Genomic DNA, 57671 nt, shown 5'->3' on the forward strand with positions numbered 1-57671 from the left:
CGGCAAACGTGCTGCACCTTCCGCCCAGCGCGTAGCTGACTTCCGACGCCGCGTGCGTGCCTAACCCCTTAGCGAACACTTGCCCGCCGATGGTCAGGGGTTTCCCGTCGCCCGCCAGCTTTTCGCCGTTGCTCTGGTCGCGCTCAATTGGCCCCCACGTATTGCTGGCACTTGTCCAAGTCAGGCCCGACAAGTTGGTGTCGCCGCTGGGCTGCTGGGCCGGACAATTCACGCTGGCATCGGCCCAATCGGCATGGTCAAAGCTGACGCCGTCGCCGTTATCGGTGACCACCAGCCGCAGATTTTGCACGCCTGCAATGTTCAAGGTCACGGGTTTGGGCGCGTCTATGCCCTGAACCAGCCCGGAATCGTAGAGCTTGGCCGCCGTACCGTTCCAGACTTGAAACACCACTGTTCCCCGGTTGCCCACTTCGTCGTCCAGCCCCACCTGAGCCGTAAACGTATTGCACATCCCGCCCAGCGCGTAACTGACTTCCGACGCCGCGTGAACGCCCAACCCTTTGCTGAACACTTGCCCGCCGATGGTGATGGAGCGGCCATCGGTGGCCAATTTGTCGCCGTTGCTCTGGTCTTTTTCGATTGGCCCCCACGCGTTGGCAGCACTCGTCCACGTCAGGTCAGACAGGAAGTTGTCGCCGCTGCCGAGGGCCTGGGCTTCCAGTGAAGACTTCAGCCCAGCAGCGGGCGTGCGAATTCCCGTCCAGGGGTAAGTTTGACCGCCTGTATAGGGATCGGCGCTGGGGTCGGTACTGGGCGGGTCTAGGCGGTCACTCCACGGGTAGGTTTGGCCGCCTGCATAGGGGTCGGCAAAAGGGTCAGGCGCTTGGGGCTGGGTTCCATCGGGGCGAGAACAAGCCATCAGCACGGTCAGGGTTACCACCGTGCCCAGCACGAATTTTTTGCTCATGATGCTCCTTGTCAATGGTGCGGACAGTTCTCGAATTCTGCCGATCATTGCCTGAGAACGCGGGGGGTTTCGCTCCTCTCCCCTTGCGGGGACTGGGACAGCCCGCCCGCGAGAGGTTGGGAGGGGGGAGCGGGCAGCACGTTCTAGACGACGTTTCTCTCTGGCCTATTTTCTTGACCTGAAAGTGTCCGAACCATTGCTTGTACGGGTTCCGTATGATCCCGACTCGCTCTGCTGCCCTCTGGGACTTTGCAAGTCGGATTGAAAGTCAGAAGGAACGGCTTTCAACCGGAATCCGTATTGCAACTGGGGCAAGAGACGAAAAAGGCAGGGCAGCCTTGTGATGCCAGCGGCCCTGCCACTCACCTTCAGCGCACGATTTCGATGCCGGAAATGGCCGGGAAATCCACGCTAGCTTTGAGATCGAGCGTCAACTTGCCGTCGGTGACCTGCACGTTGTCGATGGGCACCACCAGCGCGGTTTTGCCGCCGCCGCTCTGGGCCACGATGTCCAGATTCGGCACGCGCAGCACGCCTTCAGCGCTCACGTCGAAGACGCGTTTGCCGGGGACTGTCCAGGCCAAATCGGCGAAGTGCAGCTTAACCAGGTACGTGCCGTTGTTGATGGGAATATTGAAGCTGATCTGGCGCGATTCCTGCGGGGTAGCACTGCCGACGTTGCCCCGGTAGGTGCGGTACAGCAGGTCGTTGTCGGTGCCCGCAATGTCGTAGGTGCTGCTGGCACTGCCTTCGTTGATGGCGGTGGTGGGCGTGTAGGGCGCGTCGCCGTTGGGGTCTTTGTCCGATTGCCACACGGTGCCGGTCAGGGGGTCGGTAAAGGTCGCGCCGCCGACGTTCAGCAGCAGGGGTGCGGGCTTGAGGTTGGTGATGATGTACAGGTTGTCGTTGTAATCGTAGTTGATGCCCGCGTAATCCATGATGACGAAATAGGTGTTGGGCAGCGGCACTCCGGCGCGGTCTTTGGCGGGCCAGAAGCGGACGTGTTGGCCGCAGGGCCGCAGGCAGCCGTTGTTGCGGTCAGGCGTTTGGTTGTTGCGCCGGGCGTCACCCCATTCGCCGTCTACCCGGAAGCCGAAAGTGATGCCTGCTGCCGGAGCAAACGAAGCCACGCCGGGCGTCAGCGAGCCGTTTTGGCGGGGCAGAACAGTTTGGCCGTCTATGCCCGCATGCACCAGAACGGTCTTGACGTTGGCATCGCGCTTGTCGTGCCAGTACAGCGTGCCCGTGTTGCCCTGCGTGTGGTACGCGGCCAATTGGCGCACCGACACAGGCAAGGTTTCGTCGGCCCGCTGCCAGTAGCCGGTCAGGACTTCGTCGCCCTGCGCCCGCACCAGCCCCTTCTGGTCGATGGTCGGTTCGCCGCCAACCAAGCTCAGGGTGTACCCGAAGGCGTCCCGAATTTGGAACACGTTGGGTTCTTGGCCGCCTTCGGACACGCTTTGCCACAGGCCCGCGAGCTGCACCGGGAAGGCGGGTTTGCCCGCGTCGTTGGAAGCCACCGTCAGCGTTCCGGTCTGGTATTTGGTCGCCTCGGCCACAAAGCGCAGGCGCACGTCCAGGAAGCTGCCGGGCGCGAGGTCGGCAGGCAGCGCCGGGGCCGGGTCAAGCACCCACGGCCCGTTGATCGGCAGGTCGGACACCCGCAGCACCGAGCTTCCGGTGTTCTTCAGGCGCAGGCTCACGCGCTCATGTACGCCGTTGCTGGGGGGCGCGGTCAGGCTGCCGATTCGGCTAAACACGAGCCGGTCGAAGTAAGGCGCGTTGTCCAGATTCTCGACGGTCAGGACCGGGCTGCCGCCACTGTTGGGCCGCGTGGCATTGGCGCTGGCCGGAAGCGACATGTTGCCCGTACTGTCTACCGACACCACTTGGTAAAACGACCGCACGCCTTCCGGAGCCGGGTCGCTGTAGGCTGAAGTGGTCAGCAGTTGCGGCGTCAGCAGGCTAAACGGCCCGTTGGCCGAGGGCGAGCGGTACACCCGGTAACCGGCCAAATCGGGTTCCGTATTGTCGCCCCAGTCCAGCGCGATGCCGTCGAGTGAGGGCGAGGCGGTAAAAGCAGTAGGCGTGACGGGCGCAACCGTGTCGTCGGTGCAACTGACTTTGGCATCGGCCCAGTCAGCATGGTCGCTACTGACCCCGTTGCCGCCATCGGTGACCACGAGGCGCAGCTCGTTGACGCCGCCCACCGGAACACTGATCGGCAGGGCAGGGTCGGTGCCGCGACGAATCGGGCTTTCATAAATTTTAACGCCGTCACCGTACACCTGAAAGATGACGCTGCCTTTGTCGGCCACTTCGTCGTCGACGCCTACCTGCGCGCTGAACACGTTGCAGCGGGCCGCCAAGCCGTAGGTAATGGTAGACGTAGCATGCACGCCGAGGCCTTTGGCAAAGGTGACGCCGCCCATCGTCAAGATTTTGCCGTCGCCTTGCAGCTTTTCGCCGTTGCTCTGGTCGCGCTCGACTGGCCCCCACGTATTGCTGGCGCTCGTCCACGGCAGGTCAGAGAGTTGGTTTTCACCGCTGGGCTGGCGGGTGGGGCAACTGACTTTGGCGTCGGCCCAGTCGGCGTGGTCAAAGCTGATGCCGTCGTTGTTGTTGGTGACCACCAAGCGCAGGTTTTGCACGCCCGCGATATTCACGGTCACGGGTTTGGCCGGGTCTACGCCCCGCATCGTTCCGGAGTCGTAAAGTTTGCTGGTGGTTCCGTTCCAGACTTGAAACACCACTGTGCCCTTGTCGCCTACTTCATCGTCCAGCCCCACTTGAGCGGTAAAGACATTGCACATCCCGCCCAGCGCGTAACTGACTTCCGAGGCCGCGTGGACACCCAACCCTTTGGCGAAGACTTGCCCGCCGATGGTGATGGGCAGGCCGTCGCCCTCCAGTTTGTCGCCGTTGCTGCGGTCTTTCTCTATGGGGCCCCAAGCGTTGCTGGCACTGGTCCAACTCAGGTCAGAGAGGAAATTGTCGTTGCTGCCCTGTGCCAGTGTGGTCAGGCCGGGGGCGGCGGCCCGGACGCCCGTCCACGGGTAGGTTTTGCCGCCCTCATACGGGTCGCCGCTGGTGGGCTCCAAGCGGTCACTCCACGGGTAGCTTTGGCCGCCTGCATAGGGGTCGTCTTGCGTCACCCGAGTTTGCGGCGTGTTTTGGTTGCAGGCCATCAGCGCCAATGCCAGCCCCATCACTCCGGCTCCCATGCGTTGCCGTGCGGCCCTTCCCCCCGAACCTCTCTTGACTGCTGCCATCCTCTCCCCCTTGGTTCTCTGTGCTTCCTGAGCGCACCTGTGGTTCAGGTGTCGCTACAACGCAACTTGCTTGCCGATCCTGTGTTCCTCTCCCCTACCCCCACGCGGCTGTTCAGGCTGCAAAAACAAACCCGAGTTGCTTGGACAGCACAGCCTGAACCAACAAGCGTCAATGTTTCGTTGCAGGGGCGAACGCTAGAGCTTGCCAGCGCTGGGCCGGGGCCAGCTCTTTTATTTTTCGTTAGCGCAGGCTGATTACCCTGCAACTGTGAAGTCTGACGGCCACCGCTGAACGTGTCCTAGCCGCCTCTGTTTGGATGTGGCCCTGTCGCGGCGCGGGGAGTACAGATCACCTGACCTGATTACCTAGCCTAATCACCTGCGTTCGCCCCGTTGTTCCACCCCTGCTGACCCTCAAAGGAGCGCCCCTTTTGCATCCTCCCCCACTCCCTTCTTCCGGTACAGCTCCGCTTGGCTCCCGTTCTGTCTGGTCTTCTCTCCCAGCGCAGACGTCCCTGCTGGTCTTGGGCGCGGTGGCCGCCGTAGGCATTGGCACACTAGCCGTTTGGAATCCGCTGCTGGCAACGGTGGCGGCTTTGCTGGTATTCGCGCTTGCTGCCGCGCTGGCAGTGCGGGCTCATCTGCCCCGGCTGGCGTTGGGCGCACTGGGCAGTTGCCTGCTGGGATACGCGCTGTTGGGGCGCGGCTTTGCCTATGTGGGCGTGGCCCCCTTGTTTATCGGAGAACTGATGTTGGTGGTGTGCGTGCTGGCCGCGCTGCTGGCGTTCAGCGGGCGACACCTCAAGCAGTCCAGAATCGTGGCCGTCCTGCTGGGCTTTTTGCTGATCGGGCTGGCCGCCACCGTGCCGCAAGTCGGCCGATACGGCCTAGACGCCCTGCGCGACGCCGTGCTGTGGGGCTACGGACTGTTTGGGCTCGCCGTGGCGGCGCTGCTGCTGCACACTGGCCTCACCCTCCAAGCGGCCCGCACTTACCTCAAATTCGTCCCCGTGTTTTTGGTCTGGACGCCGCTGGCCGTCATCGTGTCGGAGCTGTTCGGCTCGGCCTTGCCCCGCTTTCCCGGTACCGACGTGGCCCTGATCGAACTGAAGGGCGGCGACGTGGCTGTGCATTTGGCGGGCGTTGCCGCGCTGCTGATGCTGGGGCTGCCGCAAGTGCTGCGGCCCGTGCAGCAGCGCCTGAGTGCGGCGGCCAGTGCGCGGCAAGAGTGGCTGTGGTGGGCGCTGTGGTTGGCGGCGGCGTTAATTCCGGTGTTCCGGGTTCGCGCCGGAATTTTGGCGATTGCGGTGGCGATGGCGGTGGTGCTGGTGATGCGTTGGGGCGCACGCAGCCGCAGCGACGTAGGGGGGGAAACCACCACCTCAACAGGCGCGGGCAGCCGTTGGGGAAAACCCGCGCTGCTGCTCACGTTGGCCCTCACCGCCCTCTTGGTCTCCAATGTGCAGGTCAGCCTCGGAGAAAACCGCAATACCGTTTCGGCACAGGCGTTGCTCCTGAACGTGCAGAGCATCGCGGGCCAAACCGGAGAAGATGACCGCGACGGCTCGCGGGGCTGGCGGCTGAAGTGGTGGACGGACATCGTGAACTACACCGTAAACGGGCCGTATTTCTGGACAGGCAAAGGCTACGGCATAAATCTGGCCGATGACGACGGCTATCAGCTGTCTGGCAACGCGCTGCGAAGCCCGCACAACGGCCACCTGAATATTTTGGCGCGTTCTGGCGTGCCGGGACTGCTGGCGTGGGCGCTGCTGCAACTGGCGTTCGCCGCCGCGTTACTGCGGGCACACCTGTTGGCTAAGCGGGCCGGGCAAGACCTGTGGGTGCGGCTGAATGTATGGGTTCTAGCGTACTGGGCGGCGTTTATGGTCAACGCCAGCTTCGACGTGTATCTGGAAGGGCCGCAGGGGGGCATCTGGTTTTGGTGCCTATTCGGTTTCGGCCTCGCACTCCTAGAAACGCAGCGGCGACTGAGGCCACACTGGGAGAAACAATGGATGAGGCAGCGGGCAACACAGCCCACGCAAGGCAGGCCCGCATGACCGGCCAGCACGTTGTCAGTACGCAGCCCCAGCGCACCCCAGCGGCCAGAAGCCCCCGCGTCATGCATGTCGTGACCCACCTCGATTTGGGCGGCGCGGAAGAAGTGGCCCTCACGCTGGCAGAGCAACTGAGCGGGCAGTGCGAGTTTTCGGTGTTTGCGGTGATGGGCGTGGCCGACACACCTGTGGGTCAGGCGATGCGGGAACGGCTGGAGCGGCTGCACATTCCGGTGTACAGCGGCACCCCTCTGGATATGAAACGCGGCGGAATGCTGCACGCCGGATGGACGCTGCGGCGGGTGCTGCGGCGGGTGCGGCCCGATGTGGTGCATCTGCACACCGATATTCCGGACGCCACCTACGCGGCCAGTTTGCTGTTTGGTACAGAACGGGCGGGCGTGCGCGTGATCCGGACTATTCACAACACCACGCTGTGGCCCAAGTGGGCACGAATTGGGCGCTGGGTGGAACGCAAACTGGAACACGCCGAATCGGTGGCGGTATCGCCTGCCAGCTTGGGGGGGCTGCACGATTTCCGGGCGCGGCATGGGTTGGGGCCACTTCCGAAGGGGCAAACCGGGGTCATCTTCAACGGTGTGACGGCGCGGGCGACGGCTCCGGCCCAGCGAGTGCCGGGGCCAACGCGGGTCTTGTTTGCAGGCCGCTTCGAAGCTCAAAAAGGCGCGGATTTGCTGCCCGCCATTTTGGAACGCACCGCCGAACTGACACCCGCACGGGCCGAGATTCAACTGTACGGACACGGCACGTTTGCGCCCGTACTCGAGCATTGGGCGCGGCGGCAAAAGGGCAATTGGCCCGTTCACATTTCGCCCCCCATTCCCCGGCTGTCGGCGCACCTGGCCGACTTCGACGTGGTGCTGATGCCCTCGCGCTTTGAAGGACTATCTCTGCTGGGCATAGAAGTCGTGCTGGCGGGAACGCCGCTGGTGGCCGCCCAGATAGACGGGCTGCGCGAATTGTTTCCGCCCGAGTATGACCTGCTCGTGCGGGCCGAGGACGTGGAAGGATTCGCCCGCACGCTGGCACGGGTGATCGAGGCTCCGGCGCAGTACAGAGCGCAGGCCGCCGCACTGGTCGCCCCCACCGCCGCCCGCTTCAGCATGGATCAGATGACCGACGCCTACTTGGGGCTGTACCACCAACGGTTGGCTACCGGGGCCACCGCCGGAGCAGGGCTATGAAAGTGCTCGTGGCCCACAATTTTTATCAGCAGGCAGGCGGCGAGGATGAAGTCTTCCGGGCCGAAACGCAACAATTGGAGCGGCAAGGCGTCGAAGTCACGCGCTACACCGTGCATAACGACGACCTGAAGGGTGGCTCGGCGGCCCGGTCTGCCCTGCAGACGGTGTGGAACCCGGCGTCGGCCCGCGCTCTGGCCGGAACCGTGAAGGCGCAGGGCATCGACGTGGTGCATTTTCACAACACCTTCCCGATCATTTCGCCTGCCGCGTACTGGGGCGTGAAGGCGGCGGGCGCGGCAGTGGTGCAAACGCTGCACAATTACCGCCTGCTGTGCGCGAACCACAACTTCTACCGCGACGGCGCACCCTGTCAGGACTGCCTCGGCAAAACCCCGCCTTGGCCTGCGGTCAAGCACTCGTGTTACCGGGACAGCCGCGCCGGGTCAGGGGTGGTGGCGGGCATGCTGACCACCCACCGCCTGCTCGGCACCTACCGCCGGATGGTAGACGTGTACATCTCGCTGACCGATTTTGCGCGGGGTTTGTATGTGCAGGGCGGCCTGCCCGAATCTCGGCTGGTGGTCAAGCCCAATTTCTTGGCCGATGATCCGGGGCTGGGGGTGCACGGCGGCCATTACGCGCTGTTCGTGGGCCGCCTCTCTCCCGAAAAAGGCGTGCTGACGCTGCTGGAAGCGTGGAAAACACTGCATACGCGCTTGCCACTGGTAATCGTGGGCGACGGGCCACTGGCTGCCGAAGCGCAGGCCGCCGCCGACGCCTATGAGGGCGTGACCTATCTGGGTAGGCAAGACAAAGCGCGGGTGGCGCGGCTGATGCAGGAGGCCACCACGCTGATCTTTCCCTCTCAGTGGTACGAAGGCTTTCCGATGACGCTGCTGGAGGCGTTTGCAACCGGCCTTCCGGTGGTCGCCAGCCGCATCGGTTCGGTGGCCGAAGTGGTGGAACATGACCGCACAGGCCGCCACTTCCGGCCCGCAGACCCGCAGGATTTGGCCGCGCAGGTGGGCTGGCTGCTGGATCACCCAGACGCCCGCGCCGAGATGGGCCGGATGGCCCGCCACACCTACGAACAGTCCTACACCGCCGAGCGAAACGGACAGGTGTTGCAGGACATCTACCGCCGCGCCCTCTGGCAGGCGCGGGCCGGAGCGGGCGACATCCTGCCTACACCGGGGGGCTGAAGGCTTCGCCGTGCTGCCCCGGTGAACTGATTTTGGTGAATGAACTCTGGTCAATGAACGTTGGCGCACCCAATTCGGAACTGCCTTCACACCCCGCCGCCTACCCTCTTCCCTAACCCGTACCCCCTGACCAGCTCGATTTTTTGGAGGCTTGTTCCAATGACCCCGACGCCCACGACTACCTTTTCTTCTGACGCCTTTGCCCCTGACCCGACGCTGGCCCCCGCCTCCGCTCCCGTGTCTCCTCGGCCTTGGCGGCGCTGGCTGCTGGGCGGCCTCTTGCTGCTCTCGGCCTGCACGCAGTCGGGGCCACTGTCGGACGGCGCAGCACGCAATCAACCGGCGGCAGCGCCCCCCGTAGACTTCGTGTACGACGGCCAAGACCACTCTTGGATAGACTCGGTTCCGGCGGGAGTGCAACTGTTGGCCCTGAACGCTGGCGACAACGCCCTAAGTGGGCAGCCTTGGACGGCAGCCAGCAGCGGGTGGGGGCCGGTAGAGCGTGACCAGAGCAACGGCGACAAGGCCCCAGGCGACGGGCGCACGCTGACGGTGGCGGGGCAAACCTATGCACGCGGCCTGGGCGCACATGCCAACTCCAGCCTCACGTTTGCGCTGGGCGGCCAATGCAGCACTTTTACGGCGGGCGTGGGTGTAGACGATGAGGTAGGCAACCGGGGCAGCGTGGTGTTTCAGGTGTGGAACGGCCCCGCCACGAGCAACGCGGCCAGCAAACTCTACGATTCCGGCACCCTGCGCGGCGCGGACGCGGCCAAAAGCGTGAACCTGAACGTGTCCGGGGTGCAGGAGTTGCGGCTGGTGGTCACCGATGCGGGCGACGGCATCAGCTACGATCACGCCGATTGGGTCAGCCCGGTGGTGGCGTGCGGTTCGGAGGCCGACGCCATTCGCATCAATGCGGGCGGCCCAGCCCAGACGGTAGGCGGGGTGACGTGGCAGGCCTGCGACGCCGTGACTTCGTGCGGCGGCCTTGTTTCGGGCGGGTTTTCTTATAGCGAAACAGACCCGGTGAGCGGGGTAGTGGCCCCCGCCAACGCCGCGCTGTACCAGACCGAATGGACGGGCGGCGTAACCACTAACGTTCCTGCCGGACAAACCGCTTTCGAGTACAAAGTCCCTGTGCCCAACGGCAGTTATCAGGTGCGCCTGCACTTTGCCGAACTGAACAAGGCGGCGGCGGGCCAGCGCGTATTTGACGTGAAAGTGGAAAACCAGACCGCCCTGAACCGCTTCGATATTTTTGCTGAAGCAGGGGGCGCGGGGCGGGCGTTGGTCAAAACCCTGTCTGCCAGCATAACCGACGGTGTGCTGAATCTGGCGTTCGTGCGGCAGGTAGAAAATGCCAAAGTGAGCGCCATCGAAATTCTTCCGGTGGCGGCCAATGCCGGAGTGGTGGCAGCCAACGTGGGCGAATTGGTATTCAGCACGGTGCGTAACACGACTTCGGCCACCCAACGCCTGACGCTCAGCAATCCGGGCACGGCAGCGGTAAAAATTACCTCTCTGACGTTGGCTGGCCCCAATGCCTCGGCGTTCGGCGTGGTAGACGCGCCCCCCTTGCCGGTAACCCTGGCGGCGGGCCAAAGCGTGGGCGTCGGCGTGCGCTTTGCGCCTCAGGCCAGTACCGGGGCGCTGCGAGGGTCGTTGCAAGTGGCGTCGGAGGGGAACGCGCCTACCGCCGTCAATGTGTACGGCCTGAGTGCGCGGGGGCTGCAAGGCGATCAGGAACCGCCCTTGCAACAGGCGGTGGATACCCTCGGATACGCCATCAACGTAGGCAGTTCAAACCTGATTTTGGGGACAGGCAGCAACCTGATCGGAGATGAAGTGTCTGCACCCTTGTTCCGCAAGGCGGGCGCTGGCCCCGTGACCATGAAGGCGGTGGCCCGCTACTCGCCCGACGATCTGCTGCCGTTCGGGTACGCGGTTCAGGGCAGCAGCACACTGAACGCGGTAGGCACGATTGCCACCGGGCAAGAGCAGACGCTGAATCCGGCGCTGACGTCTGGCACGCAGGCCAGCTTCGATCCAGGCAACGTGGCCTTTACGCTGTACGCGGGCCGCACCAGCTACGCGCCGCAGTCCACCTTCACCCAAGACAGCCTCAACACCGGGCCAATCAAGCACGCCGTGCGGGTCTATCCCCTCAAAGACCGCGCCGGACAGCCCGTGTCCAACTCTTATCTGGTGGCCTTCGAACCCGCCTCCAACGGTGACTATCAGGATTACGTGTTCGTGGTCAGCAACGTCAGGCCGTCTGTGGCCACGGCCGCCGCCGTAAGCTGGACGCAGCAGACCGACGCCGTCCGGCCTGTCTCGGAGGCGCAGGGGGCCGCTGTGAACGGCAAGTTGTACATCTTTGGCGGCTTCGACAGCGATTTGAGAACCAACGCCAAAGTGCAGGTGTACGACCCGGCCACCAACACGTGGGGCACGGCCCGCGATATGCCCGAACAGAGCACGCACGGCGCGGTGGCGGTAGACGGCCAAACGATCTATGTGGCGGGAGGATTCGTGGGCAATCATCCCGGCCCCCAAACAGCACATGTTTGGAAATACAACGTGAGCACCGACACATGGAGCGCTGGCCCCAACTTGCCCGGAGCGCGGGGCGGCGGCGCATTGGTGAAACTTGACCGCACCCTGCACTTTTTTGGCGGCACCGAGCGTAACCCCGGCGACCTTGACCTCTACAAACGCGACTCGCCCGAACACTGGGTACTGCAACTGGACGGCGGCACAAGCTGGACGACTGCCGCGCCGCTGCCCAACCCGCGCAACCACCTCGGCGGAACGGTGCTGAACGGCAAAATCTATGCGCTGGGCGGGCAACATCTGGGTGATGAGAACGCAGGCAACCAGAGCGCCGTGCATGCTTACGACCCCGCCGCCAATACGTGGACGGCGCGGGCCAGCTTGCCCCTTCCCATCGGCCACATCAATGCCTCTACGGTGGTACAAAATGGCCGAATCGTAGTCATTTCGGGCGTGACCCAAAACTCGGCAGAAGTCGCCAACGTGAGTGAATACGACCCCGCCGCCAACACTTGGACGGCCCTGACGCCGCTGCCCGCGCCCCGGCAATCGCCTGTGGCCGACGTGATCAACGGGCGCTTGGTGGTGGCGACCGGATCGGCGTCGTCCGGGGCGGTTACCACCACTTGGACGGGCGTTCGGCAGTGACCGAACCCGTGCCGCAGCCCGCCAGAATTCGGGTGCTGTTTGTGCTGGAAGGACTGTATGGGCGCGGCGCAGAACGGGTGACGCTGGGTTTGATCGCCCGGTTAGACCGCCGCTACTTCGAGCCGTCTATCTGGATTTTACGGTCTGAAGATGCGTTAAAAGGCGAGTTGCCCCCCGGTGTTCCGGTCACGGTGGCGCTGGGGCCTGGGCAGCGGATTCGGCACGCGGTGACACGAGTCCCGGCCACGTTGCTGGCAGCGGCGAGAGGGGCCGACGTCATCGTGGGCGCGGTGGAACTGATGCCCACTTACTTTGCAGGGCTGGCGAGTGTGCTGACGCACACGCCTACGCTGGCTTGGGTTCGCAACGACCTGAGCCACACCTTTTCGGAGCAACCCGCGTGGCACCGCCTTCTGTCGCGCCTGATCTATGCGCGGCTACCCCGGCTGGTGTTCGTCTCGCAGGGCACGCGGGACACGTTACGGCGCTTGCACCCCCTGCGCCCCGAACGCCTGAGCGTGGTGTACAACCCGATAGATTTGGAACGCATCCGGGCCGCCAAAGAACAGCCCCTGCCCGACTGGGCCGCGTTTATGCAGACTCGGCCTACGGTGCTGGGGCTGGGCCGCCTGACCGCTCAAAAGGGCTTTGATACCTTGATTCGCGCCCATGCCCGCTTACTGGGACAAGGTGTCGCGCACGATCTGGTCATCGCGGGCGAGGGCGAGGAACGGGCCGCACTGGAACGCTTGATCGGAGAATTGGATGTAAGGAACAGCGTGCATCTGCCGGGGTATCTGCCCAATCCATATCCGCTGTTGAAACACGCTTCCGTTTTTGCGCTGTCGAGTCGGTGGGAGGGGCTGGGCGGCGTAATCGTGGAGGCGATGGCCTGCGGGACGCCTGTGGTGGCCACCGACTGTCCATCTGGCCCCGGTGAGATTTTGGAAGGCGGCTGGGGCGGACTGCTGGTGCCCGTAGACGACGCGCCCGCGCTGGCCGGGGCACTGGGCCGGATACTGACCCAGCCTGCCGTGCGCCACCATTTTGCCGCGTTGGGCCTGCGCCGCGCCGAGGCTTTTGCGCCCGCCGCGAGTGTGCCGCAGTGGGAAGCGGTGCTGCGGGAGGTGGCGGGGAGCGGAATTCAGACGGTGAGCGACGACAACCCACCGGGCGGATGGAGCCTCCCGTCAATGACCCACGACTAAAGTCGCGGGCTTGTGTCTGAACTCCACCGCAACTCCGAGTACCTGTGCAGGCGCTCAGCTTTGGCTTCAACGCTCGACACATCAGGGCGCACTGACAAGGCACCCGTGGCTGTCCAGTCTTGCCGAACCGCCAACGTTCTGAGGGTAATGTTTCTCGCGCCGAGAAGGTCTGAATGCACCTGATACCCGCACACCTCACACATGAACATCAACCCAGCAGCGGGCCGGTTGGCCTTGCTGGTATGACCGCACTTCACGCAGTGCTGCGAGGTGTACTGGGCATCCACCTGAATGGCCATGCTGCCCACCAAGCTGGCTTTATAGGCCACAACAGTCTGCAACTCGGCAAAGCTCCACTGACTGCGGCGACGCCGGTTCCGCTTGGCTTGCTTACTGGCCTTCGGATTTGTGCGCCTTTCTGTCCGGGTGCGGATGTCTTTCAGGTTCTCAAGGCCGATGACGGCCTTGGGGTAGGTCTTCAGAATCTGGGACGCGAGGGAATGATTGCGGTCAGCGATGAACCGTCTTTCCCGGCCCGACAACGCCAGCAAACGGCGGGTCGCGGAACGGGTGCCTTTTCGCTGCAACGAGGACTTGATCCGGGCGAAGCCGTCTTTGATCTGATTGGTGTGTTTGCCGGAGAAAAACTGAGTGCGGTTGCGGGTGTCGGTCACCACGGCATGGAAACGTTGACCGACGTCCACACCAACGACATTGGTGTGGTCTTGGGGTTGTGGATCAGGCAGGTCGACTTCAACGCTCACCAGCAGGAAGTATTGCTTTTTGGACTTCTGGTAGTACAGCTTGGCCGCGCCGACTTCACAGCCGGACTGAATCAGGTCAAGGTGCTTGGAATACCCTGCGTAAGTCATGACTTGACGGCCTTCAAGGGTCAAGACGCTAACCCTGCCGTCCTTTTTCCAACTGTAATCCTTGCCGTACTGGTATTCCAAGGTGCGGGAGACGAACTTGGCAGGACGTTCAAATCCCCGAAAAGAGCGAGGCTGATAGCCGGGTTTGACACTCTGAATGAAGTGCTGGCGGGTGTGGTGGTCTTTGCACTTCGTCCATAACCCCTTGTAGGAGGCCGCAACTTGTCGCGGAGCGCTGCACGCCATCTGAGACGGCAGCCCGATGACCTCACGGAGGTGAGCGTAGACCTCTTTCTGAATCTTGGCGGCCCCAGAACACTTGTTCATCTCAAACGCCCGTACGGAGGTGTAGTTCAGCGCGTCACGGTAGGCCAGCGTCGCCGCATCGAGAGCGGCTTTCTGCGCCCTCGTGTGGTTCAGCTTGAGCTTAGCAGTGAACGTCATCTTCACAAGGAGAAGAATATTCTAATGTCCTTGAAAGACCAAGCAGCATCCGCGTCAACTTCCGCGTCAACATCCCGCCCTTCGGGCGGCTGAGCTCTCCCTCACACGACTGAAGTCGCGTGCTTCCCGCCCAGACCCGTGAACATCAAGTGGCCGCTGCAAGCCAAACCTTCATAAAAGTCTTTTCTTTGTCGATGCCGTAACGCCCGCTTGGGCACAGTAACGGCAAGCGGAATACAGAAGTTGCCGCAGTCCATCACCGGGCGCGGCCGTTTCTTTGTTTCTTCATTCCCGCCCAGTTGCTTCAGTTCCCTTCAGGCCACCCCGTTCAGGCGACCTTGTGCCCCGTTTCCGGAGGATAGATGTCTAATCTTGCCCACTCAGACCATGCCGCAGGGGCTGAACGCCGCCCCGCCGCGCTGCCCATGAAGGCCATCATTCCCGCTGCCGGACTGGGCACGCGCCTTCGCCCCTTGACGTATGCGCGGCCCAAGCCGGTGCTGAAAGTCGCCAACAAACCGATCATCTGCCACGCCATTGCCACGCTGTCGGAGGCGGGGATTGTAGACATCGGGATCGTGGTGTCCGACCTGACGCGCAAGGCCATTACGAGCGCGGTGCGCGGCCTAGAGGGCGTGAACATCACGTTTATCGACCAAACCGAAATGCTGGGGCTGGGGCACGCCGTCAAGGTGGCCCGCGAGTGGGTGGGTGACAGCAACTTTTGCGTGTACTTGGGTGACAATCTGTTCGAGCAGGGCGTAGGGCGTTTTATCGACCTGTTTCATCGCCGAGGGGCCGACGCGGTGGTGGCACTTGTCGAAGTCGACGACCCCAGCGCCTTCGGGGTGGCCGTGATGGGCGAGAACGGGCACATCACGCAGCTTGTCGAAAAGCCCAAAGTGCCGCTCAGCAAGTTGGCGGTGGCGGGCCTGTACTGCTTTTCGCCCGTTATTTTTGACGTACTGGAAACCCTCAAACCCAGCGCACGCGGCGAATACGAGATTACCGACGCCATTGCCGAACTGATTGAAGAACGCGGCAACGTGCTGGGCGAGTGCGTGCAGGGCTGGTGGAAAGACACCGGCAAGCCCGAAGACCTGCTGGACGCCAACCGCCTGCTGCTGCGCGAACTGAAAAGTTGCGTGCTGGGCAAAGTGACCGATTCGCGCCTGACTGGGGCGGTGGTGGTGGAGCCGGGCGCAGAAGTCATCAACTCCGTGATCATGGGGCCGGTGACCATCGCCGCCGGAGCCAGAATTGAAAACGCGTATTTGGGGCCATATACCAGCGTGGGGCGCGGCAGCCTGATCCGCAATGCCGAGGTGGAATACAGCGTGATAGACGAAGATGCCGAGATCTGCAACATGAGCGTGCGCCTGCAAGAGTGCCTGATTGGGGTCAAGGCCCGCGTGATCGGGCACGGGGCCATTCCGCGCATTCACCGCTTTGTGCTGTCGGATGCCAGCAGCTTGGAACTGGGGTGCTGAGGTGAGCGACTTGACGCCTATTCCTTCCAGTTCAGACCAAGTAGTGTTTGTGCCGCACACTGCGCCCGTGAACGCCGACAACGATTTTCGGCGCTTGGGCACAGTCTTGAAGCGCAGTGCGGGCATTATCGCGGCCAGCGCCGCCCTCGCGGCAGGTACGGCCTACCTGTTGGCGGCCCGTCAAACGCCCGTGTACCAGTCGAGCGCCAGCCTGATTACGGTCAGAAATGATGGCGGCAGCAGCCTGCTCAACGGCAGCGTGTTCGCGGCCCCGTCGCTGCCACGCGGCGCACTGCAAGAGGCCCTGCAAAGCAGCGATGTGCGCGGGCGCGTCGTCAACCAGCTTCAGACGTTCGGCAAAGGGTTGCCCGCCGCTACGCTCACTGGCCTGACTTCACAGGTTCGCAACGACATTGGCAGCGTGCTGAACGTGCAGGCGCAGGGCAGCGGGCAGCAAGACGGCGTGTTCGACGTAAAAGCATCGGCCACCAGCCCACAGGCCGCGCAGGCGTTGGCCGATGCCGGGGCCGCCGCCCTCCTCGGCTGGGATGCGGGCCGCGCCCAAGTGCGGTTGGCCCAGTTGCGGCGCAGCTTCGAAGGGCAATTCGAGTCGCTCGATACCCAGTTGCAGGCCGCGCCCACCGCTGCTACCAGTCCCCGCCGCGCCGCGCTGGAACGCCAAACCCTGACGGCAGCGCGGGCGCAAGTGCTCCAAAATTTGGCTCAGGTCACGGCGTTGGAACAGTCCACGGCGGGTAGCCTCGCGGCCTTGGCAAGTGCCGAGTTACCCCGGCAGGCCGCCTCGCCCCGCCCGGCTAGAAGCGCGGTGCTGGCGGCCCTGCTGACCGCCCTGTTGGTGGGCGGCGCGGCGCTGTTGTGGGCCGGGCGGCGGCGCACCGTATACAGCGAGCAAGACGTGTTGGGTTGGGGCGTGCCGGTGCTGGGGCGCTTGCCCAGCGTGCCGGGAATCCACAACGGATCAGGTCTATTGGCCGCGCTGCATTCGGGTGGCTGGCAAAACGGCGTCAACTTTTTGCGGGTGAATGTGCTCTCTCAGTTAGGAACAACTGGTGCGGCAGGTCAGCCCCGCCGCGTGGTAGTCGCCAGTGCCGGGACAGCCGAGGGCCGCAGCAGCGTGACCGTGGCGCTGGCCCTGAGCCTCGCCCAAAGCGGCGAGCGCGTGCTGGTGGTTGACGCCGACACCCACCGCGCCGCCCAGACTGGCTTGTGGCAGAGCCTTCAGAGCCAGAACAACACGCGCCCGAGTGCTGCGGGAGAAGCAGGTCGCCCCATTCCCGTGACCGAGCGGGTTGACCTCTTGCCTGCCAGCGCCACCCGGCGCATGGACGGCTCACTGGATCAGACCCGGCTGGAGCGTGTGCTGGACGGTATCAGCGCCCAGTACGACACCGTGCTGTTCGACACCCCACCCCTACTGACCTCGCCCGATGCGGTGGCGCTGGCGGCGGCGGCTGACGGTTTGGTGCTGATCGTCGTTCCCGGCGCTACCTCGCTGGATGACGTCTCTGCTGCCTTCGACGCTGCCCGGACGGTCCGCGCCCGCGTGCTGGGCGTGCTGCTGAATGCTCGGCCCCGGCTGAATGGGGCGGCGGTGGCTCCGGCTCCGGCAGTGGTGGCCCGCGAACGGGTGGGTGGGGAGACGATTACGCAGTAACGGGCAAAAACAGCACAGCGGCGTCAAGGATTAGCTTTGACGCCGCTGTGCTGTGTGGTTGATGTCGGCTCAAACCTTCTGGAAAGACTGCTTGGCGGGTTTTGCTCGTTTGAAAACCTTAGTTTTTATCTGGTTGTTCGGCTTGCTGCCACTTTTCCCCCGCCCCCACAGGGGTCAGGGGAGTTGGCGCTCCGCTGAGGCGGATTGATCTTGCCGCGTTTCAAGTCGGCTTCCTCGTTCTTTTGAAGCTGAACTGCCAGTCGTCTTGAGAATGGAATTGGCCCACCCGCTGCGCGGATGACGGCCTCACACGCATTTGGCGGGGACGATCTGGGGTAGCGGTGTCGGAGTTTTCGCTCCCTCGCCCTTGACTTGCAAAGCTCCGCAGGAGAGGGGGGACTCGTAGAGCTGCGCAGCAGTGGGCTGGGGACTCGCAGAGCTGCGGAGCAGAGGGGGTGGGTGAGCAAAACGATTGCTCCTCCTGCACTTCCCCCTACTCTCCCCCGCCCCACGGCCACACCCGCACGGTCTTGTCCAGCCCACCGCCCGACGCCAAGGCCGCACTGTTTGGGGCAAAAGCCAATGCCTGAATGGGAGCCGTGTGGCCGAGAAAAACCCGCACGCTTCGCCCAGTTTGGGCGTTCCACAGCCGCACCACGCGGTCTTCTCCTGCCGAGGCGAGGGCGGTTCCGTCAGGCGAGAAGGCCGCCGCGACGATTGGGGTGGCAGTGGACAAGGTGCGGGCCAGTTCGCCGCTTGACGCTGTCCACAGCTTGAGGGTGGTGTCTGCGCTGCCTGTCAGCAACTGCTGACCGTTGGGCGCGAAGGCCACCGCCGTCAGGTCATCGGTATGGCCCCGCAAGGTTCGGATTTCTCGGCGGGCAGCCACATTCCACAACCGGGCCGTATTGTCGCGGCTGGCGCTTGCCAATTGGATTCCGTCCGGGCTGTAGCCCACAGCGGTCACGACATCGGTATGGCCCAACAGGGAGGCTTGCAGGTTCCCGCTACCCATGTCCCACAGCTTCACGCTGTTACCTAAGCCCGATAAAGCCGTGTTATCGCCGCTGCCGCTGGCAAGCTGTTTTCCATCGGGACTGAAGGCGAGTGACGTGACGTAATAAGTGTCTGGCTGGAGCGTGAAGCGCAGTCGGCCTGTAGTGACTTCCCAAATTCGGATACGGCCATCTCCGCCCGCCGAGGCCAACAGTTGGCTGTCGGGGCTGAAGGCGAGCGCGTTCACGGCACTCTGATTCGGCAAGCTGCGCGGAGCCATACCTGAAACTTGCGGTAACAACATGACCTGTCCCGCGCCGTTGCCCGTAGCCATCAGTTGTCCATCAGGCGAGTAGGTGAGGGCAAGCGCCGCGCTGCCGAGGTTGAGGACTTGAGGCTGTGAGCTAGGGGCCACCTGCGACACCTTCAAGGCAACTGGGCTGCAGCCCAGGCCCACGCCGAGCGTCAGTGTGAGGTACAGCAATGTGGGCAAAGTGGTGCGGTTGATTGACATGGGGGAAGTCCTCCTTAACGGGTCTGAGGGCGCTTGTCTAAGAGAGGGCAATTGCTCTGCTCAATCCCTGTAAAAAACCCGCGCCGCGACTCCCGAGAAGGTGAGTGGCGGCGCGGTGGGCGGTGCGGAATGGGGGAGGCGGTTAGGTCACTTGACCCGGACCAGCGTCAGCTTGCCTGCGCCCGTCTGCTCGTCCAGTTGCGCCACGTACAGGTGCCCAGTAGACCGGTTTTCGGTCAGGTCAAGCGGGTTGGGCGTGAAGTTGCTCAGGCCGGTCACGTAGGTCTGCGCCGTGATGATGTCCAGATTGGGGCCACCGGGCGTCAGCACCACGATGTCTTTGCCTGCGCTGTAGCGCACCACCAGCAATTTGTTCCGCAGGGCCGAGGTAGGGGCGTTGGTGTATTCCTCGATCACGCCGTTGGCCGAGGCATGTTCGCCAAAGTCGTAGGCGAAGCCGCGCCAGTTGCGGTCAGGCAAAGTGCCCACCGGGTAAGAGGCGACTTCGGCCTTGTCGGTGCCGGCGGTGGGGTTGCCGCCGTTTTGCACCCATTCGCAGCGCTGGGGGTTGGGGTGGCCGTAGTACCCTCCCGGCAACACCCGGAACAGAAAGTCGTGCTGCACGGTCACGCTGGTCAGGCCGGGTACGGCGGGGCTGGTGTAGGGGCCGTCCGAGCGGTTGTCGCAGGCGGCAGGCAAGGTGGCGGGAGTGGCCGGAGTGTTGCCGCCCGCCGCCGAACCGTTGGTGGGCACGTACAGTTGGCCGTTGGTGTGCCACACCATGTCGTAGGCGTTGCGAATCCCGCTGGCATAGATGGTCACGGGCGCTCCGGGGGCGTAGGGATCGTACAGCCCGCCCTCCGAAGTCTTGACGCTGATGGGCGGCGACGGAATGCGGCTGAGATCGACGCGCAGCAGCGAGCCGCTGAGCAGGCGTTCGGGGCGGTTGCCCCAAGCGTTGTCGGGTGCGCCCATGGCCGAGTTGCTGCCCTGAAGCACGTACAGCGCCGTGGTGTCGCCGGGCCGGAAGGAAATGCTGTTGGTCTGATGATCGCGGATAGAACGGGGCAGGCCCACCACATAGTCCTGCACGTTCTCAAGGTTGGGGCCGCTGAGCCGCGTAATTTTGCCGCTCCAGTCAGGCGAATTGGTGCTGCCGTTCCAGAAGTGGTTGTTGCTGATCCAAGCGATCAGGTTATCGGCGGTGGCGGCAGGGTCAAACTTCAGGCCGATGATGGTGCGCGGCCCCCCGTTAGCGGTTTGCACCGACGTGATGGTTTGCGGCGCAGTCACCGTGCCGTCTGGCTCCACACCAAAGCGCAGGATTTCTCCGGTCAGGGTGGCGGCGTAGAGTTTGCCGTCCGGCCCCATTTCGACGGTGGTGTAAGGCATGCTGGGGGCGTTGGGCAGCGCAATTTGCTCGAAGGCGACGCCGCTGGTATCGGTAGAACTGGCCCCGGTGACGAAGGTGGAGCGCAGGGGCAAGAAGGCCGCGCCGTTGAGGTCTTTGAGATCGGCCGTGATTTCGAACAGGTAGCGGGTATTGGCCTGAAGCGGCGAAGTGGGCTTGATGACCACCGCGTCGCCGCCGCCCGAGGTATTGACATTGGCCGGGATGATCTGACTGGTGCCCAGATCAATGATATGCACCGCCGCCGCCGTGAGGGTGTTCAGGTCGATGGCATTGTTGGGCAAGTTCACGTCCGCCGTGACCGACACGGTGGGATCGACCATCGTCTGGTGATCTTGCGGAGAATAGCCGCGCACGCTGGGCCGGTCTCCGGGCTGAATGATCACGTAGTTCAGCTTGGTGTTGGTGCCGCCCGTCGCGTCGATGGTCAGGCGTCCGTCCTGCACATTCGCCAGCAGCGTACTGGACATGAATTTGCGGGTAGCGATCGGTACGAAGCGGGCAATGGCGAGTTGGCCCTCGATGTTGATCTGGTGGGCGCTGTCGTAGGTGTTGCTGGCGTCGCCCACGCTGACCGAGACGTTATAGACGCCGTTGGGCAGGGCGTATTCCCACGCAGCGGGCGTGCGGACGGCCGTCGTGCTGGAGACGTTGGCCGGAAACTGCATATGCATCAGCGTATTCAGGCGGGCGTCTACGCCCACCAGGTTGCGGTTGCGCGAATTGGGCGTGATGTCGAGAGGCACGCCTGCGCCGCTGCCGACGCTGGCCTGCGTGATCCAGCCGGAGCCGCGTGCGGCGTCGTAGGCCGCGCCCGTATCGGCGGTGTAGCCAGTGGGTGGGGCCGAACCTGTGGGCCGGAAGTTGATCAGGAGGCCGCCTGCAGGCAGCGTAGACACCGCATTGACCGTAATTTGGGCGCTGCCCGACTTGCTGGGATCAAAGGTAGAGGTAGCCGTCACGGTGGCGCTGCCTGACCCTACACCCGTAATCAGACCCGATTGGCTGACCGTCACGATGGCGGTATTGCTGCTGGCCCACGTGACGCCGGGGCTGTAGCTGCCTTGCCCGCTCACTTCGGCGCTCAGTTGCTGCGTGCCGTTCACGTTCAAGCTGACCGGAGCCGGGCTGACCGTGACGCTGCTGACCGCAGGCTGCACCGTAGAGCAATTGATTTTGGCACTGGCCCAGTCGCCGTGATCGAACTGCACGCCGTTGCCGCCATCGGTGACGCGCAGGGTCAGTTGCTGTTTGCCTGCCACGCTGACGTTCACCGAGCGGGCCGGGTCTTTGCCGGTCATCAGGCCGCTGTCGAACAGCGTGTCTCCATCGGCCAAGACCTGAAAGATTAGGCTGCCTTTGTCGCCCACTTCATCGTCTACGCCCACTTCGGCGCTGAATACAGAGCAGGTGCCGCCCAGCGCGTAGACCAACTGCGAGGCCGCGTGAACGCCGAGGCCTTTGGAATACACCGTGCCGCCGATGGTGAGGGGGCGGCCATCGCCTGCCGGACGCTCTCCAGTGCTGGTGTTGTTCTCGTATGGCCCGTAGCCGTTGGTGGCCGACAAGGGCGTCAGTTCGCTCAGCAGCTTGTCGCCGGAAGGCTGGGGCGTGCTGCACGTCACTTTGGCATCGGCCCAATCTGCATGATCGAAGCTGGGGCCATCACCGTTGTCGGTAACCACGAGGCGCAGGCTCTGCACGCCGTTTACGTTGACCGTTACAGGTTTGGCTGGGTCGATACCGCGCATGGTGCCGGAATCGTAGATTTTAGTGGACACGCCGTTCCAGACCTGAAACACCACGCTGCCCCGGTCGCCCACTTCGTCGTCTAGCCCCACTTGGGCACTGAACGCCGTGCAGGCTCCGCCCAGCGCGTAGCGAATATCGGAAGCGGCGTGTACGCCCAGCCCTTTGGCAAAGGTCGTGCCGCCGATGGTCAGGGTCAGGCCGTCGCCGGCCGCACGGGTATTGTTGCTCTTGTTGATTTCGATGGGGCCGTAACCGTTGGTGGCCGAAGTCCACGTCATATCGCTGAGTTGCGTTTCGGTGGGGGTATCGAGCGCAGACAGGCCCACGCCGCGCCAAGGGTAGCCGAAGCCGCCCGGATAGGGGTCGGAAGAATCGGATTCGTCAGACCACGAGTAATCCACGCCGCTGGCGTAAGGGTAGGCCGCTTCTGGCCCACTGGTGCTGGAGGAAGGCGGCGAAGAACAAGCCACCAGACTTGCCCCAATCAGGCACAAAAGGCCCATCCGCACTGTTTGGCGCGGGTTGGTTTGCCGTTGGGCGGGTGAATTTGCAACGGATAGAGCCTGCTCCGTTAACTGTGGCGCGTCAGAATCTCGCGCTGCTAAGTACCGTTGACCCATTCAGGTTCCTCCAAAAGCATCTGCGCCTTGATTGGGGATGCGGGGCGAGTGTGGCAAGCGGGGCGCTAACCTATCGTTTCGGGCCTCTTCATGAAGGACGTCTAAAGCTGACGCTCACCGAGCGCGGCCACTGTGAGACAAGCGGTCGGAATGTGCTTTGAGGAATTTGAAAGGGGCGAGAGCTGACTTAATACGCGCCTGTGCCGCCCAAAACCACTTTCAGGGTGCGGATCAAAATGATCAGATCAAGCCGGAGCGACCAGTGGCGCACGTAATAAGGATCCCACTGCTCCATGCCCTGATTGCCCGCCGCCGACCGGCCCGACACCTGCCACAGCCCGGTCATGCCGGGGCGCACCCGCTGGCGCATCAGCTGCACCGCCACCGGAAGTTGCTTGGCGTGGTAGGCAGGCAAGGGGCGGGGGCCAACCAAGGACATCTGGCCCTGCAACACGTTGACCAGTTGCGGCAATTCGTCGAGGCTGGTTTTGCGGAGCAGGCGGCCAATTCGGGTGATGCGGGGATCGCGCCGGAGCTTGTGGTTGGTTTCCCATTCGGCCCGCAGCTCTGCATTCTGCAACAAGGTGTCTTGCAGCAGTTGTTCGGCGTTGGGACGCATGGTTCTAAATTTCCACGTGGGAAACAGCGACCCGCCCAAGCCCACCCGCTCCTGCAAAAACAGCGGATTGGCGCGGTCTTCCAGCCAAATCAGTGCGGCCACCCCGAGGCACAGCGGCATCCACAGCGGCGCACTGACCAGCACGCAGGCCACATCAAGCGCCCGTTTGCCGGTCAGTGCCAGTGGCCGCATCAGGCTTCGGCTCACCGATAAGCCCAGAGCGCCGCCGCCTTCATTGGTTCTCATATCCACTTGGTACCCCCGCCGCACTGCGGGCCACAGACAACACGCTGGCTAAATCGTACGGCGCTCCAGCTTGTGGCGCCGCCATCTGGAGCAACGCAGCCCGGTACAAAACAGGCTGGCACACAGGCTTTTTTAAGGTTGCTCGGCATGTATCACTCCTCAAGCACGGTCAGATCGGCTTCTGGTTGGTCAGGTCCAGGTTTGGTCAAGAAATGCGACAACCACAGCGGCGGGAACAGGCGTTGACCCAGTGCCAAGGCGGCCAACCCAGCCGGGTCAGTGGCAGCTCAAAACGTGCCCTATGACCCTTTAGACGCTATGCTGCCGAACTTCTCGTTACTCAAACGTAAAAGCACTTTGGCTGCGGCACTGTGGGGGCGGCAGAATCTAATTACAGGCTTTGTCCCGGCTTTCGCCTGCTGCACCATCACCTGAACGACATTTCAACCACAAGAAGTGGAATCGGAGCAAAGGCCGGCCAACCGCCACCGCTCAATCCCGCTCTCAACCCTCAAACGCATCACACGTTGGTCAGATGTACAGCCGCAGGTCTAGAGCAGCGGGCTGGGTGCGCTACTCTAGAGGCTCATTGAGCTTGCCTGCCGCCCTCTCCCCCACTCGCCCCGCTCCCGAAGTCTGGGTTGCCGAAGAACGTGGGGTTTTTTTGCCCACCAGCGGCCACATCAGTTTTGTGGGACTGCATGGTCAGGCGCTCGAGAAGCCGGGGGCGGGCAAACCGGTAAAAAACGACAACGGCCAGCGGCTCCCGTATATCGAGAGTTACGGCCCACATGGGGTTCAGGTGCGTCTGACCGACTGGGTAGGCCGCCTCACCTTTGTCACCGAGTCGGATGCAGGACGGGTGCAGCATCCGGTGTTGGTGTACCCGGCCAAACTGCACGAGCAGCCGCAGCAGGCTTTTGCAGCGCTGGGCCGGATGGTAGACGCCCTACCGGAATTGGGCCAAATCCTGAATTTCCCGCAGGCTCTCTTGTCGGCCAGCGATGAGTTGGCGGCGCACAGAGGGTCAGGCCCGGCGGCCCCGCACTTGCTGGAACTGGCGGGGCAGGCATGGCACCTGTGGCAATTGGCGCGGCGGCGACCTCAGTTGGTGCAAGGACATGGGCAGCGCGTGCTGGACGATGGCCGCGTACCTGACCGGGTAGACTGGGATCTCACCTTCGAGCATTGGGGGCGGGGCGGATTCCCTGGTCATGTGGCCCGTGACCTTGCTCCGCCCCTGCCGCCAGCCGCCACTTCTGCCCTGCTGGCTTTGTGGGACGCCCTGATCGCGGCGGCCCAGCGCCTGCCCCACTCTGCCGAGCGCACGCCGCTGCTCACGCGCTTTGCTTGGGCCAAAGCCGCGCTTCCCGGTGGGGGAGCAGCCCCGTCTGCTGGCCGGTCTGCTCCCCATCCAAACCGGGCAGGCCGAGGGACAGCATCGACGGCGGCACCAACAACGCCACTGGGCCAACCTGCCGACCCACTGGCCCGCCAAGCCACGCTGCTGACCGAGCAAGTGCGCCAGTGGTCGCAGCAGGCCACCGGAGTTCCGGAGGGTCACACCCGCATGGCCGAGCTGTACGAAATCTGGGCGCTGGCCCGACTGACTCAGGCACTCGGCGCAAGCAGCGGTGAATTCCAGCGGGACAGTTCCGGCCTGTTTACTGGCACGTTTCGGGGCAATGGCGTGACCGTGACCCTCAATCCACAGCTCAGCTTCCGGGGCATCGGGCTGGGGCTGCAACTGCTGCGCCCCGACCTGCTGGCGGTGTTCGATGACGGGCGGGCGCTGGTGGCCGATGTCAAATACCGTCCCCTCGACCGCCTGATGGCCCAGCAACTCCGCGACATCAACGATCAATTGCTGCGGTATATGGGCCTGTCTCACGCGGCGACGGGCCTTATCCTGTGGCCGGGCCGGGCCGAGGCTGCGCGGCCTGCCAGCAGACCCAGTTTGAGTGGAAGCGGCGTTGGTGGGTTTAGTGCCCTGAGGAACAGTGCGGAATGGACAGCCGAGCCCCAGCCTGAGCCGCCGCCCTACAGCCCTGAGCAGGCCATTCAGGTCAACCTGCTTCCCGGCGAACGTGCCCGCATGGCGCGCGTCCGGCTTCATCCCAACGATCCTCACGGGGCACTGCCCTCGCACCTCCACACTCTCGGCTTTCCCGAAGTCGGGGCATGACTTCCACACCGTCTCACACACCTGAATCCACCCTATGAACACCAGCTGTCAACCAACACCATGACCTCTAGATCTCCGACCAACACCCGCCCCGAACCGTCCGTTTTTGCGACGGTCTTCGCCCAATTCAAAATCCCTTACGACGCGCTGGCCCAGTTGCCCGCCGAACAGCAACGCACGCTCGATATGGTTGCGGTGGGAGCCGATTGGATCAGCGATTCGGTGGGCGCACTGCTGTCGCCCGTTTTGCCACTGGCCGTGCCGGGCGCGGCTCCGTCCGGACGGCGAAACGCAGAGCAACTGGTGGAGTTTCCGTGGGCCGACCAAAGCACCCGCGCTGAAGCCGCTGCCATGGCACAGGTGCACCTGCTGGTCTGCGACGTGATCAGCGATTCTCCACGTGGGCCAGACGCCGTGCTGCGCTTTTCCGGGCATGTGGCCGACGAGCAGGGCGGGGCGTGGATCATGTTTGCCCCTGCACCGCGCCCACTGCTGCTGGCCGCCGAACTGTGTGCCCGCCAAAGCGTCCTGGGCAGCCTGACCAAAACGCGGGTGCTGGCTTACCGCGCCGTGCCCTTCTATGAGCATGTCCTGTCGCTGGAAGCCCTGCTGCGCTTCTTGCCCAAAAAACGGCAAGTGGCGTTGGTTAAAGACGTGCAGGTGTACGAACACCATCTGGAACGCCGGGGGGCAGACTTTTGGCACCACTGCCAATTGCGGGCCGCGCACAACGAATCCAGCGGGCCGGGGCAGCACACGCAACCGCTGGGCAGCAGCCTGATCAGCGAGTTGTTTTTGCACGCTCTGAGTGGCCCGTCTCTGCCTTACGCCCATCTGGACGGTCAGCCGCCGCCTCGCCCCAGCATGGACGCCCGCAACTTCCTGGAAGGATTGCTGCGGCCTCCGAAGCCCAAAGTGCCTGAGCCGACCAAGCCGGAACCAACCAAACCTGTCAGTCCCCACACAGGCGACGACACCACAGGCAGCGGCTCACCAGTTATTTTGCCCATCATCACGGAGCCTTCTCCCCCGCCTGCGCTCGCCCCACCGGCTGAAACGGAGCCGGAAATCAGAGTCGAGCCAGAACCGTTGAAACCACTGCCAGTGAATCCACCGCCCACCCTGTGGGACAGCCTTCAGGGGCGGTTGGTCATCGACCGGGAAGTGCTGGATACGGCGCGGGTGGCCCTGAGTTTGGCCCGCCCCCTGCTGCTGGAAGGTGCGCCCGGCACAGGCAAAACGCTGCTGGCAACCTTGCTGGCCGAAGCCTTCTGCGGGCCGGGCAACTTTACGTTGGTCACAGCAGACGCCCGCTGGACAAGCAGTGACGTGTTGGGCGGCCTGAAAGTGGCTCCCGGCGACAGCCTGCGCTACCTGTTTCAACCGGGCAGCGTGACGCGGGCAGCGCAGCGACACCACGACAGCATGCAGAATTCTGGGCGGCCCCACGCCCTGATCATCGACGAATTCAACCGTGCGCACCAAGACGAAGCGTTCGGGCGGCTGCTGACCCTGCTTGATCCCGAATACCGCAGCCGAATGCCGCTGGTGTCAGAGGCCGACGGCGCACCGGAAGCCGTGTATTTGCCGCTTGATTTTCTGTTGATCGCCACCATGAACGACGCCGATGTGGGCCGCCTGCACGAAATCGGCGCGGCCCTGACCCGGCGCTTCGTGACTTTGCCGCTCACGGTGCCGCGTGAGGAACGGGCCTTTTTGGAACAAACTCGCCCACAGGTGGACAAAGCCCGGCTGAACGCGCTGTACGCCTTCGTTGGCAGCGGCCAACCCTCCGAAGACCGCGCCGCCAAACGTCTCCGCGCTTACGTGACGGTCGGCACGCATTTTATGTGCGAGGCGCTGGCCCTCACCGGGGCGGGCCTGTCGTTGGATGACGCCCTAAAAACACTCACCTATCCGCATGTGGCGGGCCTGAGCCGCGACACCCTGACCGCGCTGCACCGCACGGCTCAGCAGGTGGAACTGCCGCATTTGGCAGCGCAACTCCAGACCGCAGGAGAAGCCGCGCCGTTTTAGAACCTTTGTCGTTGTTGACTGAACGGAGTGAGGTTCGGGGAGCAGTTGGGCACCATGTGAGCGTCAGCAGTCTTTGTTTTGACGCTGTCATTTCGGCCCATGCTCTAAACACCGCGCCTTGTCAGAGCGAATTCAGCGTAGCTCAGAACAGCCCTGAGAATTCTACCAGCCGCTTGCTCATCCCATCTTTTGGCGGGCCAGCAACCAAAATGCTTTAAGCTCCCCGAATGATCATGAATCTTTTGCTGATCTTTATTCCGGTCAGCCTCCTCTTGGAATACGTCTTTAAAGCGCCGCCCCTGTGGGTGTTTATCACCTCCACTGTCGCCATCATTCCGCTGGCCGACTGGCTCCGCAAGGCCACCGAACAGGTCGCCGCCCGCGCCGGATCAGCCATCGGCGGGTTGCTGAACGTGACCTTTGGCAACTTGGCCGAACTCATCATCGCCATTTTCGTGCTGCTGAGCGGCAACATTACAGTGGTGAAGGCCCAGATTACGGGCAGCATCATCGGCAACGGACTGTTGGGCCTAGGCCTCGCCATCCTGATCGGCAGCTTTGGCCGCACCAAACAAAAATTTAGCGGCCAGAACGCCGGACAACTCAATTCCATGTTATTTTTGGTGGTCATCGCCCTGATGATTCCGGCCCTGTTCGACTACACCGAACGCTTGCCCGGTTTCTCGGCAGGCAGCGACGCCGCCCGCAACAACCTAGACGAATACCTGAGTTTGGCCGTTGCCATCGTGCTGATCGTGGTGTATCTGCTGAATTTGCTCTACACCCTCGTGACCCACAAAGACGCCTTCGCGCAGGAAGAAGGCGCACATGAGGGCAAAATCTGGCCCGTCTGGCAGGCGGCGGCAGTGCTGGTAGGCGGCACGGCCCTGATCGCCCTGCAATCCGAAATGCTGTCGGGGGCGCTGGAAGCCACGAGCAGCACCCTCGGCCTCAGCCCCTTCTTTCTGGGCATTATCGTGCTGGCGGTCGTGGGCAATTTTGCCGAATACCTTGCGGGCAGCTACTTTGCGCGGCAAGGCAAAATTGGGCTGGCCATCAATATCGCGGTGGGCGCGACCATTCAGGTGGCTCTGTTTACCGCGCCGCTGCTGGTACTGATTTCGTACGCCATCGGCAAGCCTATGAATCTGGTGTTTTCCAGCCCGCTGGAACTGGTGGCGATTGTCGCGGTGGCCCTGACCGTCACCACGGTGACCAAAGACGGCGAGGCCACTTGGTTTGAAGGTGTGCTGCTGCTGACCGTGTACGTGCTGCTGGCGCTGGCCTTCTTCTTCGTCACGCCGGGCGAAGAGACGAGGTTGCCCAGCAGTCTTCCGGTTGCGATGAGTGCACCTGCACCTGCTTGGGCCGCTTGATCTGGGGTTGTCGGAAAGTCTCTGACCACTCAAATAGATCGCTGTTGATCGCCACTGACTGACCCAGCCTGCCCCGCCGCTCAATCTTGGCCCCACGCCCTTCGGCTGGGTGTGCAAGATTGAGCGGCACCTGTTTGGCCCTCTCAATACGCCACCCTTTTCTATCCAGGAGTTCCCGATGACCCTCCCCGTGTACCAAGCCGCGCCGCAACGCTACGATTCCATGACCTATCAGCGCACCGGGCGCAGCGGCCTCCAGCTTCCGGCCATTTCGCTGGGGCTGTGGCACAACTTCGGCGGTGCAGACCGCCTCGAAACCGCCCGCACTATTTTGCACCGGGCCTTCGATCTGGGCGTCACCCACTTTGATCTAGCCAACAATTACGGGCCACCTGCGGGCAGCGCCGAAAGCACTTTTGGACAGGTGTTGGCGCAGGATTTGCTCCCCTACCGCGATGAATTGATCATTTCCAGCAAGGCGGGCTATGACATGTGGGCCGGGCCGTATGGCAACTGGGGATCACGCAAGTATCTGGTGTCCAGCCTCGACCAAAGCCTGAAACGGATGGGGCTGGAGTACGTCGACATTTTTTATCACCACCGCCCCGACCCCGAAACGCCGCTGGAAGAAACGATGGGCGCACTCGATTACATCGTCAGAAGTGGACGGGCGCTGTACGTGGGCCTCAGCAACTATTCGCCGGAAGGCACGCGGGAGGCCGCCAGAATCCTGCGCGAACTGGGTACGCCCTGCCTGATCCATCAGCCCAAATACAGCATGTTGGAGCGTGGCCCGGAAGCTGGCCTGCTGGACGTGCTGCGCGAAGAGGGCATCGGCAGCATCGTGTTCAGTCCACTGGCGCAGGGGCTTTTGACCGACAAATACATGCACGGCATTCCCAGCGACTCCCGCGCCGTCACATCGGGCCGGTTTCTGCGCCCCGAACATGTGACCGACGCTGTGCTGGAGCGCACCCGCCAACTGAACGCCGTAGCCGCCGAACGTGGGCAAACGCTGGCGCAACTGGCATTGGTCTGGGTGCTGCGCCACACGGAAGTGACCTCGGCCTTGATTGGGGCCAGCAGGCCAGAGCAGGTAGATGACGCAGTCAGCGCACTGGGCAACCGCGACCTGAGTGCCGAGGAATTGGCCCAGATCGAAACGATTTTGGGCGCGTAACGCCTTCTCTTTCACTTTGGCAAAGCATCAGCCGACGCCTTGCCGCGCTTTTGGCGTCCTCCCCCACCAATACGCGCCCTGACCCCCCCCAAAATCTCTAGCCAAATGCAGAGAAACTCGTCCCATCGGCGGTGTGAGACGCGTAAGGTGTAGAGATGCTGGTGTCCCTGATCATCGTCGCCGTGCTCGTCGGCTTGGTGTTGCTGGCGCGGTTTGTTGCCCGCCAGCGAAAGTCTGATCCTCGCTCTGCGCGTACTCCTGTCGTCAAAACGCCCCCCACCGTCCAATCTGGTGTGAGGGTCGTTCCCAAACCTCCCGTTCAGGCCGTCGTTCCCGACTTCCGCACTCCGCCCGGCACGGCAGACCTGGACGATGTAGATGCGTTGCGCCCAGAAATAGATGCTTCGGCCCTCGCCTCTACCCGCTTGGCCGTGACGCAAGCTGTCCCCGATGGCGTGCTGGCCGACGCCCTCTTAGATGCCACACCCGCACAACTTCAGCACCTCTTTGCCGCCGTTCCCGACGACGTGTTGGCCGACGCTCTGGGCGGTCAACAGGCTACCCAACAGCCCCTCAAAGCTGCTGACCTCGCGCAACTTAAAGGCATCGGTGACGCCGTAGACGAGCTTGATTTCTGGAACCTGTCCGATAAGTCTTGAATGGGGATCGCCATGGTTCAAACCTATCTGGCAAGTAAGCCAGTAGCTATGATTCGCACTATTCGAAAGCTTCGTACAAATCAGTAAGCTAGTTTGCAGGCTTTGCGAGACTGGTGGCGCGGCAAAATTTTTCGGTTGTCAGCAATTCTCAAGGCTCATCGTCATCTAAGCCCATAGAAGCGCAAGCTCCTCCCCAGAAAAATGAGGAGGAGCCTCCATACTTTAGACTTTGGAGAGAGACGGGTTTTCATGCATCCGGCCTGCGCGCTGTTTTGATAGAGCAATCAGCCTTGAATTAACGTGAGTTCGGGTTAAGCCGATTGGCGTAATATCGCTTTTCATTACGCTCAAAGACGAAAAATTGGCAAGAGTTGAGGCTCACTGAGATGATTGGTTTGCACACCTACTCAGGAGCCACTATGACCATACTTGAATTGTGTTGCGACGTCGACGACTTCTGCCAAGCTCTCCCACCAGTTCAAGTGTCGCTCACCAGACCTGCTCTCCCGGAGCAGGCCCTGTACGCCCGCCCGATCCGCAATCGTCCCACTGGACTCCATCTCAGCGAAATCATGACAATCCTCATCGCCTTCCATCAGTTGAGCTATCGCCAGTTCAAGGCGTACTACACGACAGACATCCTGCAACATGGACAAATAGACTTTCCAAAAGCGCCGACCTATGCTCGTTTCGTGGAGTTGATGCCACGGGCACTGCTGCATCTGGTGATGTATCTCTATCGCAGCTTCGGTGCGTGTCCCGGGATTTCTTTCGTTGACTCCACCACGTTGGAAGTCTGTCAGCTCAAGCGGATGAACACCCATCGGGTGTTCAAAGAGGACGCCGCCTGAGGCAAGACCTCCATGGGCTGGTTCTACGGCTTCAAGCTGCACTTGATCTGCAGCGACACGGGTGAGCTGCTCTGGGTGGGCCTCACACCAGGCAATGGAGATGATCGCGTCGCTCTGCGCGAGTGTTGCCAACACGACCTGTTTTCCCTGTTTGGGAAGCTGTTCGCAGATCGCGGGTCTATCTCCCAGGCACTGGTCACCGAACTCTTGACTGAGCACCAGGTGGCGTTACACACCCGGCTCCGCAAGAACATGAAGTGCGCTGTCCCCGTCCTGAGCGAAGACGCTCTCTTCCTCAGGAAGAGAGCCATTATCGAGTCCGTCATTGATCAACTGAAAAACATCAGTCAGATCGAGCCTTCCCGTCACCGCAGCCCCGTCAATTTCATGATCAACCTTGTGTGTGGACTGATTGCCTATTCCCGTCAGCCCAAGAAGCCCTCGCTCATCCCGCAAGCAGGCCCCTTGAAGCTCGTGGCTTAACCCGAACTCACGTTTGAATTACGTAATTCAAGATCACCCCGGAGATTGGCGCAGATGCATCACTTCAAAAGATCATTCAATTCTTGCATCAGTTTCAAGGCATGCAGGCGACGAGGTTCGGTGAGTTTGGAGAGCCGCCGAACCGAAATATTTTTCTTAAGTTGCTCCAGCACCGGCTCAGTGTGAAGTTCGGGCTTCAATTGGGCAATGGCGATTCTGAGATCGGCGTGGGTCAACTCCTCCCCCAGCACCCGATTCAGCAACTCGGCATGGTGGCGCTGCGGGGCACGGGAAATCAGCACGGCTTTGCTGTAGTCGAGGCGGCCCGATTGAACTGCGCCGATGAGGGTCACAGGCAATTGAAGGGCAGGCAGACCGTTGGTGACAAAGGAAGTCCACTGTTCGCGGCCCAGTTGGGAAAAGAGCTGCTCCATCAGTTCCACCTGTTCGGGGGCGCTGCCCGGATCACTGCGAAGTTGTTTGAGGAGCATGATTGCGGCGTCGATGCTTACGCCGAAGCGGTGGGCCACCAGCTTCAACTTAGAGGTCACTTCGTCGAAGCGGTTCAAGTCTTCGCGTTGCAAATTTTCGACTGCCGAAATGATATCTACTTCTTCAGGCGACAAGCTACGAATGAGGACAGGCACACTGGTCAAACCTGCCTGCTGCGCCGCGCGCCACCGACGTTCGCCATACACGATTTCATACTGCCCGTTCTCCACCAGGCGAACCATGAGCGGTTGCAATACGCCCTGCTGCCGAATGCTTTCTGACAACTGCTGTAACGAATCTGGATCGAAAAAGCGGCGAGGCTGGCGTGGATTGGGCTGAAGCGAATGAATTGGCAAGCTTTGCGCCGACTCTGCCGAGGTTGGCTGTTCGGCAGTTGAGCCTGAAAACTGTAGGGAGCGGTTTAGCAGATTGCCCAACCCCGCACCCGATCCCTTGGACTGAAACCGATTTTTAGTCATGCTTCTTCCCCAAACGCCTCTTTGATCTCGTTCCAAATTTCGGTGAACTGGGCAAGTTCTGTGGGGCACTGTCCAAAGACCTTCTCGTAGGCACTCAGCGATTTGACGACGGTACTCAGGCGGGGATGTGCGTTGAGGGCATCGTTGGCCTCATGCGCCATCGCTTTTCGGGCATCGAACCGGTTGAGCACAATGGCATAACTGAAATCTTCTAACGCAGCCCCCAAATCGGTCAACAGTTCAAGGGTAGTTGCCAAGCGGTCCACGTCCATCCCGGTAGGCAGCACGGGCACCAAGACGACATCGGCAACAGTGGCTGCACTTTTCAAGATTTCGCGGTTGTTGGGCGGCGTATCAATAATGACGGTGTGACCCGCTTTGGCAAGGTCGCGTGCCTGCCGCATCAGCGTATTGCGCTCGGCGGGAATGACACGGAAGGGCAACTCGATTCCATCGGCCTGTGCGTGCTGTTGCCAGCGAAAAGCACTGACTTCTTCATCGGCATCCAACACCACCACTTGGTCTTGCTCTAGCGCAATAGCGGCCGCTAAATGCATGGTCAGGGTGGTTTTACCCACACCACCTTTCAAACTGGTGAGCGCCACAATACGCGGCGTTTGCACAGGGAGTGAGGGCGTCGGCACGAGCGGTGCCACTGCCTGCCCATGCTTGGTCATCACGAGAGGTTGCCCAGTATGTTCTACTTCCCGAATTCGCTCTGGCAGCTCTTCGAGGAGTGCCCGAATACCCACGGTTTTTCGGCTCATAGACAGAGTGTACACAGCGGGGCCAAAAATCCCAAGCTCTGAATTACGTAATTCAAGACTCGGCGCGAGGGGGCCGGAAACCAAGTACCCAACCAAAACCCTCCAAACCCAACGACAATCACCAACGCTTCGGCGCTTTGAATTACGTAATTCAAGAGTTGACCTGCCTCACTCGCCGCACCTGAATTGGGCCACATACCCTGCCCATTCTTACAAAGCAGCCTCGCTCGGGCCGCCACACTAGATGCCATGACCTCAATTCCCAACAACCTGACCGACGAACAAATCCCCAAAGAGTTGGCTCAGGCGCTGGCCGGACTGTACAGCGGGGCGGCTCGGTTGCCTGCCCGTGTGGGAGGTAGAACGGCTGGGTTGGCAGCCTTGCGAGCCTACAACCCCAAAGATTACGCGGCCCGAAATCACTTGCTGGCTCCTATCTCCCGGCTGTCGATGTACTTGCGTCACGGTATGCTGTCGCCCAGAGAAGTGGCCGACCACATTCGTGCCCGTGCGAGAGGCACAGACCGCGAAGAAGGGCTAAGGCAACTGGCATGGCGCGAGTTCTTTTGGCTGGTGCTGAAGCAAAAGGGCCGTGCCGTCTTGGAGAACTTGGAAGAACCCAAGTACCGCGCCGATTGGTCAGCCGAATTGCCGGGCGATATACGGGACGCGAAAACCGGGTTGCCCTGTGCCGACGATTGGATTACGCATCTGAAAGAAGACGGATACATGCACAACCACGAGCGCATGTGGTTCGCGGCCTACCTGATTCACTGGAGGCGGGTGCATTGGAAAGCGGGCTACGACTTCTTCCGGGAGCATTTGTTGGACGGCGATTTGGCGAGTAACGCCCTGAGTTGGCAGTGGGTGGCCAGTACGTTTAGCGGCAAGCCCTACATCATGAATCAGGCCAACATCGAAAAATACTCAGCGGGCAAGTGGTGTGAGGGCTGCACCGCCGATTGCCCCTTCATGGGCAGCTATGAGCAGCTGCAAGAAAAGCTGTTTGGATGGCGGGCGTGAGCGCGGTGGTCTGGCTTCACGGCGACAGTCTCTCTATCGTTGATCCGGCACTCACCGCTCAGCCCACCGCGCCCGCACTCTTCGTATTTGACCGCCCCTTCTTATCCAGCCACCGCATCGCTTTTCCCCGACTGGCCTTCATGTACGGCGGCGTGCGTGATATTGCCGCCGCACGCTCGGCCCCCACCGACATCCGGGTGGGCAGCGTAGCCGAAGAATTGGCCCAATTTGCCCGCGAACATGGAGCCACCGAACTGCACGCCACCGAGAATCCGACGCCGGAATTCGGGACGATTTTAACTGGCGTGCGCGAACGCTTTCCAGAGTTGCGGGTGGTGGTGCATCCCGCCGAACGCTTGACGACTTTCAGCGGCCCAGTGACCAAGTTCTTCGGTTTTTGGAAGAAGGTTCAGGGGGAGGTGTTGAGCGGGGGCGACCTGTTTCGGGGCCTCGATCTGCCGCCCAGTCCCGAATCCAAGCCCCAGCGCGATCACCGCACCCGCTGGCGGAAATAAAAGAGAAGGCACGGCTCACCAAGCCCGTGCCTCTGGTTGAACGTGATTACTGGTCTAACTTGACATCCCCGGCGCTGCAATAAGACCCCGGCGTGTGGGCCAAATGCACCACCCGCAATTCCTCCTGCTCGGTGCCGAGGCTGGCCGGACGGAATTCCGGCGCAGCCTGCCAATCAAACTGTGGCTGCTCAGGCGCAGCTTCCTGGTGACGCCGAAGCGCCAGCGGCAGCAAGCGCATCCGGCGCTCTGTCCATTCAGCGTCCCACGGGCCTTCCGCCGCGATCTGCTCGGCAGCGCGGAACTCGTAGTAGATGGTGCGGCGCAGCTTCTTGCCCTCCGCCCGCTCGGAACCATGCACCACCATCACGTCATGCAGCAGCACGTCGCCGGGTTCCATTTCCACGTAGATGCTGCCGGGGGCGTCCCAGCCGTACTGCTCGGCCAACTCACATACATCGGCGGGCGCGGTCTGGCTCCTGGGAATCACGCGCAAGGCACCGCCGCCCGCCCGCGACTCATCCAAATACAAGTCGTAATTGAAGATGCGCCAACGACGAGGATGCACCGCGTCTTGATGCCAAGGCACTTTTTCGCCGTCGCCCTCGAACTTGAAGACCATGCTTTCGTAGGTGGGCACAAAATTTGGCCCGCACAAGCTTTCAGCCACGCCCAGCACTTCGGGGCTGCCCAACAGTTCCAGAGAGACGGGTTCGCCCTTGTCGTGAACGTAATCGACCCGCCACATGACCCGGCCCACTTCCCTGTGGGCAAACAGATGGTCCGAATTTTTGCCGCCGTCCTCTAGGCCGCGCTCTATCCAGCGTTGGCCCGCCGCCTGAAGCCGCGTGAGCAAGTCGCCCGTGACCCAGTTTCGCAGAACGAGGTAGCCGTGTTCATCAAAAAACTGCACCTGTTCGGCGGTGAGATGAAACGGCGAAACGGGCGGGGGAAAGGCGGACGGTGCATCGGTTAAAGCAGTCATAGCGGGCCTCCGGTAAGTTGCAGCAACAGCAGTAGAGTTGAGCTTCAGAATAGAAGGTCCCACTTGGAAAGTCGTTCGGCTTTTGGCTTTGAAGTTCCGGTATTCTCAGCATGTGCCCGCCCACGTTGCACTGCCAGAGCCGGAAGAAGTGTTCGGGCTGGCGTGCTGGCGCGGACAGCCGGGGGCTATGGCCACCTTTCACCGACATAGGGAGATAGAACTAAATCTAGTGCTGCGCGGCTCGTTGACCTACCTGATCGGGGGCCGCCGCCTGACTGTGGCTGCCGGACAATTGGCGCTGCTCTGGGCCGCCATGCCCCACCGCCTGATGAGCAGCGACCACCAAACCGACGTGTTTTGGCTGACTGTGCCACTGGGTGACGTGTTGCGCTGGCACTTGCCGCCGCAACTGGTTCAGGCCATGCTGGGCGGTCAGGCGGTGCATTCGGAACCCACCGACGCCAGCGATCAGGGACGGTTTGAGGGCTGGGCTGACCTCCTCAAGCACCCCGCCTCTGCCGAAGCGCGGCGAATCATTTTGTTGGAGTTGGAGGCCCGGTTGCGGCGCTTGGCCCTGAACTGGACGGCATCCCCACCGACAGGAAAACCCAAACCCTTGCCGGGTATCGGTGCAGCCGATCATGTGGAACGCATGGCCGCGTGTGTGGCCGAGCGGTATCAGCAGCCCCTGAAAGTGGCCGAGATTGCCGCCGCTGCCGGGCTGCATCCCCACTACGCCACCACGCTGTTTCGGGCGGCGTTGGGCGTGGGCCTCAGCGAATACCTGACCCAGTCGCGCATCGCCCACGCCCAACGCCTGCTGCTGACCACCGATTTGCCCGTGCTGGACATCATGCACGAAGTGGGCTTCCGCTCTACCAGCCGCTTTCACGAGGCGTTTGTGCAGGCGTGTGGCGTGGCTCCCAGAGCCTTTCGGCAGAGAGCTTGAAGACAGGGGCTTAAGCTCTAGCCTTTGGCCTGCAACCGCACCGCCACCACCCGCGCCAATACTGCGCCTGCCAGCGTGACGCCAAATGCCAACGCAAAAGCCGTACTCAGCGGCGTGGCCCGCGCAATCAGTGCGCCGCCTGCACCTGCGGCCAGCGCGACCATCAGCACTTCTATATTTGCCAACTGGCCCGACAATTCGCCCGCACCCGCGCCCTGTGAATCTGCGCTCGCCAGTGCAAACAGGCTGTTGCTGTTGTAGCCGATGCCCATGCTCAGGCAGGCCACGAACCAGCCGACGTAGGCGCTCCAGAGGGGGAGGCCGCCCAACACGCCAGCGGTGGTCAGGAGCAGTCCAGCCAGCACGCCGAGCATGCCAGCACGCACGCGGGCGGGGCGGGTGTGGGGGCCAAAGCGCCGCTCCAATTGCGCCTGTAGCCACGCGCCCAATGTCCAAGTGGCCCCGCCGACGCTGAGTAAACCGCCCGCTTGAGTAAGGGTCAGGCCGCGCAACTCGTGCAGGGCCAGCGGCAGAAACGAATTGGTGCCCAACAATGCAAAAGCCGCCAAGCCGCGCACCGCCAACGCGGCAGGCAAGCCGCGCTGCGCCCGCCAGAGGCCCGCCGGAAACAACGAGCGTGAAGTCAGGGCTATACCCACTGCTCCCGCGGCAACGAGAGCCAGCCCCCAGAGATCAGGACGGCGCAGGCCCTCAATCAGCGACCCGGATGCCACCGATAAGCCCAGCGCAGGCCACAACACCCGGCGACTGACCAAGCCGCCTGGCCCACTTGCGCTTTGTTCTGATGGCTTGGGCGCGTTCCGCAGCGGCAATATGCACAGCGGCGCACCCAGCACCAGCACGGGCAGCAGCCCCCAGAACACGGCCCGCCAAGACCACGCGTCGGCAATCAGGCTGGCAATCAATGGCCCAGTCAGGGCGGGAATCAGCCACGCACTCGACACCGCCGCCAACATGCGGGCGCGGGCCTGTTCGGGGTAACGCGACGTGATCACCGCAAACGGCAACAGTCCCAGCCCGCCTGCGCCGAGGCCCTGCACCAGTCGGCCCAGCACGAACACAGGCATCGTGGGGGCCAAACCTGCCCCCAGCAATCCGAGCGCGAAGACCGCTAGAGACACACTGGCCCCCACCGCCAGCCCCCGCCGATCGGACAGTAATCCTGTGAACACGGCCCCAAACAAGCTGGACAGCAAGAAGGCGCTGGACGCCCAGCCATACAGGGCAAGCCCCTGCAAATCGTCGGCCACACGCGGCAATACCGTGCTGACCGCCATCGCCTCGAACGCCACGATCAAGACGACCAGCAGCAACCCGGCGCTGAGCGTGGGCGGCACAGCGGTAGGCAGCACAGTGGTAGGCGGCACAGTGGTAGGCGGCACGGCGGGTTCAGACAGGCCAGATTCCTTGCGGCTAGGCGGGGGAGAGGGGCGGGCAGCACGCACGAGCGCCATCTTTTCACACCGGGGCAATGCAGGGGGCAAGGATGAGGCAAAACCTATGCAGCACAAAAGAAGGAGCGGGGAGACTGAGCCGCAGCTTTAACCGTCCAGTCTCCCCGCCCCCCCATTCCGTGTTGTGAAGGTTCAATTCCCGCAGGAAACCGAGCTTGATTTCAGCAGTTACTCCTTGCTGCGGCTGCGGTTGTAGCTTTGACTCAGGGCGCGTTTGCGGGTGAGGGTCTGATCGATATCGGCGTTTGCAGCCAAGTCGTTCAGGGCGTGCGCTTCCTGCTGCGCGACTGGCGCGGGCATGCTGGACGCATATTCGGCAAAGGCGACGCGGCGCGAGTTCAGGGCATGCTGCGCTCCTAACACGTTCCCCGCATCCAGCAGATGCACGGCGTCCTCTTTGGCACGGGCGTTGTGCAGCAGTTGCTCGGCCAGTCGCACCGCACGGTGTTCGGGCAGCGCGGCGTAAGCGTCGGCACTCAGCACGGGCAGAGTCAGTTGCACACGCTGGCTGCGGCGCACCCCGTCACGGCCTGTCCACGCCAGCCGAATGCGGGTCACGCCCACCTCGGCAGCTTGCCCTTGCGCGGGCACTTGCAGCGTAAACACCACCTCTAGGGGCCGCTCGGCAATCAGGTTGGGCAACTGATAGCGCCCAAACTCGTTGCGGGTCAGCGTATTGATGACCTCCACTCTGGACACCTGCAAGGCCGGATTGGGTTCTAGGCCGAGGCTGACCGTATGGCCCACCGTGCGCGAAAAGCCCTGCAATTCGGCGGCGAAGAAGGCGGGAAGGGCTTCGGCGTCTTCGATATGCTCAAAATTGCCGTCTCCGGCGTCGGCCATTGCCCGCAGCAGGTCTTCTTGGTAGTCGCGGCCCAGCCCAACGGTGCTGGTGCTGACGCCGCGCTGGGTCAGCCCGCGCACATGCTGGGCGATCCTGTCTGGCTGCGTTTCGCCGACATTGGCTTGCCCGTCGCTCAGCAGCAGCACGCGGTTCAGGGCTTCCGGGTTCAGATGTTGGGCGGTCAGGGTGGCCCCTTCTACCCAGCCCGCATGCAGCGCCGTCATGCCGCCCGCCGCAATGCCCTCTACCGTGCGGCACAGCACTTCTGAGTCAGTGACCAGTTGCGGCGCGATCAGCATTTCCACGGTGTTGTCAAAAATGACCACGCTGAGGCGGTCTTGGGGTTGCAAAGCACGAATGGCCGTTTTCGCTGCCTGCCGCGCCATTTCTAGCGGGTGGCCGCTCATGCTGCCGCTTCTATCGAGTACCAGCGAGAGGTTGATGGGCGCACGCGCTCCAGCACGCAATTCGGGCGCAGGCGGCGTAATGCGGGCCAGCACCGTAATGTGGTACGCCTGACCCGCAGGCAGTCCGGCTTTCAGCGGCAACAGTTCGATCTGGGGCAGGTGGGCAGGAGCAACAGGAGTAGGCATAGCAGACCTCCAAAGGGTCAGGCGACAGGGCGGAGCAGCAGTGTGGACGGGGCTATGGGCGACGGCGTGAGCAGCAGCTTGACGCCACTCCTCTGGAACACCCAGAGTCTACATCAACAATCTACATTGTCAACAATTTAAGCTGTTAGGCTTAGTCTTGTTCTGGCCTGTTGTCAGTTTGGCCCGCGCCCGCGTCATCGGTTGACGTGCGCTTGCTGGCCCTCTGTAAGACGAGCAGTGACGCCCGAATCTCCTGCATCAACGCGTCCCATTGCCCGGACGTTTGCGGCCACGCCAACGTGCTCCTCACCTGCAGCTCTAATCCACGCCGAACCTCTAAGCGGGTTACAGTGTGCGGTTTGCGGGGGTGCGGTGGAATGGGGGAAGGACTTGCCGTAATGCCCAGCATTGGCCGGAATTGAGGAGGGGGCGCAGATTGGTACGCCACGATCTCCCGTTGATCGGCCTGCGGTGCCGGGGCAGGGGAGGGGAGAGCTGGGGGCAAACCCGCATCTTTGCGAAGTCGGTCGACAAAGGACATGATGCCTGTGTCCGTTTGAGGCCTATTCGTTTGTGGCGCTGTGGCTTGCTGCCGACGCCTCTGCATTCCGGCGCGGCTCTCTGATCCGGCACGCTCCACTTCAGTCCCGCCAAGTCCAGCACCGCCCAGCCCGTCGCTGCCCTGCATCGCCAGCGCCGCCAATTCCTCTTCACTCCGGGATTCCAGCGCCGACATCAACACTTTGCCGCCCAAGCCGTCGGCCATCAGGCGGCGCAGGGCCAACAGTTCCAGCAGATGCCTGCGCGTATAGCGGGCTTCACGGCCTTCGCGGCGCGGCGCACTCAGCAGGCCCAGCGTGGTGTAATGCCGCACCAGCCGCGCATTCACCTCGTCTTTGGGCCGCCCGGAGCGGTCTTCGGGCAGCAGGTAGACGAGCCGCCTGTTGGCTTCGTACACCAACTGCTCTATCCCGCCTGCCCAGTCGCCCGCAATGTCCAACTCTACGCCCGCCAACATAGCCGCAGGGTAACAGGAAAGTGCCCCACCCTAACCCGATTAGGCCAACACATCGGGATTAAGCGGGGCGACCGAACAGCAACAGTGTTGTTGAGCCGTGTTGCTTTAGCCGGTTCTAACGCACGCTGACTTTGGGCACGTCGTTGGGAAACACGTAACTCGTCCGCATCACGATGTCTTGTTCGTAATTGCCGAACTTGCGGCCAAACAAATTGAGGCCGGAACAGTTGCGGGCGTCCGGCTTCACACCAAGGCGCACTTTGATCTGATTGGCCCCCTGAATCTTCAGGTCGTTCAGCGTCACGTCAGACAACCGGTCGCCATCTATATAGGAGCCGTCTTCGGTTACGATCCAGTGCTTGAGCAGGCCGTGTGTGGTTTGGTCTTCATTCCACCACCGGGGCGTGAGGCGAGTACGCACACCGCCAAAATCGCCGGGACTGGTAAAGGTGCCCACTTCTTGCCCATTGATCCAGAGCGTGATGTCGGACGGCCACTCCGGGTCGTATTGCGGCGCTTCCGAACAAATTTCCATGCTGAGATCGAGCTTGTCGGGCGCGGCTCCGTACGGCAGATTGTTGGGAAAAATGTATTCCACGTAGCCCGATTTGCCAAACCATAAGATTTGGGCATAGACGTGATCAGGTTCGTACAGGGAACGTGGATTGTCCAGCATGCCGATGATTTTGGTCTCAGAGGCGAGGCCACACGTCGGCTGGGCCTCGATGTGGGCGTAATTGCCGATGGGCATAGACACCGTGACCAGATCGGGGTTGGATTCCACCGCCGCGCCCGGAACCTTGTAAATAATTTCATCGAACCGTTTGGAACACAGTTTTTGTGACCCGCGCGTGCCGGGCTCGTATTCCACCGAAATCAGCCCGGCGGCCTGCAGCTGCTTGAGGTTGAAGTTGACGGTGGAGTGCGGCAAATTCAGCGCGTCGGCCAACTCGGACACGTTCATGACGTTGTGAGACAGCATGCTCAGGATCAGCAGCCGGGTTTCGTTGGCAAGGGCTTTCAAGACGCCGAGGGCCACTTCGCCCTCCAGAGTCAGTGTGCGGTTTCCGGAAGCAGGCATCACTTCTCCTTTCAGGAGACGACTATAACAACATTTAGTTTGAGTTGGTGGGTTTCTGAGAGTCAGCTGACCTCACCGGACAAGCGCATTGGGAAAACATGACGCCCTGCAGGCACAGCTTTCCAGCAAGTCCGGTAAATTCTTGTTGCCGCCGAGTCAGGTACCCAAACAATTTGTTGACTTATAACAAATTAAGCTGTTAGTATCTATGCACCAAGCGGTCACAATCTATGCAGAACACTCTGCGCCCCGTGAAGGAGGATTCCTGATTTATCCCGTGCTAGGCAATGTCAGCCCCAATGGTGGCCGCCACGAGATTCTGACCTTGGCCCATCTGCGATACTGAACTACCCCGTTCACCCTGCACATCTTTCCTGTGCGCAACAGTTGTCTTTTCCTTAGTTTTAGGAGGCAGTCCATGAAACGTTTCACCTTGACCCTTAGCTTTGCCCTGCTCGCCGCCACGTCCGCATCCGCCCAAAAAGTCAGCTTGACCTTCTTGCACGGCTTTACCGGCCCTGACCGCCCCGTGATGGAAGGATTGGTCAAGAAATTCAACGACACCCACCCCAACATTGAAGTGAAGGCGCAGGCCCAGCCTTGGGGCACCACTTGGCAGCAGTTGCCCGCGCTGGTCGCCTCTGGCCGCGCCCCCGACGTCGTCGTCATCAACGAAGACCAGATCACCGGATTCGTGGCACGCGGCGCTGTGTCGCCCCTCACCGCCGCCGAACTGAAGACGGCAGGCATCGACAAGGCCAAGTTCTTCGGCCCCTTGTTCAAAACCGCCGACTACAAAGGTCAGTCCTATGGTCTGCCCATTTCCAGCGTGGCCTACGCCATGTTCTACAACAAAGACCTGATGAAGAAGGTCGGCCTCGACCCCAACAAGCCCCCCCGTACCCGCGCCGAGTTCCTGAAAGTGGCGCAGCTGTGCACGGTAGATAAGAACGGCAAGAACTCTACGCAGGCGGGCTTCGATGCCAAGAATCTGGATACGTGGGGCGTCAGCTTGTACAACAACTGGGTGGGCGCACGCGCCGCCTACGCCGCCATCTTGCAAAACGGCGGTTCGATGGTCAACAGCGCCCAGAACGCCTCGTTCAACTCGCCTCAGGCCATCAGCGCCGTGCAGTTCATGGTCGACTTGGTCCAAAAGCAGAAAGTCGCCCGCCCCAACAGCACCGAAGAAGCAGAATTGGCCGCGTTCTCGCAGGGCAAAGTCTGTATGTTCCCCAGCGGCCAGTGGTACCTCGACCGCTTCGAGACCCAGAAGATGAACTTCGGCGTGACGTTTATGCCGCGTGTCGGCGGCACGGCCAGAGACGCCGCGTGGGGCGGCTCCAGCCACTTGACCTTGCCCAAACAGCCTGCCAGCTACAACGCTGCCAAGCGCAAAGCCGCGCTGGACTTCATGGCGTGGATGGCGCTCCCCGAGCAAAACCTCGCGTGGACGGCCACGGGCAGCCTCCCCACCCAAGCAGCGGTCGCCAAGAATCCCAAGTTTGCCAGTGCGGCCATCAGCGGCATCTTCGACCGCCTGGGCAGCGTGTACGCCACCAGTGGCTTTCCCTGGGTCGGCCAAGTCATGGGGCCGTTCGACGCCGCGTGGGAAGCCGCCTACCTCGGCAAAAAGACGGTGACTCAAGCGCTCAACGACGGCGTCGCCGAGTCGAACAAGCAGATCGAGCAGGCCCGCAAGAACTTCAACTGAACAGAGCGGCTTAGCGTTCTGAGCTGAAAGGTTTAGAACGGAAGTGGGAGCGGTCGGGTTTCCTGTTCGGGAGAGGGCCGCTCCCATTGGCATGTCGCCTCAGCAAGTGCTGGAATACACGCAAATCCCACAGCAGACGAGGTAAGCAGCATGACGACCACCCACGCGCCGCCCAGACAGCAAACCCCCACCCAACCGCGCAAAAAAGTTTCGCTGGAGCCGTACCTGTATTTGCTGCCGCACGCCGTGCTGTTCTTCGTATTCACGGTGTACCCCATCGGCTACGGCATGTACATCAGCATGCACCGTTGGGATCTGCTGAACAGCAACCAGCAGTTCGTGGGGTTTGAATTCTTCCGCAACTTGTTTACGGCCGGCACCCCACAATTTGAATTTTTCTGGCGCACCCTACTGAACACCACCCTCTTTACGGTAGTCAGCGTGCCCCTGTTGGTGGCTTCGGCCTTGGGGTTGGCTGTGCTTCTTCACCGTCCCATTTTCGGGCGCTCGTTCTTCCGGGCCGTGTTCTTTATGCCTGGCATTCTCACGGTGTCGGTCATGGGCATCTTGTGGCGCTGGATGTTCGACAACCAAATCGGGTTGGTCAACGCCGCCCGCGACCTGCTGACGGGCGCGGCCCCGATTCCGTGGCTGTCCACAGAAGGCCTTGCGTGGGTGCCAATTGTGGTGGGCACGATCTGGTGGACACTGGGCTTCAACATGACGCTGTATCTGGCGGCCCTCAGCAACGTGTCGGTCAGCCTCTACGAAGCCGCGTCACTTGACGGCGCGACGCCTTGGCAACAGTTCCGGTTCATTACCTGGCCTATGCTGACGCCCATTACGCTGTTTGTGATCATCACGACGGCCCTGGCCTCATTCCAACTTTTCGGACAGTCACTGACCATTACCAATGGCGGCCCCAGCCGCAGTACGCAGAGCGTCATTCAGTACATCACTGAAGAAGGTTTTACCAACTCGCAGATTTCCAGTGCCGCGGCTATGGGCTTTGTGTTCGGCCTGATGATGCTGATTCTGACCGGCGCACAATTCCGCATGATGGCCCGTGACGTGACCAGCTCGGGAGACAAATGACCATTTCTGCGCCTCAATCCAGCCAAGCGGTGCCGACGCCCTTCAAAAAGCGCCGCCTGCCGCGTGATATTCCCCGCTTCCTGATCCTGTCGTTCATGTCGATCTTATTTCTGGCTCCGGTGTACTGGATGATCAGCACGTCCTTCAAATCCGAAGCTGACGCGATTGCGACGCCCGTGCAGTGGTGGCCTGCTAATCCCACGCTCGACAACTACATTGCCGTCCTGACGTCGCCCGACGGCAATATTTTACGCTGGACGTGGAATTCCCTGTATGTAGCGCTGATGTTCACAGTGATTCATGTGGTCGTGTGTGCGCTGACCGCCTATCCACTGGCCCGCATGGACTTCAAGGGCCGCAATGCATGGTTCTGGATCATTTTGTCCAGCCTGATGATTCCCGGCATCGTGACCTTGGTCCCCACCTACATCATGATGCTGAACTTCAACTGGATCAACTCGTATCACGCGTTGATCTGGCCCGGCATCAGCGGCGTCTTCGGCGTGTTCTTGCTGCGTCAGTTCTTTGTGGCTATTCCCAAAGAACTGGAAGAAGCCGCCACATTGGACGGCGCAAGCAATTTTCAAATCCTGTGGCGCATTATTTTGCCGCTCAGCGTGCCGTCGCTGGTCACGTTGGCTGTATTCGCCTTCATGGGATCGTGGAACAACTTCCTCTGGCCGCTGTTTACCGTCACCGACGTGGACAAGATGACGCTCCCCGTGGGCATCACCACCTTCTCGCAGCGCTACACCACCGAATACGGCAAGCTGATGGCCTCGACCACGCTGGCCGCCGTGCCCGCGCTGATCGCTTACCTCGTGGCGCAGCGCTTCCTTGAAGCCGGCCTCTCGACCACCGGACTCAAGGAGTAGGTGGCGCCGTGACTGTGAATTTGACTTTGGGTGTCAAGGTCTGGTCTGGAGCGGCCACGCTGGTGGGGGCCGGAATGTTGGGAGCGTTGGCGCTCGCTGGGGGCGCTGGCCCCGCGCCGACCAACGCTGCCTCCACACGCCCCGCCGTTACGCAAGCTGCTACATTCTCTAACCCCGTTTTAGACGCCAATTTCCCAGATCCGTTCATTTTGCGCTCTGGGGCGGCCTACCATGCCTACGCTACCAACGGCAGCGGCGGCAACGTGCCCTACGCCGTCAGCAAAGATTTGGTGAGTTGGACGGCGGCGGGCGACGCCCTGCCCAAATTGCCCGCATGGGTGCAGCCGGGCCTGACGTGGGCACCCGAAGTGGCGCGGTTGGGCAACACATACCTGATGTATTACACCGCCCGCGACATTAAGAGTGACCGCCAGTGCATCGGCGTGGCGGTGGCGGTCAAGGCAGCGGGGCCATTTTCGCCCGCTGGCGGCGGCCCCATCGTCTGTCAAGCCGATTTGGGTGGCAGCATTGACGCCAGCCCCTTCGTCGACAGCGACGGCAAAGCCTACCTGCTCTGGAAGAACGACGGCAACTGCTGCAACCTGACCACCCAAATTTTCATTCAGGCGCTGAACCCCGATGGCCTGCGCCTGACCGGAAAAGCCAGCAACCTGATTCAGAATTTCCAGTTGTGGGAAGGCAGTGTGGTGGAAGCGCCGACGCTGTACAAAACAGGCGGCGTGTATTACCTGCTGTATTCGGGCGGCCCCTTTGACAGCGACCTGTACGCAGTGGGCTACGCCACCAGCAAAACGGTGACCGGCCCTTACAAAAAAGCCGAAGAGAATCCTGTGCTGGTCACCAAAGGCGAAATTTCCGGCCCCGGCCACCAAACCATCGTGACTGACGGTGAGGGAAAACCGTGGATCGCCTACCATGCCTGGACAACAGGGCAAATTGGCGATAGCGTAGGCTACCGGAGCATGCGAATCGATCCAGTGACTTTTAGTGGCGGCAAAATGACCGTCAAAGGCCCCACCCTCACGCCTCAGCGTGCACCGGCGGCCATCCGGTGAGCGGCCCCCGCTTCTCCGGCTACTTTGCCGACCCCTTCGTCTTGGCGTGGCAGGGGCAGTACTACGCTTACGGCACAGGTCAAAACGGGGGAGAGGATGGCCGGGCCTTCGAAATCCTGTCTTCGCCCGATTTGGTGAACTGGACATCGCACGGCGGAGCCTTGACGCCCCTGCCCGGTGACCCCCGCGACTACTGGGCACCCGAAGTGGCAGAGAACAGCGGCACGTTCTACATGTACTACTCGGCAGGTGTTGGCGACAAACAGCATCATCTGCGCGTCGCGACCTCGCTCAGCCCGCTCGGGCCGTTTACCGATCAGGGCGTCAACCTCACGCCAGGCGAACCGTTCGCCATTGATCCGCACCCGTTTCAAGACAAAGACGGTCAGTGGTATCTGTACTTTGCCCGCGATCATCTGGACGGCGAACGGGTGGGCACGACCTTGGCCGTGATGCCGATGCGGGATATGCAGACCCCCGGTGGCCCGGTCAGTGCGGTGCTGCACGCCAGCCATGACTGGCAAATTTATGAGCGTGCCCGCTCTATGTACGGTCAAACCTACGACTGGCACACACTGGAAGGCCCCTTTGTGGTGGAGCGGGGCGGCCTGTACCACTGCTTTTACTCGGGCGGCGCGTGGACAAACGACACCTACGGCGTGGGGCACGCGGTGGCCGAGCATCCGCTGGGGCCGTGGCGCGAACCCGAACTGGGGCCAGTGGTGCTGTCGAGCGGCCTGAGGGGGCTGATCGGCCCCGGCCACAACTCGCTGATCGTCGGCCCAGACGGAAGGGACATGATTGTGTTTCATGCGTGGAACAAAGAGCATACCCGGCGGCAACTGCACCTCGCGCCGCTGGACTGGGTGACAGGCAGCCCGCGCCTACACAGCTAAGATCTAGGAAATCAAGAAGCCGGCCCGATCAAGATGGAATGATTGGGCCGGCTTCTTGATGATCCCTTCCCGTTCTATTTCTTCTTCAACAGGGCGAGGTAGCTGGTCAGCATGTCTGCGCCCCGGCCTTCTTTGAAGGGATTGAACGCGCCGGGTTGCCGCTGGCCCACTCCGGCCTGAGCTGTTCCAGATGAACGCTGAGCGGTCTGGCCGCCGGGACGCTGCCCACCCAACAGGCCGCCCGGAAGACCCGGAATCCGCGCCGGTTGCCCACTCTGCCGGGCGGCCCGCTGCGCCTGCTGTGCTTGTTCTGCCTTGATCAGCAGCGTATCCAGCGCCGTCAACTGCTTTTCAGTCAGAATCTTGTCTTCTATTTGCGCCAGGTATTTCTTGGCGTCGTTGGGCTGCACTGCCGACGCCTTTTGCAACGTGGTCAGGATGGTCAGCAGCGTCTTGGCCTGCGTTTTGGTCACGGCAGTCGCCTTGTTTTTCTCCAGTTCGGGCAGCAGGCGCACCGTCTGAGACAGGTCTAACACCGGCTGCATGGCCGCCATTCGCGCCCGCATTTCGGGGGTCATCTGGAAACCGGAGGTGTTGGCCGAATTGTTTTGCTGGGCTGTGGCAACGGAGGTGAGCAGCAGGGCAGTGGTGCGCAAAATTCGGTGGGGTTGCATCTGGCATTCTCCTTAAGTTTGGGATGAACGAGGCGGGATTCTCAGCAAAAATTATTCGTAGCGCAAGCTTTCTACGGGATCTAAACGTGCGGCTCTGGCGGCCGGATAGTAGCCGAAAAACACCCCCACGAGCGCACTGAACACGAACGCGACCACAATCGGCGTGACCGAAAACACCGGGCTGATACCGAAACTGTTGCCGGCGTAAGCGGTGGCGATCCCCAAGCCGATGCCGATGATGCCGCCGCCCAAGCTGAGCAGCGCGGCTTCGACCAAAAACTGGGTCAGGATGTCGCGGGGCCGCGCGCCCAGCGCCTTGCGAACGCCGATTTCGCGGGTGCGCTCGGTCACGCTGACCAGCATGATGTTCATGATGCCGATGCCCCCCACCAGCAGGCTGATGCCCGCGATTGCGCCCACCAACAGGGTCAGCGTAGTGGTGATGGTGTTCAGGCTGGCGAGGCTGTCGGCCTGATTTTGCACGCTGAAATCGAGGTTCTCGGGGTCGGTCTGCTCGTGGCGGGCACTGATCAAATCGGTCACTTCGGTCACGAGGGCGCTCAGGTCATCTTTGTTGGTGGCCTGCAAATACACGCTACTCACAGTGGGCTGCCCGCCGGCGCTGTTGGTGCGGCTAAAGCGCTGAATGTAGGTACTCAGCGGCACGATCACCTGAGAATTGGCGTTGCCGAAGCCGCTGTTGCCTTTGTCGGGCAGCACGCCCACCACCGTAAATGACACGCCGCCCACGCGTAGTTTTTCACCCACCGGGTCGGGCGTGCCGGCAAACAGGTCGGTCACCACCTGTGCGCCGATCACCGCCACGCGCTTGCGTCCGTCCAGGTCGGCCTGCGTAAAGTAGCTGCCGCTGCTCACAGGGCTGTTGCGAACCGTTTCGTAAGCGGGCCATGTGCCCAGCAGCGTTACTTGCGCGTTCAGGTCGCCCACTTTGGCCTGAATACTGCTTTGAGCGGTGGGAGCCACGCCCGCCACCCGCGCACCAAAAGCGGTACTCAGCGCCTCGGCATCCTTCAGGGTCACGGTTTGGCGGGGACCTGCCCGCACGAGGCTTCCCCCGCCGCCGCCACGTGCGCTTTGCACGGTCAGCAGGTTGGTGCCAAGCGACTCCAGATTACGCGTAATCCCGGCCGTGCTGCCTTGCCCGATGGCAGTCAGGGCCACCACCGCCGCCACGCCAATGATGACGCCCAGCGCGGTCAGAACAGAGCGCAGCGGCGTTCCTACGATGGCCCGCCAAGCGATGACGAACGCTCCGCCTAAGCCGATGCCGCCACCCTTGCGGGGCCGCGCCGAAGCAGCGGCGGGCGCAGCTGTGTCGGGCCGCACCGACTGACCCGCTTGAACGGTCATGCTTCACCCAAGAACTGGACGGAAGGCAACGGCACAACCACGCTAGGGCGCTTGGGCGTTTGCTGACTGTCACTCTCGATCAGGCCGTCACGCACCCGCACCACGCGCTCCGCATAAGCTCCAATGTCGGCTTCGTGGGTCACGATCACCACCGTCGTTCCTTCCGCGTGTAGGGCGCAAAACAGGGCCATGACCTCCTCACTGGTGCGGGTGTCCAGATTTCCGGTGGGTTCATCGGCCAGCAACAGGCGCGGGCTGCCCGCCAGGGCGCGGGCCACCGCCACACGCTGTTTTTGCCCCCCGCTGATCTGAGACGGGCGGCTGCCTGCTTTGTCGGCCAAGCCCACCCGTTCCAGCAAATCCAGCGCCCGTGCCCGCCGTTCGCGGGGCGGCACTCCGGCGTACACCAGCGGCACTTCTACGTTTTCCAGCAAGGTTTGGCGGGGCAGCAGATGAAAGGCCTGAAATACGAACCCGATGTCTTCGTTGCGGGCGCGGGCGAGGTCATTTTCGTTCAGCGTGGTCACGTCACGGCCCGCCAGATGGTAAGAACCGCTGCTGGGGCGGTCGAGCAGACCGATGACCTGCATCAGTGTGGTTTTGCCGCTGCCCGACGGCCCCATTAGGGCCACCATTTCGCCCTGAAGAATGGTAAGCGACACGCCGCGTAGGGCTTCAAAGACCAGTTCGCCCTGCGTATAGACCTTGCCGATGTCTTGGAGTTCTACGACAGGCAAGGGAGCGGCGCCAGCAACAGCAGCAGCGGCGGTCATGGTGCACCGCCGAAGCCACCGGGAGGGCCGCCTTGAGTCTGCGTCCGAGTCGTACTACCACGGCCAGATGCACTGCTCGTGCTGCCCGGCACGATCACTTCTTGCCCAGGCGTCAGGCCACTTTTAATCACGGTATCCGTGCCGTCGGTGTCGCCCACTTCCACCCGCACGCGCTCCGGCTCGGTGCCTTCTGCGCTCCGCACCTGTACGTAGCTGCGGGTTCGCACCGTCTCAATCGCCTTTTGCGGCACGATCAGGCCCCGGTCTTCACTTTGCACGATTTCGGCTTCGGCGGTCATGCCTGCCCGCAGCGCGCCGTCTGGGTTGGGCAGGCGCACGGTGGCTGTAAACACGCTGATGCCGCTGGACTGTGTGGCCGCCGGAGACACCCGCACCACCTGCCCGGTGAAGGTTTCGCCGTCTACAGCGTCTAACGTGACGCTGGCAGGTTGGCCCACTTTCACGCCTGCAATCTCGGTTTCATCGACTTGCACGGGCAGTTCTAAGGTGGAATCGTCCATCAGGGTCAGCAGGCCTGCCGCGCTTGCCAACACCGCGCCTTCGGTGGCGCTGACGGCACTGACCACACCGGTCATCGGGGCATACACCTTCAGGGATGTGCGGGCCTGCTGCGCGGTCTCTAAGCTGGCCTGCGCCTGCTCCACAGCAATCTGGGCACTCCGCAAGGTTTCGGCGTCGCTGCCCGCGCCCGTCCTCAGTTGGGTGCGCGAGGCGGCGGCGCTTGAGCGGGCGCTGCTGAGGTCAAGTTCGGCTGTGGTCACGGCGTTCCTTGCGTCGTTCAGGGCTTGCCTGCTGACTGCGCCGATGGCTGCGAGTTGCTCCTGTGCATTCAGGGTGGTGCGGGCCCCGCTTAGCGTTTGCTGCGCCTGAGTCACGTTTCCTTCGGCGCTGGTCACGCTGCTTTGTCTGCTGGCCGCCCCCGATGCCTGAGAAGCCCGCGTGCTGTCCACACTGGCCCGCGCCTTGGCAAGATTTAGCTCTGCGGTTTTCACGCTGTCCTGCACGTCATCGCTGGTGAGGGTGGTCAGCAGTTGCCCTTTGGTAACCCGTTCGCCCACCGCAGGCAAGGCCCCCACAGTGACGCTACGGCTGACCCCAACGGTGCGGGTGGCGCTGGCCTCCAGCGTGCCGGGGCCGCTGACACTCACTCGCACCACGCCTTGCTGCACAGTTTGCGTTTGAATGGTGGGGGTAGCCGCCTGAGCCTGCGCTGCCAGGTTGCGCGTCACGAGGACGCCGCCAGTGACGCCACCGATGAGAAGGAGTGCGCCCAGCACCCAAGGCCAGCGTTTGCGGGATGCTGGACGGGCAGGCAGGCGTGATGTGGTGGCGGTAGGCGGGGAAGGCTTGAGAATCGGTTCAGTCATGGGAGACCTCTAAGGGCGTGAGTGGGAAAGGCGGTGCTGGCTGGGTGAGTGGGAAGGTGAACTTCCCCGTTGCTGTCGCAACGCCCCCTCAACGGGAGGACAACAGCTGTTGCGCTCCCCTCGGAGGGAGCCGTCTGCAAAGCAGCCTGGGGGGTTGACCCGGAATCGCTACCTCTCACGGCTTGCTGAGCTTGGCAACCTTGAACCCCAAACTCGGTGCGGGAGAAGCGCCCGCTCAGAACGTCCCGCCAATGCCGGTCAGGTTTTGGCCTGCGGCCACCGACAAGCTCGCCAACGCCTGCAACACGTCCGTTTGGGCCTGAAGGCGGCTGTACTGGGCTTTTTTCAGCGCCAGTTGGGTGTTTTGCAGGTCCACAGCGCTGATCGTGCCGCTTTTCAGGCGGGCCGCGTCTTGGGTATAGGTTTTCTGGGCGGCGGCCTCTTTGCTGAGGGCCACCTTCAGCAGTTCGGCGGCGTTGTCTACGCTTTGGTACGCGCTACTCAGCGTGGTGGCGGCGTTTTTCTGGGCCGAATCGAGGCTGCGCTGGGCGTTGGCGAGGGCGGTCCGGGCGTCTTGCAGCGTGCGGGCGGGCGTAAAGTCGTTGTCGGCCAATTTCACGCTGAGTTGTGCCGAAGCCACCTCGCCACTGGCCGAAACCACGCCTGTCAGGTTGGTATTCAGGCCCGTTTGCAGGCCGCCCAACGCTGTTTTGAGGGCAGGAACGCTGCTCAACGCCCCGGCCCGCACGCCTAGGGCGAGTCCAGTGGCCGTGCTGAGCTTGCCGCTGGCGAGGTTCACCTGTGCGCGGGCGTCGGCCAGATTTTGCTGCGATCCGGTGAGGGTATTACCGGCATTTTGCACGTCCAGCGCGGTGGCGTTCTGCACCTGCAATTTTACCTGCGCCACCTGCACCCCCTTCTGGTCTACCTGCACCTGAAGCGTTTGCAACTCCACGTTTTCCTGGGCCTTCAGCAGCGTGGCGTAGGAATTGATAGTGGTTTGCAAGGTACTCAGGCGGGCACCCCTGAGCTGCACCTGCGCCAGCGTCAGCGTATTTTTGGCGTTCAGCTTGGCGGCGGCCAGTGCGCTGGGATCGGCCTGTTGCGCGGCGTTGGCAGCCTGCGCCTTGTCCAAATTGGCCTGCGCAGTTCGCACATCGGCCCCGTTTTGCAAGGCGGCTTGCACGGCGGCACTCAGAGAAACCGGGGCGGTGGTTTGGGCCAGGGCTGCTGGGCTGAGGAGCAGGGCGAATGTTAGGGCGGTTGTAGACAAAAATTTGACCGGATTGGGACGAATCATGGGGAAGCCTCCAGCAGCAGGTGGGGACATGGAAAGATCGGAACGGGGGTTAAGGAAAAGCGGGTCAATACACCGAATTTTCAAGTTGCAGTACCGCTTGTTGCGCGGTGCTGCGGGCCGCCAAGAGGTTGCGCTGGGCCTGCGCGAGCGTGATCTGGGCCGCCGTCACGTCGTCTTGCGTGCCTGTTCCGGCGCTTAGGCGCAGGCCCGCCGCATCCAGTCCAGCCTGCGCCACTTGCACCTGCGTTGCACTGGTTCTCAAGTTGATGGTGGCCGTCTGCGCCGCGCTGTAGCGGGTTCGCACATTCAATTCGGCGTCGCTTTGGGCGGTGTTCAGACTCAGTTGGCCCTGAGTCACGCTGGCCTGCGCCGCCGACACCTGCGCCCGCACCCCCGGCGAGTACAGCACGTAACTTCCGGTCAGGCTGGCGCTTAGGCGATCTGCGCCGCTGCTCCCTCCCAGAGGCAGCGTGTACCCCACGCCCGCCGTGCCGTCTTTCACGTTCAGGCTGGCGCTCAGGCCGCCGCTTCCGGCAGGGCCGTAGCGCAGGCCGGCGTTCAAGGTGGGCAGATTGGCCTCGCGTTGCTGGGTATTCAGCGTGTCTTGGGCGTCGGCAAGGTCGTTGCGGGCCTGAAGAACGGCGCGGCTGGAGGTGCGGGCGCGGCTCAGGAGTGCGGCCAAGTCGGGCAGGATAAACGTGCTGGGCGGCTGGCTGGGAAACACCGTGCCTGTCAGGTCAACGTTCAGCAGCGCAGCCAAGTTGCGGCGGGCGGCGTCGAGGTCTGCGGCGGCACTCAGGGCGCTGGCCTGAGCGGTCAGTACATCGGCCCCGGCACTCAGCACGCTCTCTGGCGTCGCGTTGCCCACGTCGGCCTGAGCCTGCGCCACGGCTTGTTGCCGCTGCCGGAACGCCACCGTTTGGTTTGCCAGCGCCACATCTTGCCCTGCCACCACCGCTGCCAAATACTGTGCATACACGTTCAGGCGCGTGCTGGCCTGCGTTTCTTGTTGCCGCGCTTCGGCCAGCGCGAGGCTGCGGGCCGAAGCTTGAAGCCCGATTTGGCTGCTGGCCCAGGGCAACAGGCCAAGGCTGAACTGCACGCCCGCACTTCCGCTGAGGCTGGACGCCGTATTCACGGTGCTGCCATCGGCGGCGGTGCTGGTGAATCCGCCCGCATATCCCGCGCTGCCGTTCACGCTGACCGACACCCCCAACGCATTCCGGGCCGCCGCGTAGTTTTGCTGCGCCACTTGCACGCTCAGGCGGGCCGCCGTGACCGATGGAGCCTGTGCCAGCCGTGCCAGTGCGTCTTCTAGAGTTAGCGTTGGAAGAGTGGTAGTTTGGGCCAGTCCGGTTGCAGACAGGAGAACAAGACCGAGCGTCATGGTGCCGAGTGGGGTAGATCTTGAGGGCGGGGGCTGGCATCGGCTCAGACCGGCTGGCCCTGATTCCAACCTATCCTGAACATTCGCCGGACAGGTCTCCATCGCCGCCAGTCGGTCTCTTTTGCTTCTCCTTTCGGCCGGGTTCGTCTGCGACTCACCGCAAGTTCTTCTCATGCCCTCAATCTGGGCTGGACGCACGAAGGCCACGCGCAGGCTTTTTGAAGATTTGGCGAAGACAATTGTAGCCGCGCCCACACGCACAATCATCACCTTGGGTTGCGGCAGAAGTCTCACGCACCTTCGCACAACCTTGCAGGCTGGGGCCTACCATAGGGGCATGAGCGCCCTGATCCTGATTGTCGAAGACGAACCGCAACTGGCCGAAGTGCTGGAAGCCTACGCCCGGCAGGAAGGCTACCGCACCGAACGCGCCGCCGATGGACTGGCCGCCCTGAGCGCCTACCGCGCCGCGCACCCTGACCTGATTTTGCTAGACGTGATGCTGCCCGGCAGGAGTGGGCTGGACGTGCTGAAAACCATTCGCGCCGATGGCCTGACGCCCGTCATTCTGGTCACCGCCCGCGCCGAAGAAACCGACCAGATCGTGGGGCTAGAACTGGGGGCCGACGATTATGTGGTCAAACCGTTCCGCCCCCGCGAGGTGATGGCCCGCGTGAAAGCCGTGCTGCGCCGCGCCACCGCTGCCCTGGAAAGCAATGAGAAACCGCTGCGGGTCGGAGAACTGGAAATAGACCGCCGCGCCGTGTCGGCCCGCGTACATGGGCATCCGTTGGCCCTCACGCCCGCCGAATTCCGGCTGCTGACGCACTTGGCTCAGGCTCCGGGCCGGGCCTTTAGCCGAGAGGAACTCTTGGCGGCCGCCCTGCCTGAAAGCGAGGCGCTGGAACGCGTGGTAGACGCGCATCTGGCGAGCGTGCGCCGCAAATTGGAGGCGGCGCATGCAGGCGGCCTGCTGCATACAGTGCGCGGGATCGGGTACCGGCTGGAGGCGTCGGCTTGAGCACCTTAGCCGCCCTGAACATCTTCAGCCGCCTAAAACGTGGCCCCAGCCTCACGGTCACGCTGCTGCTGACCATGCTGGCGCTGGTGGTGCTGACCATTGGCGGCATGTTTTTCTTCAGCAATCTGGCCGTCAAGCGTCAAATTGCTCGGCTGCCGCCCGAAGTGCAGGCGTATTTGCGGGCGGGGCAGGCCGCTGAACGGCTGGGGCAGCAACTCGCGCCCAATCCTCCCACGCCCGAAATCCGCTTTGGCAACGACCCCGACGCTTACTTGCTGCCTCCCGGCGATTCCAGTCCGGGCGTCTACGGCACGGTGTCCAATCCCAACGGCCTGACCGTGACCATCGAAAATGGCCGCCGCCCACAGCCGCCCGGCGAGAGCGGCAGCGGAGAACGCCGGGGCCGCACATCTTTTTCAGGCCTGTTGCCTGCCGCCCTGAATCCGCGCACGCAGGATTTTGTACGTGATGTGCAGACCAGCCTGATTCAGGCCGGGTTGGTGGCGGCCAGTGCCGCGCTGGTGCTGGCCCTGCTGCTGGCACGGCGAGTGGTGCGGCCCATCGGGGCAGTCAGCCGGGCCGCCGCGCAACTGGCCGCCGGAAATTTGGCGGTGCGTGCCCCTACGCTGGGCGCGGAGCGGGAAGTGGCGGAATTGGCCCGAACATTCAATGAAATGGCCGAAAGTTTGCAGGCCCTCGAGCGCGAGCGGCAACATGCGGTGGCCGACATTGCCCACGAACTCCGCACGCCGATTGCGATTATGCAGGCGCGGCTGGACGCCCTAGAAGACGGGGTGTACCCGCTGACGCCCGAACAGGTGACGCTGTTGAGCGGGCAAACGCAACTGCTGACCCGCTTGGTAGGCGACCTGCGCACTTTGACCCTGGCCGACGCGGGGCGCCTGGGCCTGAATCCGCAGGGAATCAACCTCAGCGACTTGGCCTCACAGGTGGTCAGAGATCAGCAAGACCGCGCCGCCGCGCGCTCGCTGAGCCTGACGTTTCGGGCCGCGCCGCCCACCCTGCCCAGCACGTTGACCGCCGACCCTGACCGCGTGCGGCAAGTGACCAGCAACCTGATCGAAAACGCCCTGCGGTACGCCAGCAGCCGGGTAGAAGTGCAGGTGGAATCCACGCAGGCAGCGGTGCAGCTGCACGTAGACGACGATGGCCCCGGCATTCCCGCTGCCCAGCGCGACGCCGTATTCACGCGCTTTACTCGCCTGGACGAAAGCCGTGCCCGCGATACCGGGGGCAGCGGACTGGGCCTCTCGATCGTGCGGGCGCTGGCCGCTGCACACGGCGGGCGGGCCAGCGTAGACCGCAGTGTCCTGGGCGGGGCACGGTTTACGGTCACGCTGCCGCTGCAACCTGCGGGGCGAGAATCTGCGGGC

The 57671-nt window shown here is 62.5% G+C and carries 41 protein-coding genes and 1 pseudogene (1 of these 42 running past the window's edge); 23 read left to right on the forward strand and 19 right to left on the reverse strand.

Annotated elements, in window-relative coordinates; genetic code table 11:
- The coding region (locus E7T06_RS02125; protein WP_205750781.1) for an NPCBM/NEW2 domain-containing protein at nt 1-928 on the reverse strand (928 nt) is incomplete at its 3' end.
- Nucleotides 929-1296: 368 nt separating this feature from the next.
- Nucleotides 1297-4137 (reverse strand): NPCBM/NEW2 domain-containing protein, encoded by a 2841-nt coding sequence (locus E7T06_RS02130; protein ID WP_240740801.1) that lies wholly within the window; start codon nt 4135-4137, stop codon nt 1297-1299.
- A gap of 494 nt (nt 4138-4631) precedes the next feature.
- Between E7T06_RS02130 and E7T06_RS02135 the strand changes: the two genes are divergently transcribed.
- The 5 genes from E7T06_RS02135 to E7T06_RS02155 all read left to right on the forward strand — a co-directional run bounded on the left by E7T06_RS02135 (nt 4632) and on the right by E7T06_RS02155 (nt 13079).
- Complete coding sequence (locus tag E7T06_RS02135) at nt 4632-6263, forward strand: O-antigen ligase family protein (protein ID WP_240740802.1); 1632 nt, start codon at nt 4632-4634, stop codon at nt 6261-6263.
- Nucleotides 6260-7465, forward strand: a complete 1206-nt coding sequence (locus tag E7T06_RS02140) for a glycosyltransferase (RefSeq protein ID WP_136364213.1) — start codon at nt 6260-6262, stop codon at nt 7463-7465. The genes E7T06_RS02135 and E7T06_RS02140 overlap by 4 nt, the downstream gene beginning before the upstream one ends.
- Nucleotides 7462-8667: a glycosyltransferase family 4 protein gene (locus E7T06_RS02145; RefSeq protein WP_136364214.1), complete on the forward strand. Its 1206-nt coding sequence runs from the start codon at nt 7462-7464 to the stop codon at nt 8665-8667. The genes E7T06_RS02140 and E7T06_RS02145 overlap by 4 nt, the downstream gene beginning before the upstream one ends.
- A 159-nt stretch (nt 8668-8826) precedes the next feature.
- Nucleotides 8827-11871 carry an NPCBM/NEW2 domain-containing protein gene (locus E7T06_RS02150; RefSeq protein WP_136364215.1) on the forward strand — a complete coding sequence of 1015 codons (3045 nt, stop codon included), beginning with the start codon at nt 8827-8829 and terminating at the stop codon, nt 11869-11871.
- Nucleotides 11868-13079 (forward strand): glycosyltransferase, encoded by a 1212-nt coding sequence (locus E7T06_RS02155; RefSeq protein WP_136364216.1) that lies wholly within the window; start codon nt 11868-11870, stop codon nt 13077-13079. Before E7T06_RS02150 ends, E7T06_RS02155 begins: the two co-directional genes overlap by 4 nt.
- Here the strand turns inward: E7T06_RS02155 and E7T06_RS02160 are convergent.
- Complete coding sequence (locus tag E7T06_RS02160) at nt 13076-14395, reverse strand: RNA-guided endonuclease TnpB family protein (RefSeq protein WP_136364217.1); 1320 nt, start codon at nt 14393-14395, stop codon at nt 13076-13078. The two genes, E7T06_RS02155 and E7T06_RS02160, sit on opposite strands and share 4 nt — an antisense overlap.
- 425 nt (nt 14396-14820) lie before the next feature.
- Between E7T06_RS02160 and E7T06_RS02165 the strand changes: the two genes are divergently transcribed.
- Both E7T06_RS02165 and E7T06_RS02170 read left to right on the forward strand, forming a co-directional pair.
- Nucleotides 14821-15885 carry a glucose-1-phosphate thymidylyltransferase gene (locus tag E7T06_RS02165; protein WP_136364336.1) on the forward strand — a complete coding sequence of 355 codons (1065 nt, stop codon included), beginning with the start codon at nt 14821-14823 and terminating at the stop codon, nt 15883-15885.
- Between the two features lie 10 nt (nt 15886-15895).
- Nucleotides 15896-17560 (forward strand): AAA family ATPase, encoded by a 1665-nt coding sequence (locus E7T06_RS02170; RefSeq protein ID WP_168733330.1) that lies wholly within the window; start codon nt 15896-15898, stop codon nt 17558-17560.
- A gap of 493 nt (nt 17561-18053) precedes the next feature.
- On the opposite strand, the gene E7T06_RS02175 is transcribed toward E7T06_RS02170, so the two are convergent.
- The 3 genes from E7T06_RS02175 to E7T06_RS02185 form a co-directional block, all read right to left on the reverse strand.
- Nucleotides 18054-19070: a WD40 repeat domain-containing protein gene (locus E7T06_RS02175; protein WP_136364219.1), complete on the reverse strand. Its 1017-nt coding sequence runs from the start codon at nt 19068-19070 to the stop codon at nt 18054-18056.
- Nucleotides 19071-19217: 147 nt separating this feature from the next.
- Nucleotides 19218-22736 carry an NPCBM/NEW2 domain-containing protein gene (locus E7T06_RS02180; RefSeq protein WP_240740803.1) on the reverse strand — a complete coding sequence of 1173 codons (3519 nt, stop codon included), beginning with the start codon at nt 22734-22736 and terminating at the stop codon, nt 19218-19220.
- A 304-nt stretch (nt 22737-23040) separates the two neighbouring features.
- Nucleotides 23041-23718, reverse strand: coding sequence for a sugar transferase (locus E7T06_RS02185; RefSeq protein ID WP_136364221.1), 678 nt, complete (start codon nt 23716-23718; stop codon nt 23041-23043).
- A gap of 589 nt (nt 23719-24307) precedes the next feature.
- On the opposite strand from E7T06_RS02185, the gene E7T06_RS02190 reads away from it, so the two are divergent.
- From E7T06_RS02190 to E7T06_RS02215, 6 genes and pseudogenes are all read left to right on the forward strand, one after another.
- Nucleotides 24308-25903 (forward strand): hypothetical protein, encoded by a 1596-nt coding sequence (locus E7T06_RS02190; protein WP_136364222.1) that lies wholly within the window; start codon nt 24308-24310, stop codon nt 25901-25903.
- A 60-nt stretch (nt 25904-25963) separates the two neighbouring features.
- The gene (locus E7T06_RS02195; protein ID WP_136364223.1) at nt 25964-27940 is read left to right on the forward strand and encodes an AAA family ATPase; all 1977 of its coding nucleotides are present in this window, start codon (nt 25964-25966) and stop codon (nt 27938-27940) included.
- Between the two features lie 227 nt (nt 27941-28167).
- On the forward strand, nt 28168-29316 hold the full coding sequence (gene cax, locus E7T06_RS02200) for a calcium/proton exchanger (protein ID WP_136364224.1): 1149 nt from the start codon (nt 28168-28170) through the stop codon (nt 29314-29316).
- 178 nt (nt 29317-29494) lie between these two features.
- Entirely contained in the window at nt 29495-30496 is a 1002-nt protein-coding gene (mgrA, locus tag E7T06_RS02205; protein WP_136364225.1) for an L-glyceraldehyde 3-phosphate reductase, read from the forward strand.
- 155 nt (nt 30497-30651) lie between these two features.
- Nucleotides 30652-31155 (forward strand): hypothetical protein, encoded by a 504-nt coding sequence (locus tag E7T06_RS21615; protein WP_240740804.1) that lies wholly within the window; start codon nt 30652-30654, stop codon nt 31153-31155.
- A 728-nt stretch (nt 31156-31883) separates the two neighbouring features.
- Nucleotides 31884-32489, forward strand: a pseudogene (locus tag E7T06_RS02215) (IS982 family transposase).
- Between the two features lie 59 nt (nt 32490-32548).
- Here E7T06_RS02215 and E7T06_RS02220 read toward each other — a convergent pair.
- The gene (locus E7T06_RS02220; protein WP_136364226.1) at nt 32549-33460 is read right to left on the reverse strand and encodes a ParB/RepB/Spo0J family partition protein; all 912 of its coding nucleotides are present in this window, start codon (nt 33458-33460) and stop codon (nt 32549-32551) included.
- Nucleotides 33457-34227, reverse strand: coding sequence for a ParA family protein (locus E7T06_RS02225; RefSeq protein ID WP_136364227.1), 771 nt, complete (start codon nt 34225-34227; stop codon nt 33457-33459). Before E7T06_RS02225 ends, E7T06_RS02220 begins: the two co-directional genes overlap by 4 nt.
- Nucleotides 34228-34476: 249 nt before the next feature.
- On the opposite strand from E7T06_RS02225, the gene E7T06_RS02230 reads away from it, so the two are divergent.
- Nucleotides 34477-35250, forward strand: coding sequence for an FAD-binding domain-containing protein (locus tag E7T06_RS02230; RefSeq protein WP_136364228.1), 774 nt, complete (start codon nt 34477-34479; stop codon nt 35248-35250).
- The gene (locus E7T06_RS02235) at nt 35247-35765 is read left to right on the forward strand and encodes a deoxyribodipyrimidine photo-lyase (protein WP_136364229.1); all 519 of its coding nucleotides are present in this window, start codon (nt 35247-35249) and stop codon (nt 35763-35765) included. The genes E7T06_RS02230 and E7T06_RS02235 overlap by 4 nt, the downstream gene beginning before the upstream one ends.
- Nucleotides 35766-35811: 46 nt before the next feature.
- Here the strand turns inward: E7T06_RS02235 and E7T06_RS02240 are convergent, their stop codons facing one another.
- Nucleotides 35812-36747 (reverse strand): phytanoyl-CoA dioxygenase family protein, encoded by a 936-nt coding sequence (locus E7T06_RS02240; RefSeq protein WP_136364230.1) that lies wholly within the window; start codon nt 36745-36747, stop codon nt 35812-35814.
- Between the two features lie 112 nt (nt 36748-36859).
- Between E7T06_RS02240 and E7T06_RS02245 the strand changes: the two genes are divergently transcribed.
- The gene (locus E7T06_RS02245) at nt 36860-37696 is read left to right on the forward strand and encodes a helix-turn-helix domain-containing protein (protein WP_136364231.1); all 837 of its coding nucleotides are present in this window, start codon (nt 36860-36862) and stop codon (nt 37694-37696) included.
- A gap of 17 nt (nt 37697-37713) precedes the next feature.
- Here the strand turns inward: E7T06_RS02245 and E7T06_RS02250 are convergent, their stop codons facing one another.
- From E7T06_RS02250 to E7T06_RS02265, 4 genes are all read right to left on the reverse strand, one after another.
- A complete protein-coding gene (locus tag E7T06_RS02250) occupies nt 37714-39171 on the reverse strand; it encodes an MFS transporter (RefSeq protein WP_136364232.1) in 1458 nt (485 codons plus the stop codon).
- Nucleotides 39172-39339: 168 nt separating this feature from the next.
- On the reverse strand, nt 39340-40608 hold the full coding sequence (locus E7T06_RS02255) for a VWA domain-containing protein (protein WP_136364233.1): 1269 nt from the start codon (nt 40606-40608) through the stop codon (nt 39340-39342).
- 151 nt (nt 40609-40759) lie between these two features.
- Nucleotides 40760-41626 carry a MerR family transcriptional regulator gene (locus tag E7T06_RS02260; RefSeq protein WP_136364234.1) on the reverse strand — a complete coding sequence of 289 codons (867 nt, stop codon included), beginning with the start codon at nt 41624-41626 and terminating at the stop codon, nt 40760-40762.
- A gap of 115 nt (nt 41627-41741) precedes the next feature.
- A complete protein-coding gene (locus E7T06_RS02265; RefSeq protein ID WP_136364235.1) occupies nt 41742-42707 on the reverse strand; it encodes a helix-turn-helix domain-containing protein in 966 nt (321 codons plus the stop codon).
- Between the two features lie 418 nt (nt 42708-43125).
- Here E7T06_RS02265 and E7T06_RS02270 point away from each other — a divergent pair, with 418 nt between their 5' ends.
- The 5 genes from E7T06_RS02270 to E7T06_RS02290 all read left to right on the forward strand — a co-directional run bounded on the left by E7T06_RS02270 (nt 43126) and on the right by E7T06_RS02290 (nt 48363).
- Nucleotides 43126-44421, forward strand: a complete 1296-nt coding sequence (locus E7T06_RS02270; protein WP_136364236.1) for an ABC transporter substrate-binding protein — start codon at nt 43126-43128, stop codon at nt 44419-44421.
- Between the two features lie 150 nt (nt 44422-44571).
- Nucleotides 44572-45516: a sugar ABC transporter permease gene (locus E7T06_RS02275; RefSeq protein ID WP_136364237.1), complete on the forward strand. Its 945-nt coding sequence runs from the start codon at nt 44572-44574 to the stop codon at nt 45514-45516.
- Complete coding sequence (locus tag E7T06_RS02280; protein WP_136364238.1) at nt 45513-46391, forward strand: carbohydrate ABC transporter permease; 879 nt, start codon at nt 45513-45515, stop codon at nt 46389-46391. The genes E7T06_RS02275 and E7T06_RS02280 overlap by 4 nt, the downstream gene beginning before the upstream one ends.
- An 8-nt stretch (nt 46392-46399) precedes the next feature.
- A complete protein-coding gene (locus E7T06_RS02285) occupies nt 46400-47467 on the forward strand; it encodes a glycoside hydrolase family 43 protein (RefSeq protein ID WP_136364239.1) in 1068 nt (355 codons plus the stop codon).
- Entirely contained in the window at nt 47464-48363 is a 900-nt protein-coding gene (locus E7T06_RS02290) for a glycoside hydrolase family 43 protein (protein ID WP_136364240.1), read from the forward strand. Before E7T06_RS02285 ends, E7T06_RS02290 begins: the two co-directional genes overlap by 4 nt.
- Nucleotides 48364-48437: 74 nt before the next feature.
- Here the strand turns inward: E7T06_RS02290 and E7T06_RS02295 are convergent, their stop codons facing one another.
- From E7T06_RS02295 to E7T06_RS02320, 6 genes are all read right to left on the reverse strand, one after another.
- Entirely contained in the window at nt 48438-49037 is a 600-nt protein-coding gene (locus E7T06_RS02295; RefSeq protein WP_136364241.1) for a hypothetical protein, read from the reverse strand.
- 51 nt (nt 49038-49088) lie between these two features.
- Nucleotides 49089-50408 (reverse strand): ABC transporter permease, encoded by a 1320-nt coding sequence (locus tag E7T06_RS02300; RefSeq protein WP_136364242.1) that lies wholly within the window; start codon nt 50406-50408, stop codon nt 49089-49091.
- The gene (locus tag E7T06_RS02305; RefSeq protein ID WP_136364243.1) at nt 50405-51181 is read right to left on the reverse strand and encodes an ABC transporter ATP-binding protein; all 777 of its coding nucleotides are present in this window, start codon (nt 51179-51181) and stop codon (nt 50405-50407) included. The genes E7T06_RS02300 and E7T06_RS02305 overlap by 4 nt, the downstream gene beginning before the upstream one ends.
- Entirely contained in the window at nt 51178-52569 is a 1392-nt protein-coding gene (locus tag E7T06_RS02310; RefSeq protein WP_240740805.1) for an efflux RND transporter periplasmic adaptor subunit, read from the reverse strand. The genes E7T06_RS02305 and E7T06_RS02310 overlap by 4 nt, the downstream gene beginning before the upstream one ends.
- A gap of 235 nt (nt 52570-52804) precedes the next feature.
- A complete protein-coding gene (locus E7T06_RS02315; RefSeq protein ID WP_136364244.1) occupies nt 52805-53869 on the reverse strand; it encodes a TolC family protein in 1065 nt (354 codons plus the stop codon).
- A gap of 64 nt (nt 53870-53933) precedes the next feature.
- Nucleotides 53934-55256, reverse strand: a complete 1323-nt coding sequence (locus E7T06_RS02320; RefSeq protein WP_240740806.1) for a TolC family protein — start codon at nt 55254-55256, stop codon at nt 53934-53936.
- A gap of 337 nt (nt 55257-55593) precedes the next feature.
- Between E7T06_RS02320 and E7T06_RS02325 the strand changes: the two genes are divergently transcribed.
- Both E7T06_RS02325 and E7T06_RS02330 read left to right on the forward strand, forming a co-directional pair.
- Nucleotides 55594-56277 (forward strand): response regulator transcription factor, encoded by a 684-nt coding sequence (locus E7T06_RS02325; protein WP_136364245.1) that lies wholly within the window; start codon nt 55594-55596, stop codon nt 56275-56277.
- On the forward strand, nt 56274-57671 hold the 5' portion of the coding sequence (locus tag E7T06_RS02330) for an ATP-binding protein (protein WP_136364246.1). Its footprint extends 42 nt past the window's final position; the window shows 1398 of its 1440 coding nt (coding positions 1-1398); it begins with the start codon at nt 56274-56276; its stop codon lies beyond the right edge, outside the window. The genes E7T06_RS02325 and E7T06_RS02330 overlap by 4 nt, the downstream gene beginning before the upstream one ends.

It is taken from the genome of Deinococcus sp. Arct2-2 (genome assembly GCF_004801315.1).
Lineage (GTDB): Bacteria > Deinococcota > Deinococci > Deinococcales > Deinococcaceae > Deinococcus.

Excerpts from the sequence above, each read along its gene's own strand:
- E7T06_RS02315 (WP_136364244.1), bottom strand. The coding sequence starts at position 53,869 with ATGATTCGTCCCAATCCGGTCAAATTTTTGTCTACAACCGCCCTAACA.
- E7T06_RS02320 (WP_240740806.1), bottom strand. The coding sequence starts at position 55,256 with ATGACGCTCGGTCTTGTTCTCCTGTCTGCAACCGGACTGGCCCAAACT.
- E7T06_RS21615 (WP_240740804.1), top strand. The coding sequence starts at position 30,652 with ATGCTGGTGTCCCTGATCATCGTCGCCGTGCTCGTCGGCTTGGTGTTG.
- E7T06_RS02310 (WP_240740805.1), bottom strand. The coding sequence starts at position 52,569 with ATGACTGAACCGATTCTCAAGCCTTCCCCGCCTACCGCCACCACATCA.
- E7T06_RS02220 (WP_136364226.1), bottom strand. The coding sequence starts at position 33,460 with ATGACTAAAAATCGGTTTCAGTCCAAGGGATCGGGTGCGGGGTTGGGC.
- E7T06_RS02325 (WP_136364245.1), top strand. The coding sequence starts at position 55,594 with ATGAGCGCCCTGATCCTGATTGTCGAAGACGAACCGCAACTGGCCGAA.
- E7T06_RS02180 (WP_240740803.1), bottom strand. The coding sequence starts at position 22,736 with ATGGGCCTTTTGTGCCTGATTGGGGCAAGTCTGGTGGCTTGTTCTTCG.
- E7T06_RS02280 (WP_136364238.1), top strand. The coding sequence starts at position 45,513 with ATGACCATTTCTGCGCCTCAATCCAGCCAAGCGGTGCCGACGCCCTTC.
- E7T06_RS02265 (WP_136364235.1), bottom strand. The coding sequence starts at position 42,707 with ATGCCTGCTTCCGGAAACCGCACACTGACTCTGGAGGGCGAAGTGGCC.
- E7T06_RS02305 (WP_136364243.1), bottom strand. The coding sequence starts at position 51,181 with ATGACCGCCGCTGCTGCTGTTGCTGGCGCCGCTCCCTTGCCTGTCGTA.
- E7T06_RS02145 (WP_136364214.1), top strand. The coding sequence starts at position 7,462 with ATGAAAGTGCTCGTGGCCCACAATTTTTATCAGCAGGCAGGCGGCGAG.
- E7T06_RS02130 (WP_240740801.1), bottom strand. The coding sequence starts at position 4,137 with ATGGGGCTGGCATTGGCGCTGATGGCCTGCAACCAAAACACGCCGCAA.
- E7T06_RS02150 (WP_136364215.1), top strand. The coding sequence starts at position 8,827 with ATGACCCCGACGCCCACGACTACCTTTTCTTCTGACGCCTTTGCCCCT.
- E7T06_RS02260 (WP_136364234.1), bottom strand. The coding sequence starts at position 41,626 with ATGTTGGCGGGCGTAGAGTTGGACATTGCGGGCGACTGGGCAGGCGGG.
- E7T06_RS02165 (WP_136364336.1), top strand. The coding sequence starts at position 14,821 with ATGAAGGCCATCATTCCCGCTGCCGGACTGGGCACGCGCCTTCGCCCC.
- E7T06_RS02250 (WP_136364232.1), bottom strand. The coding sequence starts at position 39,171 with ATGGCGCTCGTGCGTGCTGCCCGCCCCTCTCCCCCGCCTAGCCGCAAG.
- E7T06_RS02225 (WP_136364227.1), bottom strand. The coding sequence starts at position 34,227 with ATGAGCCGAAAAACCGTGGGTATTCGGGCACTCCTCGAAGAGCTGCCA.
- E7T06_RS02240 (WP_136364230.1), bottom strand. The coding sequence starts at position 36,747 with ATGACTGCTTTAACCGATGCACCGTCCGCCTTTCCCCCGCCCGTTTCG.
- E7T06_RS02140 (WP_136364213.1), top strand. The coding sequence starts at position 6,260 with ATGACCGGCCAGCACGTTGTCAGTACGCAGCCCCAGCGCACCCCAGCG.
- E7T06_RS02295 (WP_136364241.1), bottom strand. The coding sequence starts at position 49,037 with ATGCAACCCCACCGAATTTTGCGCACCACTGCCCTGCTGCTCACCTCC.
- E7T06_RS02230 (WP_136364228.1), top strand. The coding sequence starts at position 34,477 with ATGACCTCAATTCCCAACAACCTGACCGACGAACAAATCCCCAAAGAG.
- E7T06_RS02175 (WP_136364219.1), bottom strand. The coding sequence starts at position 19,070 with ATGTCAATCAACCGCACCACTTTGCCCACATTGCTGTACCTCACACTG.
- E7T06_RS02195 (WP_136364223.1), top strand. The coding sequence starts at position 25,964 with ATGACCTCTAGATCTCCGACCAACACCCGCCCCGAACCGTCCGTTTTT.
- mgrA (WP_136364225.1), top strand. The coding sequence starts at position 29,495 with ATGACCCTCCCCGTGTACCAAGCCGCGCCGCAACGCTACGATTCCATG.
- E7T06_RS02300 (WP_136364242.1), bottom strand. The coding sequence starts at position 50,408 with ATGACCGTTCAAGCGGGTCAGTCGGTGCGGCCCGACACAGCTGCGCCC.
- E7T06_RS02270 (WP_136364236.1), top strand. The coding sequence starts at position 43,126 with ATGAAACGTTTCACCTTGACCCTTAGCTTTGCCCTGCTCGCCGCCACG.
- E7T06_RS02185 (WP_136364221.1), bottom strand. The coding sequence starts at position 23,718 with ATGAGAACCAATGAAGGCGGCGGCGCTCTGGGCTTATCGGTGAGCCGA.
- E7T06_RS02160 (WP_136364217.1), bottom strand. The coding sequence starts at position 14,395 with ATGACGTTCACTGCTAAGCTCAAGCTGAACCACACGAGGGCGCAGAAA.
- cax (WP_136364224.1), top strand. The coding sequence starts at position 28,168 with ATGATCATGAATCTTTTGCTGATCTTTATTCCGGTCAGCCTCCTCTTG.
- E7T06_RS02255 (WP_136364233.1), bottom strand. The coding sequence starts at position 40,608 with ATGCCTACTCCTGTTGCTCCTGCCCACCTGCCCCAGATCGAACTGTTG.
- E7T06_RS02275 (WP_136364237.1), top strand. The coding sequence starts at position 44,572 with ATGACGACCACCCACGCGCCGCCCAGACAGCAAACCCCCACCCAACCG.